The 46303-nt window shown below is 70.1% G+C and carries 33 protein-coding genes; 26 read left to right on the forward strand and 7 right to left on the reverse strand.

The features are described 5' to 3' along the window. The coding region (locus ACFWP5_RS15250) for a glycosyl hydrolase (protein ID WP_384155349.1) at positions 1–3193 on the reverse strand (3193 nt) is incomplete at its 3' end. Positions 3194–3494: 301 nt separating this feature from the next. After that, the gene (locus ACFWP5_RS15255) at positions 3495–4733 is read right to left on the reverse strand and encodes an ROK family protein (RefSeq protein ID WP_384155352.1); all 1239 of its coding nucleotides are present in this window, start codon (positions 4731–4733) and stop codon (positions 3495–3497) included. Between the two features lie 226 nt (positions 4734–4959). Between ACFWP5_RS15255 and ACFWP5_RS15260 the strand changes: the two genes are divergently transcribed. The 14 genes from ACFWP5_RS15260 to ACFWP5_RS15325 all read left to right on the forward strand — a co-directional run bounded on the left by ACFWP5_RS15260 (position 4960) and on the right by ACFWP5_RS15325 (position 20865). Beyond that, entirely contained in the window at positions 4960–6063 is a 1104-nt protein-coding gene (locus ACFWP5_RS15260; RefSeq protein WP_384155355.1) for a Gfo/Idh/MocA family protein, read from the forward strand. Beyond that, positions 6060–6980 carry a sugar phosphate isomerase/epimerase family protein gene (locus ACFWP5_RS15265; protein ID WP_384155358.1) on the forward strand — a complete coding sequence of 307 codons (921 nt, stop codon included), beginning with the start codon at positions 6060–6062 and terminating at the stop codon, positions 6978–6980. The genes ACFWP5_RS15260 and ACFWP5_RS15265 overlap by 4 nt, the downstream gene beginning before the upstream one ends. 61 nt (positions 6981–7041) lie before the next feature. Beyond that, on the forward strand, positions 7042–8151 hold the full coding sequence (locus ACFWP5_RS15270; RefSeq protein WP_384155361.1) for a Gfo/Idh/MocA family protein: 1110 nt from the start codon (positions 7042–7044) through the stop codon (positions 8149–8151). Between the two features lie 38 nt (positions 8152–8189). Next, positions 8190–9080, forward strand: a complete 891-nt coding sequence (locus ACFWP5_RS15275; protein WP_384155364.1) for a sugar phosphate isomerase/epimerase family protein — start codon at positions 8190–8192, stop codon at positions 9078–9080. A gap of 102 nt (positions 9081–9182) precedes the next feature. Continuing rightward, a complete protein-coding gene (locus ACFWP5_RS15280; protein WP_384155367.1) occupies positions 9183–10691 on the forward strand; it encodes an ABC transporter substrate-binding protein in 1509 nt (502 codons plus the stop codon). Between the two features lie 40 nt (positions 10692–10731). Continuing rightward, positions 10732–11673: an ABC transporter permease gene (locus ACFWP5_RS15285; RefSeq protein ID WP_384155370.1), complete on the forward strand. Its 942-nt coding sequence runs from the start codon at positions 10732–10734 to the stop codon at positions 11671–11673. Continuing rightward, positions 11670–13442, forward strand: a complete 1773-nt coding sequence (locus ACFWP5_RS15290; protein ID WP_384155373.1) for a dipeptide/oligopeptide/nickel ABC transporter permease/ATP-binding protein — start codon at positions 11670–11672, stop codon at positions 13440–13442. Before ACFWP5_RS15285 ends, ACFWP5_RS15290 begins: the two co-directional genes overlap by 4 nt. After that, the gene (locus tag ACFWP5_RS15295; RefSeq protein WP_384155375.1) at positions 13439–14296 is read left to right on the forward strand and encodes an ATP-binding cassette domain-containing protein; all 858 of its coding nucleotides are present in this window, start codon (positions 13439–13441) and stop codon (positions 14294–14296) included. Before ACFWP5_RS15290 ends, ACFWP5_RS15295 begins: the two co-directional genes overlap by 4 nt. Beyond that, positions 14293–14736 carry a nuclear transport factor 2 family protein gene (locus ACFWP5_RS15300; RefSeq protein WP_384155378.1) on the forward strand — a complete coding sequence of 148 codons (444 nt, stop codon included), beginning with the start codon at positions 14293–14295 and terminating at the stop codon, positions 14734–14736. The genes ACFWP5_RS15295 and ACFWP5_RS15300 overlap by 4 nt, the downstream gene beginning before the upstream one ends. Continuing rightward, complete coding sequence (locus ACFWP5_RS15305) at positions 14736–15008, forward strand: hypothetical protein (RefSeq protein WP_384155381.1); 273 nt, start codon at positions 14736–14738, stop codon at positions 15006–15008. Before ACFWP5_RS15300 ends, ACFWP5_RS15305 begins: the two co-directional genes overlap by 1 nt. 1 nt (position 15009) lies before the next feature. Further along, a complete protein-coding gene (locus ACFWP5_RS15310; RefSeq protein ID WP_384155384.1) occupies positions 15010–15627 on the forward strand; it encodes a response regulator transcription factor in 618 nt (205 codons plus the stop codon). Between the two features lie 18 nt (positions 15628–15645). Then, complete coding sequence (locus ACFWP5_RS15315; RefSeq protein ID WP_384155387.1) at positions 15646–17106, forward strand: ATP-binding protein; 1461 nt, start codon at positions 15646–15648, stop codon at positions 17104–17106. Continuing rightward, complete coding sequence (locus tag ACFWP5_RS15320) at positions 17099–19654, forward strand: glycoside hydrolase family 78 protein (protein ID WP_384155390.1); 2556 nt, start codon at positions 17099–17101, stop codon at positions 19652–19654. Before ACFWP5_RS15315 ends, ACFWP5_RS15320 begins: the two co-directional genes overlap by 8 nt. Further along, entirely contained in the window at positions 19651–20865 is a 1215-nt protein-coding gene (locus ACFWP5_RS15325; RefSeq protein ID WP_384155393.1) for an amidohydrolase family protein, read from the forward strand. The genes ACFWP5_RS15320 and ACFWP5_RS15325 overlap by 4 nt, the downstream gene beginning before the upstream one ends. A 198-nt stretch (positions 20866–21063) precedes the next feature. Here the strand turns inward: ACFWP5_RS15325 and ACFWP5_RS15330 are convergent, their stop codons facing one another. Then, positions 21064–21660, reverse strand: a complete 597-nt coding sequence (locus ACFWP5_RS15330) for a TetR/AcrR family transcriptional regulator (RefSeq protein ID WP_384155396.1) — start codon at positions 21658–21660, stop codon at positions 21064–21066. A 79-nt stretch (positions 21661–21739) separates the two neighbouring features. On the opposite strand from ACFWP5_RS15330, the gene ACFWP5_RS15335 reads away from it, so the two are divergent. Continuing rightward, positions 21740–22567 carry an SDR family oxidoreductase gene (locus ACFWP5_RS15335; protein WP_384155399.1) on the forward strand — a complete coding sequence of 276 codons (828 nt, stop codon included), beginning with the start codon at positions 21740–21742 and terminating at the stop codon, positions 22565–22567. Positions 22568–22981: 414 nt separating this feature from the next. After that, positions 22982–23482, forward strand: coding sequence for a hypothetical protein (locus ACFWP5_RS15340; protein ID WP_384155402.1), 501 nt, complete (start codon positions 22982–22984; stop codon positions 23480–23482). Here ACFWP5_RS15340 and ACFWP5_RS15345 read toward each other — a convergent pair. Next, positions 23475–24335 (reverse strand): LysR family transcriptional regulator, encoded by an 861-nt coding sequence (locus ACFWP5_RS15345; protein ID WP_384155405.1) that lies wholly within the window; start codon positions 24333–24335, stop codon positions 23475–23477. The two genes, ACFWP5_RS15340 and ACFWP5_RS15345, sit on opposite strands and share 8 nt — an antisense overlap. Before the next feature lie 151 nt (positions 24336–24486). Between ACFWP5_RS15345 and ACFWP5_RS15350 the strand changes: the two genes are divergently transcribed. From ACFWP5_RS15350 to ACFWP5_RS15360, 3 genes are all read left to right on the forward strand, one after another. Beyond that, a complete protein-coding gene (locus tag ACFWP5_RS15350; RefSeq protein ID WP_384155408.1) occupies positions 24487–25815 on the forward strand; it encodes an MFS transporter in 1329 nt (442 codons plus the stop codon). 40 nt (positions 25816–25855) lie between these two features. Beyond that, positions 25856–26776 (forward strand): aldo/keto reductase, encoded by a 921-nt coding sequence (locus ACFWP5_RS15355; protein WP_384155411.1) that lies wholly within the window; start codon positions 25856–25858, stop codon positions 26774–26776. Positions 26777–26850: 74 nt separating this feature from the next. Further along, positions 26851–27729, forward strand: coding sequence for an NAD(P)-dependent oxidoreductase (locus tag ACFWP5_RS15360; RefSeq protein WP_384155413.1), 879 nt, complete (start codon positions 26851–26853; stop codon positions 27727–27729). 262 nt (positions 27730–27991) lie between these two features. Here ACFWP5_RS15360 and ACFWP5_RS15365 read toward each other — a convergent pair whose 3' ends face one another. Together ACFWP5_RS15365 and ACFWP5_RS15370 are read right to left on the reverse strand one after the other, a co-directional pair. Continuing rightward, positions 27992–29281, reverse strand: coding sequence for an MFS transporter (locus ACFWP5_RS15365; RefSeq protein ID WP_384155416.1), 1290 nt, complete (start codon positions 29279–29281; stop codon positions 27992–27994). Between the two features lie 64 nt (positions 29282–29345). Beyond that, complete coding sequence (locus ACFWP5_RS15370; protein ID WP_384155419.1) at positions 29346–31337, reverse strand: RiPP maturation radical SAM C-methyltransferase; 1992 nt, start codon at positions 31335–31337, stop codon at positions 29346–29348. Positions 31338–31493: 156 nt separating this feature from the next. Here ACFWP5_RS15370 and ACFWP5_RS15375 point away from each other — a divergent pair, with 156 nt between their 5' ends. From ACFWP5_RS15375 to ACFWP5_RS15395, 5 genes are all read left to right on the forward strand, one after another. Continuing rightward, complete coding sequence (locus ACFWP5_RS15375; protein ID WP_384155422.1) at positions 31494–31895, forward strand: phosphopantetheine-binding protein; 402 nt, start codon at positions 31494–31496, stop codon at positions 31893–31895. A 77-nt stretch (positions 31896–31972) separates the two neighbouring features. Next, positions 31973–39052 (forward strand): amino acid adenylation domain-containing protein, encoded by a 7080-nt coding sequence (locus ACFWP5_RS15380; protein ID WP_384155425.1) that lies wholly within the window; start codon positions 31973–31975, stop codon positions 39050–39052. Then, positions 39049–39855: a thioesterase II family protein gene (locus ACFWP5_RS15385; protein ID WP_384155428.1), complete on the forward strand. Its 807-nt coding sequence runs from the start codon at positions 39049–39051 to the stop codon at positions 39853–39855. The genes ACFWP5_RS15380 and ACFWP5_RS15385 overlap by 4 nt, the downstream gene beginning before the upstream one ends. Beyond that, complete coding sequence (locus ACFWP5_RS15390) at positions 39852–40055, forward strand: MbtH family protein (RefSeq protein WP_384155526.1); 204 nt, start codon at positions 39852–39854, stop codon at positions 40053–40055. Before ACFWP5_RS15385 ends, ACFWP5_RS15390 begins: the two co-directional genes overlap by 4 nt. After that, entirely contained in the window at positions 40052–40807 is a 756-nt protein-coding gene (locus ACFWP5_RS15395; protein WP_384155431.1) for an SDR family NAD(P)-dependent oxidoreductase, read from the forward strand. The genes ACFWP5_RS15390 and ACFWP5_RS15395 overlap by 4 nt, the downstream gene beginning before the upstream one ends. Here ACFWP5_RS15395 and ACFWP5_RS15400 read toward each other — a convergent pair. Further along, complete coding sequence (locus ACFWP5_RS15400; protein WP_384155434.1) at positions 40785–43910, reverse strand: amino acid adenylation domain-containing protein; 3126 nt, start codon at positions 43908–43910, stop codon at positions 40785–40787. The two genes, ACFWP5_RS15395 and ACFWP5_RS15400, sit on opposite strands and share 23 nt — an antisense overlap. Before the next feature lie 150 nt (positions 43911–44060). On the opposite strand from ACFWP5_RS15400, the gene ACFWP5_RS15405 reads away from it, so the two are divergent. Then, a complete protein-coding gene (locus tag ACFWP5_RS15405) occupies positions 44061–45230 on the forward strand; it encodes an acyl-CoA dehydrogenase family protein (protein WP_384155437.1) in 1170 nt (389 codons plus the stop codon). A 1-nt stretch (position 45231) separates the two neighbouring features. Next, a partial coding sequence (locus tag ACFWP5_RS15410) for an acyl-CoA dehydrogenase family protein (protein WP_384155440.1) occupies positions 45232–46303 on the forward strand: 1072 nt, incomplete at its 3' end.

The following is a 46303-nucleotide window of genomic DNA, read 5'->3' on the forward strand; positions in this document are numbered from 1 at the left end:
GATCGGAGCTGTGCAGGACGACTTCCAGGGTGTTGGGGCCGCGGCGCAGCGCCGGGCGGACATCGTGGACGAAGAAGGCGGGACGGGCTCCCCAGCCCGCGTAGTACTCGACCTTGGCCTGGCGGCCCACCGGTTCGCCGTTGACCAGCAAGGAGAGTTCGACTGCCGCGCCCACCAGGGCCTCGGCGAGGTCCGGTACGGCGTCGATGGTGAACTCGCGGAGGAAGCGGGTCTCCCGGCCGCCCTCCGGGGCCGTGGTGGTCAGGTACTCGGGACGGTCGGGGAAGCCACCGGGCTCGGCGAGCGCCCAGAACGCGTCGACGGAGGTGCCCTTGCCCTCGTGCATACCGGTCGCCCGGCTCCAGTCGGCGAGCCGGATCTCCAGCACATTGCGGGCGCCGGCGGTGACCGGCGCGCGCAGCAGATAGCCCTCGCCGGCCGGGGCCCCTTCCGCCGGGATGACACCGGGCGGCGCGGCTTGGGGCGTGACCTCGACCCCGTTCCACCACACGCGCTTCGCTGCTCCCGCGCCGACCAGGAGCTCCACCGTGCCGCGTACGCCGGTGCCGACGACCGTGCGGTATTGCACGCCCTCTCCCGGGGCCGGGCCGGGGAAGGACAGGAACTCCTCGGGGACGCGCCCCTTGGGGCCGAGCTTGTGCCGCGGGTCCTTGTGGATGCCTCGGCTGTCGGAGTACTCCACCGGGTACCAGGCGGCTTCCTCCGCGAGGGCGTCCTCGCCCCGGGCCGCTGCGGCAGCCCGGTCGGGGAGCAGCGGGGTGGGCAGTTCGGCCACCGGCGTCGCGGGGTGGGCGAGCCCGTGCGGCCCGAAGGTGGCGTGCACCGTGGACCACGGACCGTCCGGCGCCTCGGCGGCCTCGAACTCCCAGATCTGCGGCGCGGGTTCGGACCCGTCCGGCTTGGCGACGTCGCCCCGGGCGTTGGCCGCGCCCAGGGTGGGCAGCAGGGTGCCGTGCCAGGGCCCCTCGATCGCGAGGGAGCTGGAATCCCCGCCTGCCGATCTCCCGACCGTGGACGGCCGGAGCGCGGCGGCCGGTGACGGCTCGTCGGACCAGACGACGAGCTGGGCCGGGGCGCCCGCGAAGTCGACCTCGACCCGGGTCTGCTCGCCCTCCCGGGCGAAACGCGCCGGGCGACGTTCGCCGGTGGCCGGGTTCCACAGCTCCACGGCGGCGGGCGTTCCGTCCAGCCACAGGGTGGTGGAGGCGGCGTAGCGGGCCGGGTCGAAGTCGTAGTCCTTCCACCACCAGCCGCTGCCGTCACGCAGGGGGTAGCGGGAGGCGTTCGGGGAGGCGGCCGGGACGAAGGCCACGCCTTCCGAGCCCTTCGCGCGGGCCAGCACCGGGACGGAGGAGCGCAGCGGCCGGGTCCCCTCGGCCAGCCGACGGGCGAGTTCGGCGGGATCGTCGGTGATCAGGACCCGCGGGTGTGCGGCGATCCGCTGGACCAGTTCGTCGTCGCCGCCGCGTTCCGCGGCTGCCGAGGGCGGTTCGCCGAGCAGTGCCACCCGGCCGCCGGCGTCCAGGAGTTCGAGCAGATACCGGGCGGTCGCGGTCTCCAGTACCGCGCAGCCGGGCAGTACGACCCACCGGTAGCGCAACGCGTCGATCGCGGTCCACCCGTCCTCGGGGACGGCCCGCTGCAGCGAGTGCTCGTCGACGATGTCGTACTCGACCGCGGCCTCGCGCAGAGCGCCGGGGCGGTGGTGGAACCAGTTGTTCTGGCCGACCAGCTCCAGGTACTGGATCTGGAGCCGGGCGAGGGGACCGTACTCCGGGCCGGGGTCGGCGGCGTCGAAGTTGTGGTCGACCGGGGCGTCCAACGGAAGCCGGGCCCGTACCGTGCCCGCAGGGTGCAGCACGGCGACATCGCACACCGGCGTGCCCCAGCTGAGCATCGAGCAGATCCGTGAGACGGCCTGGGCGAACGGTCCGTACTGCCCCCAGTAGGGCTGGCGCCAGTCGGTGGAGGGCGGCGCCCATTCGAACCAGCCGCCGCGCATGCTGTAGTAGACCGCATGCGGGTTGTAGAGGGTGGCCCCGGACTGGAAGAAGGGCAGCAGCCAGTCGTAGGTGTCCTCCAGCGTGCCGCCCCAGCCCGAGGAGTGGAACGACTCGCACCAGACCCGGTCGTGGCCGTAGAGGTGCGCCATCGAGCTGTGCACCTTGATATCGCCCTCGTGGTCGCTTCCAGCGGCGCCGAACCAGCGGTGAGTGCGGAAGTAGTCGGAGTAGAACTGGGTCGCCTGGATCGGCTGCCCGCCGCGGGCCGGGTTCAACTGGTCGGCGCCGACCAGCATTCCGTACCCGGAGTGCCACTCGCCCAGCGGACGGAAGAAGGCCTCCTCGGCAAGCTCCGCCCGGGTGTGGTAGTAGTCGCCGAGCACCTTGGCGCCGTCCTCGGTGGCCTCCGGCGCCCAGAGCGTGGGCAACACGTCGAGCAGGTCGTAGCCGCGGCGCTTGGTGAACTCCTCGGGCAGCCGCGGGGTCCAGGAGTTGTGCATCGGCAGCTCGTCCTGGAAGCTCCCGGCGATCACCCGGCCGAGCCGCTCGGGCATCCGGCGCTCGAACTCGCCGTGCACCAAGTCGCGCAGGGCGTCGCAGGCCTCGCGGGACAGGTAGTCGTAGGCGGTCGGCAGGGTGTAGGCCAGGGTGACCGGGGTCTCGGGGGTGGCTTTCCCGTCGATCAGGCGCCCGTCGTCGCCGAGGGTGAGCCGCCGCCCGTCGGCGTCGTACGCGGCGACCGGAGTGGCCGGCGGCGGTACGGCGACCCGTCCGTCGGCACCGACCCGGAGCACGGTGCGGTGCAGCGTGGCCCCGGCGTACTCGGGATGATCCTGCGTCAGTCGCCCCTGCAGATTGGCTCCGGAGAACCCGATCTGGTCGTAGAACCAGATCCGCATCCCCAGCCGTTCGCAGATCTCGCAGGCATCCGCGAAGCGGTCCCACCACTCCTCGCTGAACCAGAGCGGGTCATCGGACCTTGCTCCGACCATGGGGCCGGCCGGAGCAAGGTTGATGACGACGACGTTCTTCACGCCCTGCCCGGCCAACTGCTCCAACTGCTCGGTGAGCCGCTCCCGAGTGACCTTCTCCCCACTCCACCACCACAACGGCGCGGGGGAGAACTCGGGGGACGGTTCGTCGAACAGGCGGGTGAGTTCGGAGTTCATGCGGTGGCTCCCTTTACGGTCGCGGCGGGGGTGAGCACTCCGGTAGGCAGTCCGCCCTGCGGGTCGATCCTTCTCATGATCCGGATACCGACGGCGCCGGCCAGGCCCATGGCCGCGTAGAACAGCCGGTCCAGCCGACGGGTGTCGGCGCGCCGGACGAACTCCTCGCATTGCCGGGCGGTCCTCGATCCCGCCGTGCCTGCACGCTAGGCGTGGCAGGAACGGGCCGACAATTGGGAGTTGGCTGGAGTGTGTAGGGGATTCCTTTACACGGCTGCACGGCCCGGCGTATCAGGAGCCGTTACGTGGGTTCGCTCGCCAGGAGTCTCGCGATGCCCGGCGGGCTGAAGATGTCCCGGGTGGCGAGCGCGATCCCGCCGTGGATCCCGGCCGCGGCGCCGAGCTGGGTGGTGGTGATGGTGAGTTTGCGGGTGGCCAGTGGCAGGGCGCGCTGGTAGACGACCGCGCGGACGCCGGAGAGCAGATCGTCGCGGAGTTCGCTCAGCGGGCCGCCGAGCACCAGGGTGCGGGGGTTGAACATGTGCACCAGCATCGCCACCACCTCGCCGATCTCGGTGGCGGCCTGACGCAGCGCGTGCAGGGCGGGCGGATCGCTGTTGGCCACCCGCAGCGCCAGTTCGTGCGCGCCGTGCAGCGGGTCCTCGCCCGTCGCCTCCGGAATGCCGAGGCTGCGCAGGATCGCCCGGTGGGAGGCGAGCGCTCCCACACAGCCGATGTTGCCGCAGGCGCACAGCACATCGCCGCCGCTGACCGCCCGGATGTGGCCGATGTCGCCGGCCGCCCCGTCGGCTCCGCGGTACACGTCACCGTTCGCGGTGACGATCCCGGCGCCGATACCGCTGGCGATCTTGATGCACAGCAGCGGAGTGTCCGCCGTGGCCTGGCCTGCCTCGCCGAGAGCCATCAGGTTGACGTCGTTGTCCACCACGACCGGGCAGCGGAAGGCGGTGCGCAGGTGCTCGGCGACGGGGTAGCCGTCCCATCCGGGCATGCCGGTCGGACGTACCGCGCAGCCGTGCTGGAAGTCGACGGGGCCGGGCAGGCCGACCACCGTCTCGCGTACCCGGTCCGGGTCGCGGCCGTGCTTCGCCAGCAGGCTCGACAGCCGCTCCGTCACCGCGTCCAGCACCGCACGGGGGCCCGCGTCGATCCGGATGTCCACGGTCTCGTGCGCGATCACCCGCTGGGTGAGATCGGCGATGGCGACCTGGCTCGACAGGGTGTCGATGTCCGCGACGGCGATGGTCCCGGCCTGCGGGCTGATCGTCAGGACACGCGGCGGGCGACCCCGGACCGATTCCCTGCTCTCGAGTTCCTGGAGTATGCCGCGCGCCACGAGGTGGTCGACCTGCTGGCCCACGGTCGAGCGGGCGAGGCCGCTGCGCCGGGAGATCTCCGCACGGCTGGTCGCCTCACCGGAGACCACGAGGTCCAGCACCTTGCGCAGCGCGACCGGCACCGGGGAGGACGGGGTCGTCCCGGCGGTGTGTCCCTCGCTGTATTCGTCGCCTTTATGCATTCCAGTGACCTTAATGATGCCGCCTTCCGTCCGTCAATGGACTCTTCAGGCCAACGATGTCGGGATCGCGCCGAGATCGTTTCGGCTCAGGCCTGGTGTTTGGTCGATTTTAGGCCTTGGAAAAAATTAAATAGGGCCTCTTGTGCTTCTCCGTCGAACTAAACGATGGTGATGCGCAACGCGGTGTTCAGGCCGCGGTCGGTCGGAAGACGGCGGAGGTGCACCGGTGAGTGGTTCCCTGCGAGCGGTCGTGATCGGGACCGGAATGATCGGCGCGGTACACGCCGCGGCGATCCGCTCGGCCGGGGGAGTCCTGGCCGGAGCGGTGGCGTCGACTCCTGAGCGCAGCGCACAGGTCGCCAAGGAGTGGGACGTACCCGCTCGGTATCCGGACTTCGACGCGGTACTCGCCGACGAGAGCGTCACGGTGGTGCACCTCTGCACGCCCAACGCCCTGCACGTCCGGCAGGCCGAGGCGGCCCTGCGCGCCGGCAAGCACGTGATCTGCGAGAAGCCGCTGGCCACGTCCGCCGCCGACGCCGAGCATCTGACCCAACTGGCCGAGCGCGCCGGGCTGTTGCTGGCCGTTCCCTTCGTCTACCGCTATCACCCCCTCGTCCGGGAGATCCGCGACCGCCGCCTGCGTGGTGAGTTCGGGGCGTGGCAGCTCATCCACGGCAGCTACCTCCAGGACTGGCTGCTGGCCGAGGACGCGACGTCCTGGCGGGTGGACCCGGCCGAGGGCGGGCCCTCGCGGGCCTTCGCCGACATCGGATCCCACTGGTGCGACCTGGTGGAGTGGGTCGCCGGAGTCCGCTTCACCGAGGTGACGGCCCGCATCGGCACCACGTTCGCGAACCGGCCCACCGAGGACGTGGCCGCCGTACTGCTGCGCACCGAAGACGGTGTCCTCGGCACGCTGACGGTCTCCCAGGTCTCGGCGGGCCGCAAGAACCGGCTCTGGTTCGAACTCGACGGCGCTGAGGGGAGCGCGGTCTTCGACCAAGAGAATCCCGAGACCGCATGGCTCGGCGCCCAGGACGGCGCACGGATTCTCGTACGCGATCCGCAGCACGGCTCCGCCGAACAACGGCGGCTCTCCCGACTGCCCGCCGGACACGCCCAGGGCTACGCCGACTGCTTCAACTCCTTTGTCACCGACACCTATACGGCGATCGAGGGCGGCGCGCCCGAAGGCCTGCCCGCCGGCGCGGACGGACTGCGCTCGGCCCGGCTTGTCGAAGCCGTGCTGCGGTCGGCCGACTCCCTCGCATGGACCGGCATCGACGGCCCCGAACTCAACCACGTGAGCCAGGAGGCCCCCGTATGAAACTCGGCATGCTCACAGCCTGTCTCCCGAACCTCTCCCTGACGCAGATCGCCACCTGGGCGAGCGCGGCCGGATACGAGGCCCTGGAGGTCGCCGCCTGGCCCGTCACCGGCGGCCGCGACTTCGAAGCCGCACACCTGCCGGTCGCCGACTTCGGCACCCAACAAGCGGACGAGACAAGGGAGTTGTTCGAGCGTCACCGGCTGCAGCTCTCGGCGCTCGCGTACTACGAGAACAACCTCCACCCCGACGCCGGGCGCCGGGAAGAGATCCACGCCCACCTCAAGAAGGTCATCGACACCGCGGCCGCCCTCGACGTTCCGTACGTCGGCACCTTCGTCGGCCGCGACTGGACCCAACCGGTGGCGCACAGCCTTCGCGAGGCCGAGAAGATCTTCCCCGAACTCGTCGAGTACGCGGGTGAACGCGACGTACGCCTCATCATCGAGAACTGTGTGATGGAGGGCTGGCACCCGGACGGCTACCCGGGCAACCTCGCCTACTCGCCCGAGCTGTGGGAGTGGATGTTCTCCCTCGGGCTCTACCTCAACTGGGATCCGTCGCACCTGAAGTGGATCGGCGTCGACCCGGTGAAGACCATCGCGCCGTACGCCGACCGGATCGTCCACGCCCAGGCCAAGGACGCCGAGATCCTGCCCGGCGCGATCGACCGCTACGGCGTCTTCGGCAAGGCGGTCGAACGCGACGACCCCTGGGACAACGGCTGGTGGCGCTACCGCGTCCCGGGCCGCGGCCAGGTCGACTGGAACGCCGTCGTGGACGCCCTGTACGAGAACGGCTTCACCGGGACGCTCTCGGTCGAGCACGAGGACCCCGTGTGGAGCGGCACCGAGGAGAAGGTCAAGACGGGGCTTGAGATCGCCCACCGCACCCTGCGGCCACTGATCGTGGCCTGACGGGCCGTGCCCCCCACTCGACCGACACGTCCCCCAACTGACAAGAAAGCGCAGGAGATTCATGGCTCAGGAGAGCACGCGGCACCGCATCGGGATTCTGGGCGCGGGCAACATATTCGGCCGTTACGTCGAAGGCCTGCGTAATTTCCCGGAGCTGGAAGTGGTCCGCGTCGCCGATATCGACCCGGCCCGCGCCAAGCAGGCCGCCGCCGAATTCGGCATACCGGAATGGGGGGACGACACCGAACTCCTCGCCGACGACAGCGTCGAGATCATCATCAACATCACGCCCCCGCAGTTCCACGCGAAGACCACCATCGCCGCGCTGGAGGCGGGAAAGCACGTCTACGCGGAGAAGCCCCTCGCCGTCACCGTCGAGGAAGGCAGGAGCATCCTCGAAGCCGCGGCGCGCACCGGCCGGCTGCTGGGATCGGCACCCGACACCTTCCTGGGCAGCGCCGTGCAGACCGCACGACACGCGATCGACGCCGGGCTCATCGGCGAGGTCGTCGGCACCACCGCCTTCGTACGCTCCAGCCGCGCCGAGACCTGGCACCCCGACCCCCGCTCCTTCTTCCAGCCGGGCGCCGGGCCCGTGTTCGACATGGGCCCCTACTACCTGGCAGCCCTCATCAACTGCCTCGGCCCGGTGAGCTCGCTCTCCGCGGCCACCCGCATCGGCGCGAAGACCCGCAAGGTCACGAGCCCCGACCGCGTGGTCGACGAGATCACCGTCGAGGTGCCCACCCACGCGTCCGCGGTACTGACCTTCACCTCCGGAGCCATCGGCACCGTCCTGATGAGCTTCGACGTCTGGGACACCGAGCTGCCCCGGATCGAGATCTACGGCACAGAGGGCACGCTCGCGCTGCCGAACCCCAACTTCTTCGACGGCGACGTACGGATCAAGCGCCACCAGGACAGCGACTGGGAAGTCCTCACCCCGGTGACCGAGCTCTTCGGCGCGGTGGGCACACCCGAGCAACACCGCCGGGGCCTGGGCGTACGGGATCTCGTCGGCGCGCTCGCCGGCGAGCCGCACCGCGCGAACGGCGAGTTCGCCTTCCACACCCTGGAAGTCCTCGCGAGCTTCGAGATCGCGCAGCAGGAGAACCGGGTCGTCGCGCTGGAGAGCAGCTGCGAGCGCCCGGAGCCCCGCTACGCCCACTGATCCCGAGCCGCACCCGCACACTGAAAGGACCCGAGAACATGAAGATCAGGCAGGACCGTCTCGCCATCAACCCCCTCCAGTGGGTCGCGAGCCCCGAGGGCTGGATCGACCCCACCCTCGCGCCGTCGCTGGAGAACCGGCTGGAGGTCATCCGTGACGCCGGCATCACCGCCGTGCACAGCGACGTCCCCGGCGACATGACGGCCTCGGCGTACGCCGCGCTGCTGGCCGAGTACGGACTCAGCGCCGCGCCCGGTTACATTCCCGTACGGCTCACCGAGGACGAGGGGGAACGGCAGCAGTACCGGGACAACGCCGCGCGGATCGCCGAACAGCACGCGGAGCTCGGCGTGCCCACGATGTTCCTCGCCATGGGGATGGCCAAGGACGCGGTGCGCGTGGCCCGCCCGGCGGTCGGCCAGGACGCCGACCAGGACCGGCTGGAACGCGTACGAGACCTGCTCGCGGAGACGGCCGGCATCATCCGCGCCCAGGGGATCACCCCCGCCTTCCACCCGCACGTGGGCACCTGGGCCGAGACCGAGGAGGAGACCCGCTTCATCCTCGACACCGTCGACGCCTCGGTCCTCGGGTTCGGCCCCGACATGGGCCACCTGGCCTGGGCGGGCGCCGACGCCGCGCAGCTCGTCCGCGACTATGCCGACCGCGTGGCGAGCGTCCACATCAAGGACCTCGACCTCAACCTTGCCGCAGAGGCAAGGGAGGCGGGCTGGGACTACCGCAGGACCGTGAAGGCCGGCCTCTGGTCGGAGCCGGGCCACGGAAACGCCGACATCGAAGGCTTCGTCGACGCGCTCCCGGACGGCTTCGACGGCTGGCTGATCATCGAAGTGGACCGTGGCGCCCAGCCGACGCCGGAGGAGAGCGTCCGCAAGTGCGGGGAGTGGGCCGCCAAGTACGTGCAGTGATCCACAGGCTCGGAACGTCGAATGACTGGTTGTTCACACCCGGGGAGCGGGACGACCACGGGGAGCCGAGGAGACAGTGGTAATGGAACAGATGGAGAGATCATGCGCAAGACAGCGGCGTTCATCGGCGCCGGATTCCTGACCATCACAACCGCCGCCTGTGGCGGCACCGCCTCAACCGGTGCCGCCGACAAGACACTGACCATCTCCGAGTCGGTCACGGCCACGCCGTGGGACCTCGCGAAGGCCAACATGGGCCCCGAGGCCCCGTACTACCAGCCGGTCTACGACACGTTGATCCGGCTGAACACGAAGAACGAGCCCACTCCGAACCTGGCCACCTCGTGGACGTACGACAAGGCCGAGACCACCCTGACGCTGAAGCTGCGCAGCGGTGTGAAGTTCACCGACGGCACGGCGCTGGACGCGCAGGCCGTCAAGCAGAACCTTCTGCACACCAAGAGCGGTACGGGCACGGCCGCCGGCGAGATCCAGGACATCTCGAGTGTGGACGCCGTGGACGCGCAGACCGTCGCCATCAAGCTGAGCCACCCCACCGCCGCCCTGCTCCCCGCCCTGGGCCAGGTCTCCGGCATGATCGCCAGCCCCAAGTCGCTCACCAACCCGAAGGCTCCCGTCGGCTCCGGCCCGTACCAGCTGGACGCCTCGGCGACCACGACCGGGCAGACGTACACCTACACGCGCACCTCGGGCTACTGGAACGCGAAGGCCTTCCCGTACGACAAGATCGTGATCAAGTACCTGGCCGACCCGACGGCACGCACCAACGCCCTGCTCTCGGGCCAGCTCGACGGTGCCTCGCTCGGCCTCAGCAAGGTCAAGACCGTCAAGGGCCGCGGCCTGAACGTCGTCACCTACCAACCCGGCGACATCGAGGGCCTGTTCATCTGGGACCGGGCCGGCAAGATCGTCCCCGCGCTCGGCAAGCTCAAGGTCCGGCAGGCACTCAACTACGCCTTCGACAAGCAGGCCATCATCAAGACGGCCAAGACCGGACTCGGCCAGCCCACCACGCAGCTGTTCGCTCCGTGGGAGGAGGGCTACGACGCCTCGCTGAACTCCACGTACTCCTACGACCCGGCGAAGGCCAAGAAGCTCCTCGCCGAGGCCGGCTACCCGAACGGCTTCTCGGTCACCATGCCGGACCTGTCCGCCCTCTTCCCGCAGGAGCAGGCGGCCCTCACCCAGTCCCTCAAGGACATCGGCATCAAGGTGAAGCTGGACAACCTGCCGAGCGACCAGATCTTCAGCAGCATGTTCGCCGGAAAGTACGCCCTGTCCTACTTCAAGCTGGGTGCCCCGACCTCGTGGGACAAGGTTCAGCTGGAGCTGACCAAGACGTCGGCCGGGAACCCCTTCAAGTACCACGACTCCAAGGCCGACAACCTGATCTCCCAGATCTCGAAGGCGACCGGAGCCGAGCGCACCGCGCTGTTCAAGGAGCTCAACACCTACGTCGTCGACCAGGCGTGGAATGCCCCCTGGACTCCCACTGTGAACGCCTACGGGACCGCCAAGGACGTGAAGGTGACGCCGCAGCCCGGCAGCATTTTCCCGCCGATCTACAACTTCGCGCCGGCCAAGAGCTAGCGGCAAGGCCGCTGCGACCCCGCGGAAGGAGGAACTGACCGTGCTTGTCTTCTTGCTCCGGCGCATCGCCGCCGGTGTCGTCCTGGTGGTCGTCGTGGCCACCGCGACGTTCCTGCTGCTCAGCCTGACCGGCACCGACGTGGCCCGCAACATCCTCGGCGAGACCGCCTCGCCGGCCCAGGTGTCCGCCAAGTCCCATGAACTCGGCCTCGACGACCCCCTGGTGGTCAGGTACGGGCACTGGATCGACCGGGCCGTGCACGGCGATCTGGGCCAGTCCTGGTTCACCGGCGACTCGGTGAACCAGTCCCTGGCGAACACCCTTCCGGTCACGCTCTCCATCGTCCTCGTCGGCATGCTGATCGCCCTGGTCCTCAGCATCGCCCTGGGGACCGTGGCAGCGCTCCGCGGCGGCTGGGTGGACCGCGTCGTGCAGTTCGCCGCGGTGCTCGGCACCGCGATCCCCAGTTTCCTGATCGCCCTGGTCCTCGCGGTCGTCATGGCGGTCCAGCTCGGACTGCTGCCGGCCACGGGGTACGTCGCCCTTGGCACGTCCCCCTCGGGATGGCTCCAATCGGTCATCCTGCCCGCCGTGGCCCTGGCGGTCGCGGCCACGGCGGCCACGGCGATGCAGGTGCGCGGGGCACTGATCGACGTCCTGCGGGCCGACTTCGTCCGCACCCTGCGCAGCCGGGGACTCAGCACCCGCAGCGTCGTGTACAGGCACGCGCTGCGGAACGCCGCCCCACCCGCCCTGACCGTGCTCGCCCTCCAGTTCATCGGCCTGATCGGCGGCGCGGTCGTCGTGGAGAAGGTGTTCGGGCTGCCGGGCATCGGCACCCTCGCCAACTCTGCGGCGGTCCGAGGGGACGCGCCCGTCCTGCTCGGCACGGTCGTGGTGACCGTGGCCGTCGTCGTCGCCGTCAACCTGCTGCTGGACATCGCGTACGGCTGGCTCAACCCGAAGGTGCGTGTCTCATGACCGTCCCGGAGACCGCGGCGCTCCCCAAACGGGACCGCCTCCTGCGCCGGACACTGCGCGACCCGGTCGCCGTCGGCTGCCTGGTGGTCCTGGCGCTGGTGATCCTCGCGAGCCTGGCCGCCCCGCTGCTCACCGACTACGCACCGGACCACAGCGTCCTGTCGGACACCCTCGCACCGATGTCCGGCGCCCACCCGCTCGGCGGCGACGGCGTCGGCCGGGACGTGCTGTCACGGCTGCTGTACGGCGGCCGGACCAGCCTGCTCGGCGGCACGCTCGCGGCCCTGGTCGCCTTCCTGGTCGGCGGACCGCTCGGCCTGGTCAGCGGCTTCTACCGTGGCTGGTTCGACTCGGTCGCCGGCTGGATCATCAACGTGATCATGGCCGTGCCCGCCATCATCGTCATGCTGGTGGTGATGGCGGCCCTCTCCCAGGACCTCAACGTCGCGATGATCGTCCTTGGCGTCATCATGGCGCCGATGGTCTTCCGCCTGATCCGCGCCTCGGTGGTCTCGGTGCGCGAGGAACTGTACGTCGACGCCGCGCGGGTCTCCGGCCTCGGCGACCCCCGCATCATGCGACGGCACATCCTGCCGGTGGTCATCGCGCCCTCGGTCATCCAGGCGACACAGCTGTTCGCGGTGGCGATCGGCATCCAGGCCGGTCTGTCCTTCCTCGGTCTGGGAAAGGCGTCCCAGGCCAGCTGGGGCGCGATGCTCAACGACGGCTTCACCAACGTCTACACCGCACCGAGGCTGCTGGTGTGGCCGGGCCTCGCGATGGCCGTGACCATCCTGGCGGCCAGCCTGCTCGGCAACGCGGTGCGCGACGCACTGGGGACGACGACCGAGACCCGGGGGATCCGCCGGCGTCGGCCGGCGCCGAGGAAGTCCGCTGCCGGTGTGCCGTCCGATCGCCTGCTCACCGTGGAGGGCCTCCGCGTCAGCTACCCGAAGCCCGGAGGTTCCCGCGGCTCCGACGGCTCCGGTGGCGACAAGACCGTCGTCGACGGAGTCGACCTGACCGTGGAGCGCGGTGAAGTCCTGGGCCTGGTGGGCGAGTCCGGCTCCGGCAAGAGCCAGACGGCGTTCGCCGTCCTCGGACTGCTGCCGAACGAGGCCGAGGTGACGGCGGATCAGATGTCCTTCGCCGACAAGGAGTTGCTCGGGGTGAGCCGGGCCGCGCTCAACGCCCTGCGTGGCCGCGGGATCGGATACGTACCGCAGGAGCCCATGTCCAACCTCGACCCCTGCTTCCGTATCGGCTTCCAGCTCGTCGAACCCATGCGCAAGCATCTCGGGATCTCCAGGGGCGAAGCCCGCACCAAGGCGCTGGAACTCCTGGCACGCGTCGGCATCCCGGACCCGGAGCGGGTGTTCACGTCGTACCCGCACCAGGTCTCGGGCGGCATGGCCCAGCGCGTACTGATCGCGGGCGCCGTGTCGTGCGATCCGCAACTGCTGATCGCCGACGAGCCGACCACCGCACTCGACGTCACCGTCCAGGCCGAGGTGCTCGACCTCATGCGCTCCCTCCAGCAGGAACGCGAGATGGGCATGATCCTCGTGACCCACGACTTCGGCGTCGTCGCCGACATCTGCGACCGGGTCGCCGTCATGCAGACCGGACGCATCGTCGAGACGGCATCCATCGAGAAGATCTTCGCGTCGCCCGAGCACGCGTACACGCGGATGCTCCTCGATTCCACGCTCGAAGGCGGCCCGGCGCGAGCCGCCCTGGGCGCCCCCTTGAAGGAGGTGACGTCATGACCGCCGGCCCCGCGGACGCGACCCCGCTGCTCGAACTCGAGGACGTCGTCGTGGAGTACCCGGGCAAGGGCCGCCGCGCGCAGCCCTTCCGCGTCCTGCACGGCGTGTCCCTGTCGATCGCACCCGGCGAGACACTGGGCCTGGTCGGCGAGTCCGGCTCCGGCAAGACGACCCTGGGCCGGGCGGTCCTCGGCCTCGCTCCCGTGACCGGCGGTGCGATCCGCTACGCCGGAAAGCCGGTCTCGGGGATCGGCAAGCGGGAGCGGCGGGCGCTGAGCAAGGACATCCAGGTCGTTTTCCAGGACCCGTTCACCTCGCTGAACCCGGCCATGACGGTCATGGACATCCTCACCGAACCGATGCTGGTGACCGGTGTCTCGCGCACCGACGCGGAACGCCGCGTCCAGACCCTGCTCGACCAGGTGTACCTCCCGCACGACGCGGCGCAGCGGCTGCCGCGAGAGTTCTCCGGCGGCCAGCGGCAGCGCATCGCCATCGCGCGCGCCCTGTGCCGGGACCCCAAACTGATCGTGTGCGACGAGCCGGTCAGCGCCCTGGACCTGTCCACACAGGCACGGGTGCTCGACCTGTTCATCGAGATCCAGGAAGCCACGGGGGTGGCGTATCTGTTCGTCACGCACGACCTCTCCGTCGTACGGCACATCAGCCACCGGGTGGCCGTGCTGTACCGCGGCGACATCGTGGAGACGGGCGACGCCGCCCAGGTCACCGAGCGCCCCGAACACGCCTACACGAAACGGCTGTTGCTCGCCGCGCCCGTCCCCGACCCCGAGCGGCAGGCCCAACGCCGTGCGGAGCGGCTGCGGTTGGCGCGGGAACGGGACGCGTCATGAGCGGGAGGCTGCCTGAGAGTCTGGTCACGGACACCCTTGCCCGCTATCTCGCCCTCTGTGACGTTCCGGTCTGTACGGAAGGCGAGTTGGGGGACCTCTTCACCGAGGACGCGGTCTGGGAGGGCGGCGGCAGCGAGTACGCCGGGAAGTTCGGCCGTACCGAGGGCCGGGAGGCGATCGTCGAGATGCTGTCGGCCTATCTGCCGCCCAGCCCTCACTTCCGTACCAACGTGCACCTGCTCTTCCCCGGCGTGGTCCACGTCAAAGGCGCTACCGCCCGGGGGAGTTGGTCGATGCAGCAGCTCTCGCGCTACGAGTCGGGAGCCGCGGAGGTCATGGTCGCAAAGCTCGACGTGACCTTCCGGATCGGCCCGGACCATCCCCGAATCTCGGCCTTCCGCACGGAACGGCTGTTCAGCGCACCGTTGACGGGAGAGTGATGATCGCGGACACCGACGACCGGACGATGTTCCTGACCTGTTACGCCGACACCCACCACTACGGCTGGCACCACGTCGACCTGTTCGTGCACGACAGTGCCGGCCAGGAGGTCAACTGGGTGCACTGGCAGGTTGATCAGGACGGTCCCGACGGCGCCGACGCGGCGACCGCGCGGGTGGAACCGGCGCTGCGGCGCACCAGCGAGTGGCAGCGCGGCGTCAGCGCCGACGGCAGCGAGTACTGGATCGCCCAGGCTGCCTGGGGCGATTGAGATGTGCCTCGTCTACATCCTGGACGACGACGAGGAGTTGTGTACCTCGCTGGCCTGGCTCCTGGAGTCGGTGGGCATCCGCTCGCAGTGCTTCTCCGACGCCCGGGCCTTCCTGCGGTCCTACGACCGGGACCGGCCCGCCTGCCTGGTCCTCGATGTGCGGATGCCGGAGATCAGCGGATTCGGCGTCCAGGAGATGCTGAACGAGGCGGGGGCGGCGCTGCCCGTCGTCTTCGTCTCGGCGCACGGGGACATCCGGATGTCGGTACGCGCCCTGCAGAACGGGGCCGTCGATTTCCTGGAGAAGCCCTACGACCCCCAGCACATGCTCGACGTCGTGCAGGCGGCGCAGCGGACGGCGCGGGAACGCTTCGACGAACTGGCCCAACGCCGGGATCTGCTGCGGCGGTTGGACACTCTGACCGCCCGCGAACGGGAGGTGCTGCACCTGGTGCTGGACAGCGTGCCCAGCAAACAGATCGCCGGGCGGCTCGGCATCAGCACGAAGACCGTCGACGTACACCGCACCCGTATCCGGGAGAAGACCGGCGCGGAGAGCATCGCGACGCTGGTCCGCGACGTACTCCGGCTGGGACTGCGGCTCCCGGCCGCCCGATGAGAGCGAGGGCAAGGCCGTATGAACGATCTCGCACCGGCCGACTTCCGGGCCCTGACACAGGCGTTGAAGTACTGCGTGCTCCTCCACGACGCGAGGACGTACGACATCCTCTGGGCGAACCAGGCGGCCTGCGACCTCCTGGAGTGGACCGTCGACGAGCTGAAGCCGCTCAAGGCCCCCGACATGAGCAAGAACGCCCGCCAGTACAGCCGGGAACTGGGGCACCGCTGGCTCGGGCAGGCGGTCGAGGACGGGGTCAGCGCCACCGAGTGGTGTTACCGCTCCAAGAGCGGTGAGGAGTTCCTGACCGAGGCCATCGCGATCCGCGTGGATCTGCCCTCGCGCCCCGTCGTGATGGTCCAGTTCCGCGACATCGCCGAGGAGAAGGCCGTCCGCCGTGACCTGTTCCGCACCGAGGGGCGACTGCGCACCTTCCTCGGCAATCTGGCCGAGGGCATCGTCGTCCTCGACGACGACGGCGGTGTGGTCTTCGCGAGCGAGTCCGCCGCGAAGCTGCTTGGCGTCGACGTACCGGCCCTGCACGGCGCCGACTTCGCGGACTACTGCCGCGACGGCGCCGTCCCCGAGCGCGAGGGCCGCTACCGCCTCGGCGCACCCGGCGGCGAAGCCCGCTGGTACGCGGCGACTTGCCAGCACATCGACATCGAGAGCGATCTGCGCGGCCGGCTCGTGCTCTTCTACGACATCACCGACCGGGTGCGCGCCGAGGAGGAACACCGCCGGGACACCCAGCACCTCAACCACCTCGCCCGCTACAACGCCATGGGCGACATGGCGATGGCGATCGCGCACGAGGTGAGCCAGCCGCTCGCCGCCGCGTACAACTTCGTGGAGGGAGCCCGCGGCCGGCTCGCCGCCGGTGACGAGTCCGTCGCCTGGGGGCTGGACAACGCCGTACGGCAGATCGAGCGGGCCCGGCGGATCCTGGGCAGCCTGCGGCAGTACGTGGGCCGCCTGGAGCAGTCGGAGCAGCTGACCGACCTCAACACGATCGTCGAGGACTGTGCCTACTTCATCGACGTCAGGGCTCAACAGCACGCCGTGGACGTCGAGTTCGACCTCACCGACGAGCCCCTCCCGGTGCGCTGCGAGAACGTCCTCATCGGGCAGGTCGTCATGAACCTCGCTTTCAACGCCATCGAGGAGATGGCGAGTTGGCCGCCGGGGGAGCGCAAGGTCGAACTCACCACGCGGCGGACTGCGGACGGAGACGCCGAACTCGCCGTCCGTGACCACGGCCGGGGTCTGCCGGCCGACCTTCCCGGCGACCGGATCTTCGACGGCGTCTTCACCGCGAAGGAGAACGGCAGCGGCATCGGCCTGGCCCTGAGCCACCGCATCATCACCCGTCACGGCGGCCGTATCCACGCGGCCGGGAACCAGCCGCAGGGAGCGGTCTTCCACTTCGCTCTCCCTCTCACGTCGGCCGAGGCCCACTCGAAGGAAGCACATGCCTGACCAGGACATCCACGTGACCGCGCTGCGGGCCGAGCACCACCGGGAGTCGCTCGGGATCGGCGAGCCCCGCCCCCGGTTGACCTGGCAGGCCGTCACGACCCGTGCGGGCTGGACCCAGTCGGCGTACGAGATCCGGCTCACGGACGGTGAGCGGGAGCTGTACACGGCCCGTCGCCTGTCCGCGGACTCGGTCCTGGTGCCCTGGCCCGGCGACCCCCTGCGCTCGCGCCAGCAAGTCGGCGTGTCCGTACGGGTATGGGGGCCGAAGGGCGGGGGTGCGAGCCCGTGGTCCGCGCCGCTGACCGTCGAGGCCGGGCTGCTCGAACCGGCCGACTGGCAGGCCCGCTTCGTGTCCCCGGCCTGGCCCGAGGCCACCGACCGACAGGTCTCGCCACCCGTACTGCGCGGCACTTTCCGGCTGCGCGCGCCCGTGGCGTCCGCCCGCCTCTACGCCACGAGCCACGGCCTGTACGAGGCCGAGATCAACGGCGTACGCGTCGGCGACCACGTCCTCGCCCCTGGCTGGACCCACTACACCGAGCGGCTGCGCCACCAGACGTACGACATCACCGAAGCGCTGCACCTGGGGAGTAACACGGTCGGCGTGCTGCTGGCCGACGGCTGGTTCCGCGGCCGGATCGGCTTCGGCGGCGGACGCCGCAACATCTACGGAGACCGGCTGGCCGCCCTCGTCCAGATCGAGGTGCGCTACACCGACGGCACCACCGAGACCTTCGGCAGCGACTCGGGATGGCAGGCCGCGCACGGCCCGATCCTCACCTCCGGGATCTACGAGGGCGAGGAGTACGACGCACGCCGCGAGCCCGCCGACTGGAGTCCGGCCGAGGTCTTGCCGGACGACCTGGCATTGCTCGTCGCGCCCGACGGCCCGCCCGTACGCCGTACTGAAACGCTGGCTCCCGTCGACGTCCTCACCTCACCGTCCGGCCGTACGATCCTCGACTTCGGCCAGAACCTCGTCGGGCGCCTCCGCATCCGGGTCACCGGCGAGCCCGGACACACCGTCACCCTGCGCCACGCCGAAGTGCTTCAGGACGGCGAACTCGCCGTGCGCCCGCTGCGCGAGGCCCGCGCCACGGACACGTACACCCTGCGGGGCGATGCGGGCGGCGAGGAGTGGGAGCCACGCTTCACCTTCCACGGCTTCCGCTACGCCGAAGTCACCGGGTGGCCGGGGGACATCGGCGACGGCGACATCCAGGCCGTCGTCCTGCACACCGACATGCGCCGCACCGGCTGGTTCAGTTGCTCCGATCCGCTGCTCAACCGCCTGCACGAGAACGTGGTGTGGGGCATGCGCGGCAACTTCGTCGACATCCCGACCGACTGCCCGCAACGCGACGAACGCCTCGGCTGGACAGGCGACGTGCAGATCTTCGCCCCCACCGCGACCTTCCTCTATGACTGCTCCGGCCTGCTGCGCTCCTGGCTGACCGACCTCGCCGCCCAGCAGTACCCGGACGGCCGCGTCCCGATGTACGTGCCCTTCTTCCCCGACCGCTTCCCCGAACTGCGCGCCGCCGCCTGGGGCGACGCGGCGGTCGTCGTGCCCTGGGTGATGTACGAGCGCCACGGCGACCTCGGCATCCTCGCCGACCAGTACGACAGCATGAAGGCCTGGGTCGACGGCATCACCGCCGTGGCCGGTGACCGGCACCTGTGGGACACCGACCGTCAACTCGGCGACTGGCTCGACCCCACCGCCCCGCCGGACCGCCCCGGCGACGCCCGCACCGACAAACAGCTGGTCGCCACCGCCTACTACGTTCACTCGGCCTCGCTGCTCGGCCGCACCGCCCAACTCCTCGGCAGGGACGACGACCACGCCCACTACACGAAGCTGGCCGAGGCGGTACGGGCCGCCTTCCGCGACGAGTACGTCACCCCGGACGGCCTCCTGACGAACGACGCCCAGACCGCGTACGCCCTCGCCCTGCGCTTCGGCCTGCTCGCCGACGCCCATCGGGCCCAAGCGGGCCGCCGCCTCGCCGAACTCGTCCGCGAGGGCGACTTCCACATCGGCACCGGCTTCGTCGGCACGCCGCTGATCTGCGACGCGCTGTGCGACGCGGGGGAGTACGACACGGCGTACCGACTACTGCTGACGAAGACCTGCCCGTCGTGGCTCTACCCGGTCACCATGGGCGCGACCACCGTCTGGGAACGCTGGGACAGCATGCTGCCGGACGGCACGGTCAACCCCGGCGAGATGACCTCCTTCAACCACTACGCCCTCGGCGCCGTCGCCGACTGGCTGCACCGCACTGTGGCCGGGCTCGCCCCCGCGGCCCCCGGCTACCGCCGCCTACTGGTCCGTCCCCGCCCCGGTGGGGGACTCACCCACGCCTCCGCCACCCACGAAACGCCGTACGGCCGCGCCGCCGTGGCCTGGTCCCGCGTCGACGGTGTGCTGCGCGTGACGGTCACGGTCCCGCCCGGCGCCACCGCGCTGATCGACCTGCCGGGCATGGCGGAGCGCCCCGAGGTTGGCTCCGGCGAACACCGCTTCCTTACGGAGATGCCATGAACACCCGCTACCAGCACGCGGTCCTGATCGACGGAACCGGAGCCGCGCCCGTACCGGACGCGGTCCTCGTCGTGGACGACGCCGGTCTCATCGCCTACGCGGGACCGGCAGCGACCGCGCCCCCGACACCGACGGCGGTAACGGTGGACCTGTCCGGACGCACCCTGCTCCCCGGCTTCTTCGACTGCCATACGCACCTGTGCATGACCCCGGGGCGCGGGCTCACCGCGGGCCTGACCACCGACCCGACGGTGGAGACCTTCGAGATCGCGCGGCGACTTCGCACGACCCTCGACGCGGGCGTCACGTCGCTGCGAGACCTCGGCGGTCTGCCCGCGGGCTATCGCACCGTCGTCGAACGGGGCCTCGTCGAAGGCCCCCGGCTTCAGACCGCCGTCAAGGTCATCGGCCACACCGGTGGGCACGCCGACTGCTCGCTGCCCAGCGGTGTGAATGCCGCCCCGCATCTGGCTGAGATCGCCGACACGGTCGACGAGGTACGGATCGCGGCCCGGCGCATGCTGCGCGACGGCGCGGACGTCATCAAGGTCTGCGCCACCGGCGGCATGGGCAGCCCGCACGACGACCCCGACGACGAGGGGCTCACCCCCGACGAACTGAAGGCCGTCGTCGACGAGGCCCGACGGCATCGCGGCAAGACGGTCGCCGCGCACGCCCAGGGCACCGCGGGCATCCGCAACGCCCTACAGGCCGGTGTCACCAGCATCGAGCACGGCTACGGAATGACCGACGAGCTGTGCGATCTGGCACTGGAGCGGGGAGCCGTCCTCGTCCCCACCCTCGCCACGGTCTTCGCCCCGCTCGACCAGGCGACCATGCCCGACTACCACTTCCGCAAGAAGAGCCGCTGGGCCGGCATCACCAAGGAGAACATCGCGCACGCCATCGCCCGCGGCATCCCGATCGCCCTCGGCACGGACGCCGGTGTCGTCACGCACGGCCGAAATCTGCGCGAGTTGTCGTACCTGGTGGAACTCGGCATGGACCCGCTGGTCGCCATCACCTCAGGCACACTCACCGCGGCCCGGCTCCTCGGGGTCGACGACCGACTGGGCTCCCTGGAGGCGGGCAAGACCGCGGACTTCGTGGCGGTCGACCAAGACCCCCTGCACGACATCGGCAGCCTCGGCAGGCCGGAGAACGTCGTCCTGGTCGCCCAGGCGGGAGCGCTGCGCAAGAACCTCCTTTGAGCGAGCCGGAGTTGGCGAGGAAGGGAGAGTGACTCCTGTCGGCACTCGGTGGTGCTGCTGCCACACGAGGCCACGTCGCAGGTGGGCTTGATCCGCTTGGGCCAGTCAGGCCGAGGTCGATGCCGATGGACGTGACGGGCCGGCACACAGGTGCACGTTGCCCGTCTGATCATCCGAACCTGTGCACGCTTAGGCGCCCTACGACGTCGGAACCGTGCCGCCCGTGCCCTGTATCCCGCTCAGGACGGTGTCCGTGAGGCTGTCGAGGAACTGTGGGGTGGCGGGCTGCCGTACGAGCAGGCGGTAGAGCATCGCCCCGATGAGTGCTTCAGCGGCAGCGACGGCCCTGGTGTCGTCGACAGGCGCGGCGGCTCGTAGACGCTCGGCGAGGGCGTCTTCGGCTGCGGCGGTGACGTGTTTGTAGAACCTGACCGCCACGTCGTCGCTCTCGGCCGCTGCCGCGGTGGAGGCGCGGATCAGCGCAGCGGTCTGGGGGTGGGCGAGCAGGTCCGCGAAGGTTCCCAGCCAGTCGCGCAGGTCGCGCCGGATGACGCCGGTGTCCGGGACGGAGTTCGTGAGGGGGAAGCCGTAGCCGTCGAGGACGCATTCGGCGACCAGGGCGCTCTTCGAGGGATACCAGCGGTAGACGGTCTGCTTGCCCGCGCCCGCGGCGGCCGCGATGCGGTCGATGGACAGCTTGTCGTAGCCGTTCGCCGCCAGCTCGTCTCGGGTCGCTTCGAGGATGGCCCGGCGCGTCGTCTCGCTACGAGTGCGGCCCCGTCGGGAGTCGGACATGTTGACGAGCGTAGCCGAACCCGTATTCTGGGCGTTCAGCGAGACGAAAAGTCTCGAATATGGGATCGGGTGCGGAAACATGGGTGGACCAGTGCTGGTCATCGTCGGGGCAGGCGGCATGGGAGAGGCCGTGGCCCGCCGTCTGGGCCAGGGCCGGACAGTGTTGCTCGCCGACATCGGGGAGCAGACCCTCAAGCGCGCCGAGCAGGTTCTGACCGGTGAGGGCCTGACCGTCGTGACGCACGTCGTGGACGTGACCTCGGCGGACTCGGTGCACGAGTTGGCGAACGCGGCCCGAGACGCGGGAGAGGTCACGCAGGTCGTGCACACGGCCGGTCTGTCACCGGTCCAGGCTTCCGTTGAAGCGATCCTCGCTGTCGACCTGCTCGGCGTCGCGCTCGTGCTCGACGCGTTCGCGCCCGTGATCGCGCCCGGCGGCGCCGGCGTCGTCATCGCCAGCATGGCGGGCCATCTGGCGAGCCCTCTGCCCCCGGAGCAGGAGCGCGCGCTGGCCACCACGCCCTCCGGACAACTGCTCCAACTCCCCTTCCTCGCCCCGGACATGGTCACCGACGCGGCCACGGCGTACAGCATCTCCAAGCGCGCCAACCACCTGCGGGTGATGGCGGCCAGCACGGAGTGGGGGCAGCGCGGCGCGCGCGTCAACAGTGTCAGCCCCGGAGTCATCTCCACGGCCATGGGCCAGGCCGAACTGGCGGGCCCGGCCGGCGAGATCATGCGCGCGCTGATCGACATGTCCGGGACCAAGCGACTCGGCACGCCCGGCGACATCGCGGGCGCCACGGCCTTCCTGCTGGGACCGGAGGCGACCTTCATCACCGGCACCGACCTGACTGTCGACGGCGGGGTCGTCGCCGCGGTCCGCACGCGCGCACCAGCCGAATGACACCATCGGTGACCAGTCCGTCCGCACCGGCATGGACGACGTGACCGGTAGATGTTCAACCAGCAGTAGCGCGCCGCACGGGTCCTGCTGCTGACCGGCCTCTGCGGTCACCGTCACCGACATCGGCTCAGGTGTGGGCGAGGCTGTCGTGGTGGTCGTTGTGGACGTGTCGGCACGCGTGCAGGAATGGCTCTGCCAGCCCTGAAGAATGATCAACGACAATGGCCGGCGCGCCGCAGCTGGTCCGTGCCGTGAATGGCCACACGCGCATCGGACAGTCCGTCATCAGGGGTGTGACCTCAAGTCAGGGCTTGCGCATGTCCTGAACCGCGCCGGGCCTCCCCACGAAGGCGATGGCGTTGGATTCGGCCCAGGCCACGTGGGTTCCGGTCGAGGGACGGTGGCAGGTCTTCGGTGGCCGCACAGTGGCTGCCCGAACTGACGGAGCTGCCCGACCAGTTGCGTGGCGCGTTCGTCACCCACGTGCGCTTCACCCGCCTGGGCGGCGAGGAGGAAGGGGCAACGGCTGTCGGCGCGATGCGCGGCGTCGGGCCCGTCCTGCTCGATACGGTTGGCGACATGCCGCTCACGGAGATGGGTAGCATCCACGCCGACCTCGTCGACCCGTTGCCCTACTGGGACCGGCGGACCTCGCTGCGGGAACTGCAGGAGCAAGAGCGGGTGGTCGGTGGCGAGGCGGGGTCGGTGCGACGGGTGCCGCGTCGGCTGCGGCCACCGAACGGACAGCGGCGGCCGCGGTGGTGGTGCGGTAGTGCTCGTTCCACCTGGATTGGGGTGGGTGCCCCGCCTGCGCGATGTTGTCCTGGGGCTGAAGTGAGCGGTTCCGGCGTCTTCCTGGTGGGAGGCGGGGCCGGTCATGTCCTCATGCCGCATGACGGCGGGCCGGTCATTTGATGTGTCGCAGGAGCGCGGCGACCGCGGGCGGCTGTTCTCCGCGGGGATGGATGACTCTGAGTGTCCAGGAGGGTGCCTGCGCGATGAAGGGGCGAGTCGGCAGTTCGGGGAATCGCGCCGCGAGTGATGGGGGCATGATGCACACGCCCAGGCCGTACCGGACCAGGTCGCCGGCTGCCAGGATGTCGTTCACCTCGAAGGTGGTGGTGTGCTCGACGGCGGCCGCGCGGAACGCCTTGTCGACCTCGTGCCGGATCGCCCAGGTCGGCGGGAAGTCCACCAGGGGCAGGCGACCTGCCTCGGCGAGGGTCGCCGGCCGTACCGGCCGCGGTGACTCGGCCGGCGCTGACACCAGGACCATCTCCTCCCGCAACAGCAAGCGGGAGGTGAGCCCGCGTGACCGCGGGGCGTCCAGCGCGGCGACGGCCAGGTCGGCGGTGCCCTCGCGCAGTGCCTGCGGGATGTCGTCGACGGGGGCCTGGCGCAGCCGCACCGTTACACCCGGGTGCTCGCGGTGGAAGTCGGCCAGTGCCGGGGCGAGGCCGGCGTAGAGGCCCTGCATCACGCCGACCGTGATCTCACCGCGCAGCTCGCCCTGGGCGAGGTCGACGGCGGCACGGGCCTGTTCGGCGGCCTCCAGGGTGGCACGGGCGGCCGGCAGGAAGGCGTCCCCCGCGGGGGTCAGCGACACTCGGTGTGTGGTGCGGTGGAACAGGGGTGTGCCCAGCTCGCGCTCCAGGGCGCGCACCGTGCTGGAGACCGCGGACTGCACCACGTGCAGGCGCCGGGCCGCCGCGCTGAACCCGCCCTCCTCGGCGACAGCGATGACGACCTCCATCTGCCGAAGATCCATGACTGCCACCTTTGCCTGGTCAGCTGATGTGGAGATAACCATTATCTCCAGCCATCTCTCCCAAATGGGAAACAACGTCTCCAGGTGCACGTTGAAGAGGACAGGCGGTCCAGGCCGCCGGATTCCATCCTCCATGGCTGGGAGTGATCTGATGTTGATGATGTCGACCGCGGATCCGCGTACGGACCGCGCACCTGATCGAGGCGCGCGGGCGGCGGAGCGCCCGCACTCCGCCCGTCGTTACGGCGTCGGGTTCTGGACGATCGCCGCGGTGTTCGTCACCGCCATGGCGTTCTCCACCGTGCCCACCCCGCTGTATCCCCTCTACCAGGCTCACGACGGCTTCTCCACGTTCACGGTCACCGTCGTGTTCGCCGTGTACGCCGTCGGCGTGCTCACCAGCCTGTTGTTCGCCGGGCACGTCTCGGACTGGGTCGGCCGTAAGAAGATCATGACGGCCGCCCTGGCACTGGAGTTGCTCGCCGCCGCCCTGTTCCTGTCCGCGCCGTCGCTGCCGGTCCTGATCGTCGCCAGGCTGGTCACCGGCCTCGGCGTCGGCATGCTGACGGCGACCGCCACCGCCCATCTGCAGGAGTTGCACAGCGCGCACCGGCCCGGCACCTCGACGCGGCGGTTCGAGATCGTGTCGACCGCGGCCAACATCGGCGGCCTGGGCCTGGGCCCGCTCGCCGCGGGGGCGCTCGCCCAGTACCTCGGCGCGCCGCTCCGTCTGCCGTACGCGGTCTTCGGCGTACTGCTGGTGATCGGCGTCGTCGCCATCGCCCTGACGCCGGAGACCGTACGGAAGCCGGCCGTCCGGCCCGCGTACCGGCCTCAGCGGGTCGGCGAGGGCCTGGGCGAGCGGGGATACCTGGGCGCGGCGGCGGCCGGGTTCGCGTCCATGGCCGTTTTCGGCCTGTTCACTTCCCTGGTCCCTGGGTTCGTCGGCGGGACCCTGCACCACCCCTCCCGCGCGCTGGCCGGGCTGATCGTGTTCAGCGTGTTCGGTGCCGCCGCGGCGGCCCAGGTGTTCACCGGCCGTCTCGGTGACCGGACCCGGTGGACCTTCGGCCTGCTCGCTCTGACCGCCGGTATGGCGGTCCTCGCGGTCGCCATGCACATCGCCAGCCTGCCGGTGTTCGTACTCGCCGGGATCTCCGCCGGCGTAGGCGCTGGGGTGCTGTTCAAGTCCGCGGTGGGCCAGGTGGCCGGCACGGCGTCCGCGGCCCGGCGCGGCGAGGCCCTCGCCGGTCTCTTCCTCACGTCCTACCTCGGCCTGGCCCTGCTGCCCGTCGGCCTCGGCGTCGCCACCCGGTCGATGACCGTGACCACGGCGACGACATGGTTCACCGGCGTCGTACTGGTCCTGCTCGCCGCCGTGGCCGTACTCACGCGCGGCCACGGCACCAGCACGCGTCGCCGGGCCGTGCCGGCCACCTCACCCGGCACGGGCCATGAGCACAAGGAGACAGACCGCTGACCCCACACAGTCCCTTTCGACACCCTCTTGGAGGATGACGATGCGTACCACCACATGGGGAAGGACAGGGCTGCCGGTCTCGCGTATCGGCTTCGGCACCCGGCAACTCGGCGGTGACTGGGGCGTGTTCGCCGAGGACGAGGTCAAAGCGGCGATCCGCCGGGCACGTGAGCTCGGGGTGACCATCTTCGACACTGCCCAGGCATACGGCTTCGGCGCCTCGGAACGGCTGATCGGCAGCGCCCCGCGGGACGAACTGCGCAGGAACCGCGACGAGTTGGTGATCGCGGCCAAGGGTGGTCTGCGCAGGACCGACACCGGTGTGACCCGGGACGCCGGCCCCCGGGCGCTGCGTGAGGGTGTGGACGCGAGCCCGACCGCGCTCGGCATCGACCACATCGACCTCTACCAGGTCCACCGGCCCGACCCGAAGGTGCGGTTCGCCGACACAGGCGGTGCCCTGAAGGAACTGGTGGACTCCGGCAGGATCCGCCACGTGGGCACGTCCAACGTCAATGCCGAACAGATGGCCGAGTTCTCCCGGACCCTGCCGGTGGAGACGCTACAGCCGCCGTACCACCTCTTCCGCCGCGAGATCGAGGACACCGTCCTGCCTCACACCCGGCAGCACGACATCGGCGTCCTGGTCTACGGCCCGCTCGCCCATGGCCTGCTCACCGGCCCCCTCACCGGGGAAACCACCTTCCCCGCTGACGACTGGCGCAGCAAGAGCGGCGTCTTCAAGGGCGAGACCTGTCGGCGCAACCTGACCGTCGGCAGCGAGCTGGAGCGCTTCGCCGCATCCCACGCCATGACCGTCAGCCAGTTGACCATCTCCTGGGCCCTTGCCCATCCCCACGTGCACGTGGCCATCGTCGGCACCCGGCACCCGGCACCCGGCACCCGGCACGCCGACCACGCCGAGGACGGCCTCGCCGCGGCCGGCATCACGCTCGGCTAGGCCTACCTGAAGGAAATCGACTCGATCATGCCGGCGGCCATTCCGGTCGCCGGCCCGTCCCCGGAGAGTGTGTGATGACCAGTCAAACCAAGACCGCACAGACAAAGGTCGCCGTCCTCGGCGTCGGGGTGATGGGAGCCCCCATGGCACGCAATCTGCTGCGGGCCGGATTCGACGTGCGTGTGTGGAACCGGACCAGGGCGAGGGCCGAGGCACTGGCCGCGCAGGGCGCGTGTGTCGCGTCCTCGCCGGCCGAGGCGGCCTCGGACGCCGACCTCCTGATCACCATGCTCACCGACGGCCCCGCGGTCGAGAGCGCGATGACCGGTTCCGCAGGCGCGCTGGCCACGCTCCCCGCGCAGGCGGTGTGGGTCCAGATGAGCACCGTCGGCACCAGCGCGACCCAACACCTGGCAGAGCTCGCCGACCAGAGCGTCGCCTTCGTCGACGCACCCGTCTCCGGCAGCTCAGAACCCGCAGAGCGAGGGGAACTGCTCATCCTCGCCTCCGGGAACCGGGCACTTCGCCGACGCGTCCAGCCGCTGTTCGACGCCATCGGTCACCAGACCCTGTGGCTGGACCGCGTCGGAGACGGCAGTCGGCTCAAGCTCGTACTCAACAACTGGCTGGCTGTCCTGGCTGAAGGCATGGCCGAAACCATGAGCCTCACCACCGCACTCGGCTTGGACCCCGACCAGGTACTGGAAACCCTCTCCGAGAGCCCCCTGGGATCCGCCTACGCCGTGACCAAAGGCCACGCCATGGTTCAGCACGACTTCACTCCGGGCTTCCCACTGCGCCACGCGGCCAAGGACATCACCCTCGCGCTCAGTGCCGCCGACCACCACGAGATTGCCCTGCCCCTCACCGAGGCAGTGCAGAAGCGCTGGGACGAAGCGATAGCAGGTGGCCACGGGGACGAGGACGTGGCCGCAGCCATCACAGCCTCCTGAATCGGGGCGGCATGCCGGCACCCGCCCGACTTTCAGAACACCGAGCCTCTTCCAACCTCACGTTGATGCGTGGTGAAGGAGAGGACGGCCTTCACGATGCCGGTCCTGGAGCTGAATTGCCGGCAGGCTCTTGGTCCGCTGGTGGTACACGTCGGAGACGTCGCTGACCAGCGGAAACAGAGCCAACCATGGCAAGAAGCCGTTTGCCGGCCCGCGAATGGACCGGGTCTTGATCCCTTACCGGATCCGTAGAGGCCGGGTGTCAGCGGGCGGGTTGTGCAGCGCCCATCCGCAGCAGGGGGCCGCCGCTGATCGCGGTGAGGGCGAGGATGCCGACGCCGGACACCAGGATGGGCACGTTGACCTGGGTGAACTTGGCGACGAGACCCGCGGTGATGGCGCCGAAGGGTGACACGCACACCGACAGCAGGCGGAACACCCCGTTGACTCGGCCCAGGATGGCTTGGGGGATGGTGGTCTGCCGGAACGCGGTGATCAGTGTCTGCCAGGTGGCGATGCCGAAACCGACGGCTCCGAACGCGACGGCGGCGACGTAGGACACCCGGGTGCCGCCGAGGATCAGGCAGGCGACGCCCATGATGGCGAGGGCGGCCACGGCGCCGGGGAGTACGCCGAACTTACGCCGTACCCAGTCGCTGCCCAGTCCGCCGAGGACCCCGCCCAGCGCGTTCGCGGCCAGGAAGAAGCCGTACGCGCTCTCCGGCAGGTGCAGCCACTGGATGACGTAGAGGACCATGAGCACGCCGAGGCTCATCGTGAAGAAGTTCAGCGTGCCGAGCACCAGGGCGAGCCGCATCAGCAGTTTGTCTTCCCGTAGATAGCTCATGCCCTCGCGGATCATCGGCCACCAGGCGGTCCGTGGCCCGGCCGGATCGGTTCGTACGGATCGCAGGAACGGGAAGAGCAGCAGCACCACGCCGAGCAGGAACGAGGCGCCGTCAAGGATGAAAGGAGCCGCGGCGGCGAACGCGAACAGCACACCGCCCAGCGGCTGCCCGATGCTGTCACGCAGGACCACCTGCACGGCGTGCAGTCGGCCATTGGCCGTAGTCATCCGCTCCGCCGGCACGACCTTCGGAAGAAAGGCCTGGGCCGTGACCAGGAACACGGATTCGCCCATGCCGAGCACCGCCGCGGCGACGTAGACGAAGACGAGATCGAGCGTGTCGGTGAGCACACCGAGGGCGATCAGTCCGACGACGGCGCACCGGCACACGTCGATCGCGACGAGCAGGGCCCGCCGGTTGAAGATGTCCGCCCAGACCCCGCCGATCGGCGCCGTCATCATTCCGAGGGCGGTGACGATGGTGGTCAGCGACAACAGCACCGGGTTGTCGGTGAACGAGAAGGCCAGCAGGGGTAACGCCGCGTTGCGCACGCCGTCTCCCAGCGCGGAGACGGCGCTCGCCAGCCACAGACGGCCGAAGTGGGGCCAGGCCTCGTCGTCCACCTCCGCCGGAGCAGGTGAGGGAATGCAGTCCTTCGGTACGGCGCGCTCCGGTCCGCCCGCGCTGTCCGCTTCTCTCACCATGGCTCCGAACTCTTGTCAGTACTGCACTGCGCTTCAAGGATTCCCGTCTTCTCACGGGGCGTCGCTATGCGGCGGCTTCCACACCCGTGACCAGGCTGAGGAACCTCCCGTCCTCCTCGAACAGGATCCGCCGACGCTGCAGCAGATCCACCATCTCGCCGAGTCGGGATTCCGACATCCCGTCGCGGGCGGTCAACTGGTCCAGGCGTCGGGGTGCGTTCAGAGCCCGCAGCAGGTGCATCATGTGCCTGTCGACCGGGATCCGCTGTGCAGTGTCGAAGCGGGTGTCCTCGATGAAGGTCTCCGTGCCGTCCTGCACGAGCGCCAGCCGGGGACGTTCGCCGTCGTCCCAGCGGGCCTGCCATTCGGCGACCGCGTGCTGGAGAGCGGGATACCACTTGAGCGCGGTCATGGCGTAGGGGGCCGCGCCGTGGTCGGAGAAGAAGTAGGCCAGCTGGTCCAGTTGCTGCGGCTCGAAGGGGAAGACCAGCGGGTAGAAGTCCATCGGGCGCAGGTCGAGCCCGTACTTGAGCCGTTCGTTGAAGTAGGGGCTGAACCGGTCGAAACGGATGAAGAAGGCTCCGGTCGGCGGTGTGAGGTGTACCAGGTTGGGGAAATCCCGCTCGTACTTGGCGTACATCTCCTCGGGCTCCTGCGGCGCGCCGGCGAGGAGGTTCCACTCCGGGTGGATGCCGTACTGCAGGCAGAGCTTCATGAACTGGAGGCTCTGGAAGGCGGTGGTGCCCTTGCCCAGCAGCTTGAGCATGTCACTGTTGACAGCCTCGATCCCGGCCTGCACCCGGTTCACCCGGGCCTTGGCGAGGGCCTGCATGTTGGGCACGCTGACCGGGACCTTGATCTCGTAGAAGATGGACGCGTCCTTCGGGGCCTCGACCCTCGGGAAGACCTCGGTCGGGTAGTTGCGCGGCAGGATGTAGTCGGTGCACATGTAGTTCTTGAACTCAGGGTGGAACGAGAACAACCACTCGAACTGTCGCACCGCCAGGTCGGGGTCCATCTGGCGGAATCCGATGGTCTCGTCGTTCAGCCCGCAGAATGTGCAGTGGCTGCGCGCGCCCCACCAGCAGCCCCGCGAGGTCTCGAAGAACAGCGTGGGTTCGAGCTGCCCCTCTGCCACGACCTCCTCGGCGTCGCGCATGGCGGAGACGAAGCCGTCGTAGTCGAGCGGCACGTAGTCGTTGATGTCCCGGTCCCGGCCGACGCTCAGACGGACCTGGGGGAGCGTGCAGTTCTCCCGACTGATGACGCCCTGGATCTGCGGCATGTCGTCCGTCCCGCCGGTCAGCAGGTGGTCGAGGAACTGTCCGAAGCTCACCAGGCTCGGACCCGAGAAGACGTAGTCCAGGGACGGCACTTCGGCCGCCAGGACGGCTCCCATGGTGGTCTCGACGTTCGAGCCGCCGAGCAGGATCACCGCCTCGGGGTTCCGGTCCTTGATCATCTTTGCGAGGGCTATGGCCGGCACCGTCTGCGCGAACATCGTGGTCAGACCGACTACGTCAGCCGAAGCAAGGTCGTAGCGGTCGATGAGCGAGGCCAGGAACGCCTCGGTGCCCTCGCGTCGCTGTTTGAGGTCCTCCCGGAAGGACACCCATGAGGGCTCGCGGTAGAACCTGCCGAAGTAGCTCTCCGAATTGTCCGGCTCCTCGGGAAACGCGATGTGCCGGAACAGCCACTCTCCCACTCCGCTGTAGAGGTGGGTCATGTCGCCGGATATCTTCTCGTAGGTGCCGACGCCGAAATACTTGGCGAAATCGACATTGAGGTAATGCACCTCGGCGGTGGCCCGTCCCGGGTATTCCTTGCCGATCAGTCCGGCGAGTTGACTCAGCGCGAACGACGGACGGTTCCAGTCGGCGAAAGGCATGTTGACGAAAGCGACGCGAAGCAAAGGGAAACCTCTCGGAAAGGGTGGTGGCTCTCGAGGATGCTTCAGATGAGGTGATGGAGGTCGCCCGAATCCGGGTACGCTAAAACGAAGCCACCGGTTAACCCTTTCCCCCGTCCGATCGAATGTCTTCCCGAGGCTAGGCATACCGGCTCTTTCGGGTCAAGGTCCTTATCGGCCACGCGGGTTGGCCCGAAAGTGATGTCTCGCTGGAGGGGGCAACGGAGCCTCGGCGACTGGTCGGCCGGGCGGCACCGCGCTCCGTGTGAGCCGGGGCGCAGGCCGCTGAAGTGGCTTTGTGAAATGATTCGACAGCGTGTTCCGGCATATGGTGATGTCGTCACGTACGATGTGCTTCCGATTGCCGCCCGTCAGCAGCTGCTGACGATATTCGATACCGGTCAACTCATGGGGGAGAACGTCTTGCTGAACGCTGACACGAACGAGCCGACTTCTACCGAGTCTCGCGTGGCGGAGATCTGGGCCGAGGTGCTGAAACATGATCGGTTCGGTCTCGACGACAACTTCTTCGCGATCGGCGGTCATTCGATGTTCGCCACGCTGGTCACTTACACGTTGCGGGATGTCTGGGGCGTCGAGTTCCCTCTTTCGCTCATCTTCGAGCGCTCCACCGTCCGTGAACTCGCGTCGGCCGTCGACGCGTTCAAAGCCGAATCCGTCGACTCGGGGACCGTCACCGGCTGAGCACCGTCAGGTCCCGTCGGGTTCGCGCCGTGCGAGGCGCGAACCCGCGCTGAGCCCTGCGCGAAGGAAGTGGCCGGATGCAACCGGAGATCACGCTCGAAGAGCGGCGCGCCCGATTCCTGGACCGGATCCGTGAGGTCGCAGTCCGCTCCGCCGTACCCCGGCCGGACGCCGGGCCGCGCAAGCTTCCCACGGCACTGCCCCGCGCGGTGGCTACCGGACGCACCCCACGCCCCGTCCGCCACCGAATCGTCCGGCCCCTCGGAGAGACGGCGGTCAAGGCCCTGGATGACTGCGTGGCGCAGACCGGTGCGCCGGCCGGTTCGGTACTCCTGGCTGCGGTGCTGGCCTCCGTCGCGCGTTACTGCGCGGAAGCGGAGCTGCTGGTCGCCGTCCGCCACGGCCGCGTCCAGCAGTTGTCGCTGACCGTGGAACCGGCCCGGCCCGTGTCCGACCTGGTCCGTGCCGTGGACCGGGCGCTCGCCGAGGCCCGGACGGCGGGCAGGCGACCGGCGGCCCGCACCGCACCGCCGATCCTGCTGCAGGTGGAGCCCTACGGGGCTGGCCGCGCCGACGGCGTGGACGATCACGACTCCGCGGACGTCCTTTTCAGGATATTCCCGACGGGCGTCCTCATGGCCGACCACGACCCCGACCGCCACGAGACGCGGCTCGTCGAGGGCGTTCTCCGAGGAGCACAGGAGTTGCTGGAGGCCGCCCTCGCCACGCCGGACGCCCCGCTGTCCGCACTCCACTCCCTGTCCGACGACGACCTGCGCGAGGTGACGCAGGAGCCCAACCGCACCGCGCTCGCCCGCCGCCCCGACACGCTCACCAGCGCATTCGACCGGGCCCGGCGGCGTTTCGCCGACCGGATAGCACTGGTGGACGCGGCGGGAAGCCTCACCTATGACGAGACCGCCAGGGAGGCCGCCCGCATCGGCCACCGGCTGCGCGTGGCAGTCGGCCTCGCGCCCGAGGACCTGGTAGCGGTCTACGTCACGCGTGATGACAAACGCTGGGTGGTCGCCTGTCTCGGCGCGCTGTACACGGGTGCCGCCTGGCTCCCCGTCGACCCCGCCGTACCACCGGGCCGGCTCGCGACGCTGCTGCAGGACGCGGGGGTCGCCGCCGTTGTCACCGACGCCGTGCTCCGCGACCGGATCCCGGACGGCGACTGGGCGGTCGTAGACCTGGACGCGCACGACGCCGGGGACTCGGAGACAGATACGGCGCCGATCGAACCGGCGTCCACCGATCCCCGCCAGCTGGCCTACGCGATGTACACCTCCGGCAGCACAGGTTCGCCCCGCGCGGTGCTCGTCGAGCACGACAGCGCGGTCAACTTCGTCGAGTCCCTTCAGCAGCTCTTCGAACTGACCGCCGAGGACCGGATGCTCCAGTACGCGTCGCCCGGCTTCGACGTGTCGGTGTTCGAGATCTTCTGCGCGCTGCTCAGCGGCTCCTCGCTGCACATGATCGGCGACGACGACCGGCGCTCGGTCGAAGGCTTGACCCGGGCGCTCACCGAAGGCGGGATCACGGTGGCCGAGCTGCCACCGGCCCTGCTGGAACTGCTCGACCCCGACCGTGCGCCGCTGCTGCGGCTCGTCTCGGTCGGTGGTGAGCCGTTCTCCGGCCGGCTCACCACGCGCTGGTCCCGTGGCCGCCGGTTCGTCAACGGCTACGGAACGACCGAGACCACGATCGGGGTCATCTACAAGGAGTGCGCCGGCGTGTGGCGTTCCCCGCCGCCGATCGGCCTCCCGGTCGACAACCATCAGGCGTACATCCTCGACGACGCGTTGGGACCCGTGCCCCCGGGCGCGGTGGGCGAGTTGTTCGTTGGCGGTGCCGGAGTGGCGCGCGGCTACCTGGGCCAGGCAGGCCGCACGGCGGACCGCTTTCTCCCCGACCCGTTCCGGCCGGGTGGCCGCATGTACCGCACTGGCGACCTGGCCCGCTGGTCGGCGGAAGGCGAGATCGTCTTCCTCGGCCGCCGGGACCGGCAGGTCAAGGTCCGCGGGCAACGCGTGGAACTGGGTGAGATCGAGGCGGCCCTCACCGGGTCGGCCGAGATCTCCGCAGCCGTCGTCGCCGACATAGACGCGACGCTGATCGGGTTTCTTGTGCCCGCGGCCGGACAGCGGCCGGACCTCGACCGCATCCGCCGTCACCTGGCCGACCGGCTGCCCACGTACATGGTGCCGACGCTGCTGGTCGAGGTGGAACGGATTCCGATCACCGCCTCGGGCAAAGTCGACCTGGCCGCACTGGCGGCCCATCGTCCCCACGGCTTCGCCGTTGACCGACGTCCGGCGCCCGCGGCCGAACGGGGCGGATCCCCGCAGGACGCGGGCAGCGTGACGCGGCGGATCATCGAGGAAGGCTACGCCGCCCTTCTGCCCGGGGCGTCCGTGGCCGGCGACACCAACTTCTTCGCCACGGGAGGCGACAGCATCCGGGCGATCCGGCTGCTGTCGTGGGTGCGCGAGGCCTTCGGGGCGGAGATCCCGATGAGCCGGTTCTTCCGTCACGCCACCCCCGAGGCGCTTGCGGCGGCGGTCGGGCACCATCGCTCGGCCGGGCGCGGCCCGGCGGACGGCACCGCACCCGCCACACCCGCGCGCCTCACGTCCCGGGACGAGCAAGCCGACGCACCGCTGTCCTCGGCACAGCACCGGCTGTGGTTCCTGGACCAGTTGCGGCCGGGAGACTCGTCGTACAACGTCGTAGAGGTCTTCCGGCTGGACGGGGCACTCGATGCCGACGCCCTGCGCCGCGCCCTGGGCGAACTCGTCGCACGCCACGAGATCCTGCGCACCCGCTACGTGGCCACCGACGGTGTGCCCCGGCAGGTGGTGGAACCGCACCCGACGGCGGAGCTGGTGGTTCGCGACCTGACGGACGGGTCGCAGGAGGAACTCGACGCGTTGCTGGCCGCCGAGGCGGTGCGGCCGTTCGACCTGTCCACCGGTCCGCTGATCCGGGTCACGCTCGCCCGTCGTGGCCCCCATGAGCACGTGCTCGCCTGGGTCGTCCACCACATGGTCGCCGACGGGCGCGCGACCGAGGTGCTCTTCTCCGAACTCAGCCAGTTGTACGGCTCCTTCCGCCGCGGCCTGCCCTTTGACCTGCCGCAGGTACGGCTGCGGTTCCGGGACTACGCGCGGTGGCAGCGGGCGACCCTCGGCGGCGAGGCGCACCGGGAGGGACTGGCCTACTGGCGCGAACGCCTCGCCGGTGTACCGGCACAGCCGGAACTGCCGGCCGACCGGACCCGTCCCGCACACCCCACCGGCCGTGGCGGCACCCTCTATTTCGACCTGCCGGACGGAACGGGGGCCGCGCTCACCGAGTTCGGCCACCGCTACGGCGTCACGTCCTTCATGACCCTCCTGACCGCCTTCTTCGCCCTGTTGTCCCGCTATGGGCGCGACAAGGACGTGGTCGTGGGCACGCCGTTCGCCAACCGTGGCCGCCACGAGATCGAGGACCTCGTCGGCTTCCTCGTCAACACGGTTCCGCTGCGTGCCAACTGCTCGGGCGACCCGGCGTTCACCACCCTGCTCCGGCAGGTGACCGAGACGACGCTGGCAGCGGGCGACCACTCGGAGGTGCCGTTCGAAGACCTGGTGAGCAGCCTGGGCGTGACGCGCGACACCGGGGTCAACCCGCTGGTGCAGGTGCTCTTCCAAGTGATCGACGCACCGGAGGACCGGCTGACCCTGGACGGCGTTCAGGTGACCAAGATGCCGGTGGAGGAGCGTACGGCCGCCTTCGACCTGGTGCTGGAGCTGCGTACCGGCCGGCAAGGACGGCTCACCGCACGCCTCAACTACAGCACCGACCTGTTCGACCGCGAGACGGTGTCGCGGATGGCAGGGCACTACCAGCGCCTGCTGCGCTCGGCCCTGGAGACACCCGAGTGCCGGCTGTCCGAGCTCGACCTGCTGGATCCGGTCGAGCGGCACGACCTGCTCCACACCTTCAACACCACCGTCTCCACCCCGGTGGACACCATCACCACGGTGGTGGAGCGCCGAGTCGCGACGGCGGGTACGGCGGTGGCGCTGACCGGCCCGGCGGGACCAGTCACCTACGCGGAGCTGAACACCGCCGCCAATCGGCTCGCCCACCATCTGATCGGACTCGGCGTCGGCCCGGACATGATCGTGCCCCTATGCCTGCCGCCGGGCACAGACCTGATCGTCGCCATGCTCGCGGTGCTCAAGGCCGGCGGGGCGTATCTCCCGATCGACCCCACCCACCCCGCCCATCGCATCGGCGCACTGTTCGACGACTGCGCGGCGGACATCGCCGTGGCCCACCGGGCCGCGCGAGAGAAGCTGCCCTCCGGTCTCACGCACGTCGTGGACCTTGACGGCGACCGTGCGCGGATCGACGCACGGTCGGCGGAGAACCCACCCGGTCCTGATTCTGAGCACCTCGCGTACGTGATGTACACATCCGGCTCGACGGGCCGGCCGAAGGGCGTCGCCGTTCCGCATCATGCGCTGGTGCGCCTGGTGCTCGGCTGCGATCAGTCACCGGTCGGCCCGCAGGACACCTTCCTGCTGGCGCAGCCGACCAACTTCGACGCGTCGAACCTGGACATCTGGCTGCCGCTCGCGCACGGCGCGCGCATCGCGGTGCCCGAGAAGCGTCCGATCGACCCGTTCGACTTCGGCGCCGCCGTCCGCGGCCACGGGGTGACCGTGGTGTGGCTGACGGCGGCCCTGGCCCAACTGATCATCGACACCGATCCGCAGCTCTTCGCAGGGGTCCGGCAGCTGGGCATCGGCGGTCAGGCCCCGTCCGTTCCACATCTGCGGCGGCTGATGAGTGCACTGCCGAGCCTACGGCTGCTGAACTGTTACGGCCCCACAGAGTCCACGACCAACACCACCCTGCACCACATCGCTTCCGTACCCGCCGAGGACACGGCCTCGATCCCGCTCGGCCGCCCGGTCGGCGACACCCGCGTGCACGTCGTCGGGGTGAACGACGAACTGTTGCCCGTCGGGGTGCCCGGCGAGCTGTGGATCGGCGGGCGCGGCCTGGCTCGCGGCTACCTCGGCGCCCCGGGCCTGACCGCCGAACGGTTCGTCCCTGACCCGTTCGGTCCTGCCGGGCAACGGGTCTACCGCACGGGGGACATTGTGCGCCGACTGCCGGACGGCACCCTCGACTTCCTCGGCCGCGACGACGACCAGGTCAAGATCCGCGGCTACCGGATAGAACTCGGGGAGGTCGCCACGGTGCTGCGCCGGCACCCCATGGTGCGCGACGCACACGTGCTGAGGAACGGGCGCGGTCCGACGGCGGAGCTGGCGGCGTACGTCGTCGCCGCGGCGAACGGTGCGGACATCGACGACGTGGTCCGGCACGCGAGGCGGCAGCTGCCCGACTACATGGTGCCGGCGACGGTTACGCCGGTGGAAGCACTGCCGCTGTCGGCCAACGGCAAAGTCGACCCGGCCCGGCTGCCCGAATCGCGCCGGCCCCGCTCCGCCCAGAGCCGCCGCCCGCCACGCACCGAGCTGGAGACGACGGTCCACGCAGTGTGGAAGGAGGTCCTCGGGCACGACGACTTCGGCGTCGACGACGACTTCTTCACCATGGGCGGGAACTCGTACCAGGCCGCTCAGACCGTGGCTCGGCTTCGCACGGCGCTCGGCGTCGACCTCACGGTGCGCACCTTCTTCGAGCACCGGCGCATCACCGCGCTGGCGCGAACCCTGGCGGCGGGCGCCGACCCTGCCGACGGGGGAAGCACCCCCGTGGTTCCCCGTGCGGCCGGCACTCAGGCGCCCCTTTCGGTGGACCAGCAGCGCCTGTGGTTCCTCGACCAGTTGCGCCCGGGCAGCGCCGACTACAACGTGCCGATGAACCTGTGGCTGCGCGGCCGCCTCGACACCAGTGCCCTGCGGTCGGCACTGCGGGAGGTGGTGGCCCGTCACGAGGTGCTGCGCTCCCGGTTCGTCCTGGGGGAGGACCGCCTACCAGTACAAGTGGTGGAGCCCGCCGACGCCTTCGAGCTGGCCGAGACCGACTTCTCCCACCTGCCCCGGGCCGAGGCCAGGGCGAGAGCCGAGCGGGCGGCGGTCACGGCGGCACGTGAACCCTTCCGGCTGGACCGGGCCCCACTGATCCGCGCCGAGTTGCTGCGCATCGGCCCCGAGGAGCATCTCCTCTCGCTGGTGCTGCACCACGCGGTGGCCGACGCCGAGTCCTTCCGCCTGCTGTTCGCAGAGGTGAGACAGCTGTACGGCGGGCAGCCGGACGCCTTGGACTCCCTCCCTGTGCAGTACGCGGACTACGCGCTGTGGCAGCGACGCCTCACCGCGACCGTCGACCGGATCGAGCTGGACCACTGGCGCGAGCGGCTCCGGGATCTGCCCGTCCTGACGCTGCCCACGGACCGCCCGCGCCCGCGGATACGCAGCGGAGCGGGCAGCCGGTACCGGGCCGACCTACTGGACGCCGCGGACACCGGGCGGCTGGCTACGCTGGCCCGCGCGTACGGGGTGACCGAGTTCATGGTGCTCCTCGCAGCTCTGCAGGCCACCCTCGGCCGGCTCAGCGGCCAGGCGGACTTCGGCGTCGGCACACCGGTCTCGCTGCGGTCGCGTCCCGAACTGGAGCCACTGATCGGGTTCTTCGTCAACACGCTCGTCCTGCGGACCGATTTGTCGGGTGCCCCGTCCTTCGCCGAGCTGCTGGCCCGCACCCGGGAAACCGCACTGGCCGCCTACGCCCACCGGGAGTTGCCGTTCGACCGGCTCGTGGAGGAACTGCTACCGAGCCGCAGCCTGGACCGCACACCGCTGATCGACGTGGTGTTCTCCGTCGACGCCACCACCGGGGTGGCGCCCCGGCTGCCCGGGCTCACCACCGAGGTCGCCGAAGTCCACACCGGCACGGCCAAGTTCGACCTGGACGTCGCCGTGGTCGGTGGGAGCGACGCACTGGCCTGCACGGTCGAGTTCAACACGGATGTGTTCACGGAGTCGTCCGCACGGCGACTGGTGGACGGCTTCCGCCGGACTCTGTGGGCCGCGCTGACCGACCCGCACCAGCGGCTGCCGGAACTCGGCGGGGAACCGGCCGTGGTGACGTATACGAATCCCGCCGACAACGGAGGTGGAGATTGAGAGCCGATACCGCAGCGGGCGGTGTCCCGGAGGACCTGGACCGGTGGTTTCTCGGTGGTCTCGACCGTGCCTGGGGCGACACCCAGTTGCTGTGCCTGCCGCACAGCGGAGGCAACGGATCGAGTTACCGCGCCTGGCTGGCCCCGGCGGAGCCAGAGGTGGACGTGGTCCCGGTGCAGCTGCCGGGCCGGGAGACACGGCTGACCGAGCCCCCGTTCACCGACCAGCCGACGCTCATCGCCGAACTCGCGGACGTGGTGCGCCTGGCCGGGTTCCACCGGATCGCCCTCTTCGGCCACAGTATGGGCGCGGTACTCGCGGTCAATCTCTGCCGTGTGCTGGAGGCGGCAGGCATCCAGGTGGCCCATGTGTTCGTCTCCGGACACGGCGGACCGTCCCAGCGGCCGGAGGCCAGGTTCCCGATCGACGCGCCCGACGAGACGATCCTGGACGCGCTCGGTGCCACCGGCGCACCCAACTACGAGGCGTTGCTGCGGTATCCGGACCTGCGGGAGATGGTGCTACGGGTGATCCGCGCCGACCTCGGGCTGGTGCTGACAGGCTTGGTCGCGGGACCGCCGGTGCAGGCGCCGATCACAGTTGTCAACGGCAAGGACGACCCCACGCCGGCCGGATGGGACCTGAACGAATGGGCCACCGTGACGCGCGCCACCTGTACGTCGCACCTGCTGCCCGGAGACCACTTCTACCTGGTCGGACAGGGCGAAGAGGTGGCCCGCATCATCCGCACCTCCCTGTCCGGCCGGCCCGTGCCCCGCACTCCCACGAGAGACAAGGACTGACCGAGGTGACGTCTTACGCGGTCGTCGTCAACGACGAGGAGCAGTACTCGATCTGGCCGGCGGACCGGGACATTCCGGCGGGTTGGCGGGTAACCGGTGTGGTCGGCTCGAAGGACGAGTGTCTGGCACACATAGAGGAAGTCTGGACCGACATGCGGCCGTTGAGTCTGCGTCGGCGGATGGAGGCGGTGGACTCATGACGTCGTCACGTGTAGCGATTGTCACGGGCGCGGGACGAGGCATCGGCGCCGCCACCGCGTCGCGGCTGGCCGCCGACGGCGCCGCGGTGGCCGTCCTCGACCTGGACGCCGGGGCCGCCGCGGACACCGTGGGCCGCATCCGCGCAGCCGGGGGCACCGCCTGTGCCGTCGTCGCCGACGTCAGCGATCCCGATCAGGTCAAGGGCGCACTGGCCACGGTGGAGGCCGAGCTGGGGCCTCCGGTCATCCTGGTCAACAACGCCGGTGTGATCAGGGACCGGCCGATGGAAGAGCTGTCGCTCGACGACTGGAGCACCGTCGTCGACGTGAACCTGCGCGGACCGTTCCTGATGTGCCAGGCGATCCGCGTGCATCTGCTGGAACAGGGCTGGGGACGCATCGTCAACTTCTCCAGCTCCTCGGCGCTGGGCAACCGCGACCAGGCCAACTACTCCGCCGCGAAGGCCGGGATCGAAGGCCTGACCCGGACCCTCGCCATCGAACTGGGCCCCTACGGGGTGACCGTGAACGCGGTGGCCCCCGGTTACATCGTCACTGACATGACGAGGCGGACGGCCGAGCGGATGGGCATGGACTTCACCCGGCTCCAGCAGATGGTGGCCGCGCAGACGCCGGTGCGACGCGTGGGACAGCCCGAGGACGTGGCGAACGCCGTCGCCTTCCTCGTCGGTGAGGACGCCGGGTTCGTCTCCGGGCACACCCTCTACATCACCGGCGGTCCGATGCGCTGACCGCACAGGCCTCCAGTGCCGCGGCGAGTCCGGCCACCGTGCGCAGCCGGAACAGGGTCTGCAACGGGAGGGCGACGCCGTGGCGCTGTGCCAACTCGTCGGCCACCCTCAGCAGGTCGAGGGAGGCTCCGCCGAGGCTGAAGAAGTCCTCGTCCGTAGCGCCGGGCGACCGGCCCAGCACTGACGCCCAGACCTCGGCGACCGTCTTCTCCCACGGCGAGACGGGAGCCCGTCGCCGTCCTGCGGCGGGCAGCGGATCCGGTAGGGCGCGGCGGTCGACCTTCCCGTTGGCGGTCAACGGCAGCTCGTCCAGGAACACGAACCGACCTGGGATGAGCGGCTCGGGCAGGCGCTCGCGCAGGTACGCCCGAAGGATTGTGTCGGGTGCGCCATCCTGGGCCATCGGCACCACGTACGCGACCAGACCGGCCGCGAGACCATCGCCCCGGACGGTGACGAAGGCGTCGCGGACGGCCGGATGGCCCGCAAGGACGGTTCGGACCTCGCCGGGTTCGATGCGGAAGCCCCGCAGTTTGACCTGGTCGTCGATGCGGCCCGCGAACTCGATGGCTCCGTCCGCGCGTCGGCGGGCCAGGTCTCCTGTGCGGTACAGCCGGCCGCCGGGCGGCCCGAACGGGTCAGGGACGAATCGCTGCGCGGTCAGGCCAGGTCGGCCCAGATATCCCCGGGCCACTCCGGCTCCCCCGACCAGCAGTTCACCGAGGACACCCACCGGGACGGGATGGCCGGCCCTGTCGACGACGTAGCAGCGGGTGCCGCCGATCGGGCGGCCGATCGGCACCCCGGCCGCCTCGTCCAGATGGTCCGCGACGACGGGATGCGTGGTGGCGAAGGTGGTCGTCTCGGTCGGCCCGTAGCCGTTGACGACAGCGAGTTCCGGATGCGCGTCCAGAAGGGCGCGCAGATGCGGCACGGACAGTGCCTCGCCCCCGACCACCAGGGTCCGCAGCGGGTGCAGGGCCTGCGGGTGCACGTCCGCCACCATGTTGGCCAGCTGGGCGGTCAGCCAGAGCACGGTCACGTCCAACCGCCGTAGCTCATCGGCGAGTTCGCGCGGTCCGACCTGGCCGGGTGGGTAGACGGCCAGCCGGGCTCCGTTGCACAGAGCGCCCCACACCTCGAACGTCGAAGCGTCGAAGGCCGTCGGGGCGAGCATCAGAGACGTGTCCGCGGCGTGAATGCCGATCTGGTCGAGGCCGCGGACCAGCCGGACGACGCAGCGATGGGTGACCGCGACGCCCTTCGGCACTCCGGTGGAGCCCGAGGTGTAGATGATGTAAGCGAGGTTGTCCGGTGAGATGTCGGGCCGTTGGACCGGGTGCCCAGCCGCGGCGGGCAACGGCGCGTCCATGTGCAGGCGCTCGATGTCGCCGGGCAGCTTTCCCGACAACTCGCCGTCGGTCAGCACCAGCCGGGACGCACTGTCACGCAGGACGAACTCAAGCCTCTCCGGCGGGTGGGCGGGGTCCAGCGGGACGTAGGCGCCCGCCGCCTTGAGCACGGCGAGCAACGCCACCACCTGCTCCGGGGCGCGTGGCAGGAGAACGGCGACGCGGTCGTCCGGGCGGATCCCGAGTTCCACCAGGCGGTCGGCCAACGCCTGTGCCTCGGCGTCCAGTTCGGCGAAGGAGCGACGGTAGGGAGGGCACCAAAGGGCCGTCGCGCCAGGAGCGGCCGCCAGCTGCTCCGCGAACAGGTCGAGGATCGTGGCCGTAGGGGTGGGCGCTGTGCGGTTGCCGACGTCGACGACGAAGCGCCGCTCCGCCGGGCCGAGCATGTCCAGCAGGGACACGGGGCGGTCGGGACGGGTGAGCCCGTCGGTCAGAAGTCTTCGGAAGTGGCCCGCCACGCGTTCGAGGGCGTCGGGGGTGAACAGATCGGCGTTACCGGCGAATCCCACCGTGTAGGAGTCTCCGGCGCCGGCGACGGTCACCGCGAGGTCGAAGGGGGAGCGGGCCGAGGCCACGAGTTCGGGCCGCAGCCCCCGTTCCGGTGCCGCCTCCGTAGCGTTCAGATGCCTGTACGGCCGTACGTCCAGGACCACTTGTGCGAGGGGATGGCGGCTCGGTTCACGGTCCGTGGCGAAGTCCGCGGCGAGCCGCTGGAAGGGCACTGTGGAGTGCCCGACGGCGGAGCGCGCGGCTTTCCGGACCCGCTCGGCCAGTGTCCGCGACGAGGGGTGGTCGGAGCCGTCGATCCGCAGGGGCAGTAGGGGAGCCAGACAGCCGGCGACTCCCTCGCCTCCCGCGGGTCTGGCGCCCGGGGTCTGCGTGGCGAACACGACGTCGGGGGAGCGCGAGTACCGGATCAGGAGCGCGGAGAGGGCGGCTCCGAAGAGTGTGAAGGTGCCAGTCTCCGTCGGCTCCTCGCCACCCGGCGGGTGCACCAGGCCGCGGGGGACCTCGAAGAGGACGGTGCGAGTGCGCTGAGTGTGCACCGCGGGCCGGGGCTTGTCGGTCGGCAGTTCGACGGAGGGAGGCAGGTCCGTCAGACGATCACGCCAGAAGTCCATTTGGGTGTCAGGCTGTTCGGGCGTGGACCGCTGTGCCGGTAACTGCCGGGCCTGCGCCTCGGGCAGGGCTGCGCCGGAGAGGGCCGCGCCGTACAGAACCGCGAGATCGGACTGCAGCACTCCGGCGGAATGGGGATCGCAGACGATGCGGGGCACGGCCAGAGTCAGTGCCGCGTCGCCGTCGAGTCCGCTCACGACGGCCCGCACCAGCGGGCCGGCGCTCAGATCGAACCGCCTCCGCGTCACGGCCTCGACGGCATCCCGCCCGTGCGCGTCGTCCCTCACGCCGACGAACATCAGCTCGTACGCCGGATCGGCGGAGATCCACCGGCGCGGCACTGCCTCGTTCCGGCTCAGCCGGGTGCGTAGGGCGTGGTGTCGGCCCATCAGGGCGGTCAGCGCCGAGCGCAGGGCCGCGGTGTCGAGGGGGCCGAGAACCCGCCACCGCAGGACCACGTGGTCGGGGGGTTCGGTGACCAACTGGTCAGCGATCCACTGTCGTTGCTGTGCGGCGGACAACGGACTGGCACTGTCGCGGGCCTCGTTGTCCGAAAATGCGGCGTACGTCACTGGACCGTCCGGTCAAGTCGCGGCATCCAGTCACCGTAGCACTCTGATCGAACTCCAGGACGTATCCGGATCACTTGCACTAGGCTCGCTGTCGGCGCCTTCCGTGGACCGGGAGAGTGCCCCTCACATGATCCGCACACGGGGGGACACATGGACTTCGGCCACAGCGCCGAGGAGACGCGCTTCCGCGACCGGATCCGGGCGGAGCTCCAATCCGCCCCTGTGGCATCCGAGTTGGCCCGCCTACGGGCCTGCGGCGAACGGGAGCCTGATGTACGCGACCTCTACCGACTGCTCGGGGAACGCGGACTGCTCGGGGTGGACTGGCCCCACCGTCACGGCGGACAAGGCCGTACGGCGGTCCACGCGGCCGTCGCCGTCGAGGAGATGATGCGCGCGGGGGTCCCTGACACCCTGTTCGTCAACGGCATCCAGACCGTGGGCAAGCTGGTGCTGCTCGCCGGCACGGAGGAACAGAAGGCCAGGGTCCTGCCGGAGTTGGCCGCCGGCCGGCGTTTCGCGAGTGTCCTGTACACCGAGCCCGAGGTCGGTTCCGATCTGAGCGCGCTGACCACGCGGGCCGTGGCCCGCGAGGACGGTTACCGGATCGACGGCGTCAAGATCTACAACCTCAAGAGCGACATCACCGACTACGGTCTGTGCGCGGCACGCACCTCCCTTGAGGACTCACGCTACGCGGGCCTCACGTTGTTCCTCCTGGACATGCACGCACCCGGCGTCCACGTGGAGCGCCTCGACACCATGGGCGACGAGCAGTTCCACCGGGTGGAACTGGACGGCGTGCGCGTCGCCGCAACCGACATCATCGGCGAGGTCGGTGACGGCTGGGCGCTCCTCGCCGAGGCGCTTCCACTGGAACGCACGGGCTTCGACTTCGCCCTTCGCGCCGAGCGCTGGTACGAAACGGGATGCGCCGACCTCACCCTCACCGGCGGCGTGGGTTCCGGATCCGTCGCGGACTGGCTGGCCGACGTCGGCCGCCACGGTGCCGCGACCCGCGCCGCCGCCCTGTTGGCTTGGCGCTGCGTCGGCTCCGCAGACGGAGGGCGGCTCGACGAACTCCAGACATCCACGGCCAAGTGGTACGCCAGTGAGCAGGCGGCGTCCGTCGCCCGCTGGGCCATGACGCGCTACGGGCTGGACGCCCCCGAGGACCTGGCCGCGACACTGGACAGCGCCTACCGGGAAGCGCCGGGTCTGACGCTGTCCGGCGGCACCTCCGAGATGATGCTGCAGACGATCTCCGGATTTCTGTTCGCCGCCGAACCCGCCGCCCCGGCCACCACGGAGGTGGAGTGACATGCGGCTCGAACGTGACGACGTACAACGTGACCTGGTGAGGGCCGTGCGCGCCGATCTGGACCCGCTGGTGGGTCCGGGCGGGCGGATGGATCCGGCTGAGGTCCATGCCGCCCTCGCGGACCTGGACCTGTTCGCCCTCGAACTGCCCGACGCGATGGGCGGGCTGGCGTTCGGGCTGTCCTGCGCGGCTCCCGTGTGCGAGGAGCTGGGCCGCTCGGCAGCTCCCGACTCCTACCGGGCCCACGCGTTGCTCGCCGAACTCGCGCAGGCAACCGAGGGTGAGGGACCCGGCCACCGTTCCTCCGCCCTGAACGCGGTGCTTCCCCTGCTCGGCGCGGGCAAGGTCACCGCGGACCTGGCCGCCGGCACCGGCGTGCTGGCGGCTTCCACCTCCGAAGGCTGGCGACTCGACGGCGAGTGCACACTGTCCGAATCCCTCCCGGACGCAGCGTTTCACCTGGTGCCGGCTCAGACAACCGAGGGCACCGTGCTCGCAGCGGTGTCCGCCGATTCCCCCGGGTCGGTCCTTTCTGGCACCCGGCGCGAAGGGATCAGGCGGCTGGCACTGACGGGTGTCGCGGCACACGCGCTGTCGGCGCCGTTGCACGACACCGGCGGTCTTCCCTCGCCCCTGCTCGCTCGCGCCCGGCTCCGGCAGGCGGCCTACCTGCTGGGCCTGGCGTCGGGCGCGCACCGGCTCGCGGTCCGACGGGCGGCGGCCCGGCACCAGTTCGGGCGCCCCGTCGCGGAGAACCAGGCCGTCGCGTTCCCGCTCGCCGAGCAGTTCGCCCACATGGAGGCGGCTCGACTCCTGACGCACGAGGCCGCGTGGGATGCCGACGGTGGCGGGCCTGCCACCGTCGGCGCCACCCAGTCGCTCGCCTACGCGGCGGAACTCGCGCTCCAGGTGACCGCGCACGCCGTGCACGTACACGGTGCAGCCGGGATCACGGGTGACTTCGCGGTCCAGCGCCACTACCGGGTCGCCGCCGTCGAGGCGACCCGGTGGGGCGCCCCGGCCGAACTCACCGAGATCCTGGTCGACTTGCTCGGCGTGGACACCGTCGACC

It is taken from the genome of Streptomyces sp. NPDC058469, from assembly GCF_042721125.1.
GTDB lineage: Bacteria > Actinomycetota > Actinomycetes > Streptomycetales > Streptomycetaceae > Streptomyces.

Bases quoted from the DNA above. Each gene is read 5' to 3' on its own strand.
- ACFWP5_RS15345 (WP_384155405.1), bottom strand. From the start codon at position 24,335: ATGGATCTTCGGCAGATGGAGGTCGTCATCGCTGTCGCCGAGGAGGGC.
- ACFWP5_RS15355 (WP_384155411.1), top strand. From the start codon at position 25,856: ATGCGTACCACCACATGGGGAAGGACAGGGCTGCCGGTCTCGCGTATC.
- ACFWP5_RS15290 (WP_384155373.1), top strand. From the start codon at position 11,670: ATGACCGTCCCGGAGACCGCGGCGCTCCCCAAACGGGACCGCCTCCTG.
- ACFWP5_RS15365 (WP_384155416.1), bottom strand. From the start codon at position 29,281: ATGGTGAGAGAAGCGGACAGCGCGGGCGGACCGGAGCGCGCCGTACCG.
- ACFWP5_RS15325 (WP_384155393.1), top strand. From the start codon at position 19,651: ATGAACACCCGCTACCAGCACGCGGTCCTGATCGACGGAACCGGAGCC.
- ACFWP5_RS15360 (WP_384155413.1), top strand. From the start codon at position 26,851: ATGACCAGTCAAACCAAGACCGCACAGACAAAGGTCGCCGTCCTCGGC.
- ACFWP5_RS15335 (WP_384155399.1), top strand. From the start codon at position 21,740: ATGGGTGGACCAGTGCTGGTCATCGTCGGGGCAGGCGGCATGGGAGAG.
- ACFWP5_RS15330 (WP_384155396.1), bottom strand. From the start codon at position 21,660: ATGTCCGACTCCCGACGGGGCCGCACTCGTAGCGAGACGACGCGCCGG.
- ACFWP5_RS15275 (WP_384155364.1), top strand. From the start codon at position 8,190: ATGAAGATCAGGCAGGACCGTCTCGCCATCAACCCCCTCCAGTGGGTC.
- ACFWP5_RS15280 (WP_384155367.1), top strand. From the start codon at position 9,183: ATGCGCAAGACAGCGGCGTTCATCGGCGCCGGATTCCTGACCATCACA.
- ACFWP5_RS15315 (WP_384155387.1), top strand. From the start codon at position 15,646: ATGAACGATCTCGCACCGGCCGACTTCCGGGCCCTGACACAGGCGTTG.
- ACFWP5_RS15405 (WP_384155437.1), top strand. From the start codon at position 44,061: ATGGACTTCGGCCACAGCGCCGAGGAGACGCGCTTCCGCGACCGGATC.
- ACFWP5_RS15375 (WP_384155422.1), top strand. From the start codon at position 31,494: ATGATTCGACAGCGTGTTCCGGCATATGGTGATGTCGTCACGTACGAT.
- ACFWP5_RS15255 (WP_384155352.1), bottom strand. From the start codon at position 4,733: ATGCATAAAGGCGACGAATACAGCGAGGGACACACCGCCGGGACGACC.
- ACFWP5_RS15300 (WP_384155378.1), top strand. From the start codon at position 14,293: ATGAGCGGGAGGCTGCCTGAGAGTCTGGTCACGGACACCCTTGCCCGC.
- ACFWP5_RS15270 (WP_384155361.1), top strand. From the start codon at position 7,042: ATGGCTCAGGAGAGCACGCGGCACCGCATCGGGATTCTGGGCGCGGGC.
- ACFWP5_RS15310 (WP_384155384.1), top strand. From the start codon at position 15,010: ATGTGCCTCGTCTACATCCTGGACGACGACGAGGAGTTGTGTACCTCG.
- ACFWP5_RS15395 (WP_384155431.1), top strand. From the start codon at position 40,052: ATGACGTCGTCACGTGTAGCGATTGTCACGGGCGCGGGACGAGGCATC.
- ACFWP5_RS15370 (WP_384155419.1), bottom strand. From the start codon at position 31,337: ATGCCTAGCCTCGGGAAGACATTCGATCGGACGGGGGAAAGGGTTAAC.
- ACFWP5_RS15295 (WP_384155375.1), top strand. From the start codon at position 13,439: ATGACCGCCGGCCCCGCGGACGCGACCCCGCTGCTCGAACTCGAGGAC.
- ACFWP5_RS15265 (WP_384155358.1), top strand. From the start codon at position 6,060: ATGAAACTCGGCATGCTCACAGCCTGTCTCCCGAACCTCTCCCTGACG.
- ACFWP5_RS15350 (WP_384155408.1), top strand. From the start codon at position 24,487: ATGTTGATGATGTCGACCGCGGATCCGCGTACGGACCGCGCACCTGAT.
- ACFWP5_RS15380 (WP_384155425.1), top strand. From the start codon at position 31,973: ATGCAACCGGAGATCACGCTCGAAGAGCGGCGCGCCCGATTCCTGGAC.
- ACFWP5_RS15320 (WP_384155390.1), top strand. From the start codon at position 17,099: ATGCCTGACCAGGACATCCACGTGACCGCGCTGCGGGCCGAGCACCAC.
- ACFWP5_RS15305 (WP_384155381.1), top strand. From the start codon at position 14,736: ATGATCGCGGACACCGACGACCGGACGATGTTCCTGACCTGTTACGCC.